Origin of the sequence: Pusillimonas caeni, from assembly GCF_003545815.1 — a bacterium.
Classification (GTDB): domain Bacteria; phylum Pseudomonadota; class Gammaproteobacteria; order Burkholderiales; family Burkholderiaceae_B; genus Pusillimonas; species Pusillimonas caeni.
Map to the genome: position 1 here is coordinate 1 of NZ_PDUW01000014.1, position 55,835 is coordinate 55,835.

The following is a 55,835-nucleotide window of genomic DNA, read 5'->3' on the forward strand; positions in this document are numbered from 1 at the left end:
TTCTTGCGCAGTACTTGCCGGCCGCTCTCATCTTGACCGTGAAGATGAAAACAGCGCTTACCCAGGTCAATGCCTATCAGCTTGATCGTCGCCATGATGGTCTCCTTATCTCCAGGGGGAAATCCCCCTACAGCGTACCCGCCCTCGCCGAGGGGCGGGCTGACCATCTCATTACTCAGATACAGCCGAACACAGCATCGCTACGTCAATCCCATTCTCTGACGTAGCCCCCAAAAAAAAGAACCCCGGCAATTACGCCGGGGTTCCAGTTTGAAGCTATCGGACAGTCAGCAGATTACTTCTCTGCCTTGCCCGGATCCTTCACCTTCTCGATCACGTCGAACTCCACGTTCTCGAGGCGGCCGTTGCGGCGCTCGACCTTGCGGATGTAGATGTTCTGGACAATGTCGCGCGTTTCCGGATCGATGCTGATCGGACCGCGCGGGCTTTCCCAAGACATGCCCTTGGCGGCCTCGACGAACTTGTCGCCCGACGCATCGCCGTTGGTCTTCTTGAGCACTTCATAGATCAAGTGCATGCCGTCGTAGCCGCCCATGGACATGAAGTTGGGGCGCACGCCGGGATAGGCCTTGGCATAGGCTTCCGTGTACTGCTTGTTGAGCTCCGAGTCGTGCGCATCGGAATAGTGAAAGGAAGTGATCAGGCCCAGCGCCGGATCGCCCATGGCGTCGAGCACGTCTTCGTCGGTGAGGTCGCCGGTGGCGATGAGCTTGATGCCGTCTTCGGCCAGGCCGCGCGAAGCGTAGCTCTTGAGAAAGGACACGCCCTGCTCGCCCGAGGGCACGAACATGAAGATGGCATCGGGCTTGGCATCCTTGATGCGCTGCAGGTAGGGCGAGAAGTCGGGATTCTGGACCGGCGTGCGCACCTGGCCGATGATCTCGCCGCCGCCTTCGGTGAAGGTCTTGATGAACTGCTTCTCGGCGTCATGGCCCGGGCCGTAGTCGGCGGCCAGCGTGTGAACCCGCTTGATGCCGTTCGCCAGCGCCCAGGTGGCCATGGGCGCCGAGTTCTGCGGCAGCGTCATGGAAGTGCGCACGATGTAGGGCGACTTCTCGGTCACCGAGGAGGTGGCCGCATTCATGATGATCATGGGCATCTTGGCCGACGCCGACAGCGGCGCCACGGCGAACGCCGAAGGGGTCAGGCCGAAGCCGGCGAGCACGTTGACGTGTTCGCGGTTGACCAGTTCTTGCGCGGCGCGACGGCTGATCTCGGGCGCGACGCCCGTGTCGTCCTTGACGAGGATCTGAACCTTCCGGCCCGCCACCGTGTCGCCGTGCTGCTGCATGTACAGCTTTGCGCCGTTCAGGATCTGCAAGCCGTATGAAGCATGCGGACCCGACATCGGCAGAACGAAGCCGATCTTCAGGTCGTCGGCCGCATGCGCGGACGCGGCAACGCCCAGCGACATGACGGCGGTTAACAGGGCTTTAGTGATACGCATCGGTTCTCCTCCAGAGATTATCGAGATATTTACGAATGATAGTTAATCCGTATAGTACAAGGCTAAAAAGCGGGTTACTTTTTGTCAATGCTTAACGCCCAAGTCTAGGGTTTACGCCAATAAAAATGGGCCTCGACGCTTCATGCGCCGAGGCCCACTCCTACGACAGGGACGCGTCAGTTTTTAGCCTTGACCGGGTCCTTGAACTCTGCCACGCGGTCGAATTCCACGTTCTGCAGCTTGCCGTCCACATCCTTCACTTCGCGGATGTAGATATCCTGCACGATGTCGCGCGTCTCCGGGTCGATGGTGACCTGGCCGCGCGGGCTTTCCCACGACAGGCCCTTGGCCGCCTCGATGAAGGCGTCGCCGCCGGCGTCGCCGCCGGTCTTCTCGAGCACGGCGTCGATCAGGTGCATGCCGTCATAGCCGGCCACCGACATGAAGTTGGGGCGCTTGTTGGGATAGGCCTTGTAGTAGCTTTGCACGTACTGCTTGTTCAGTTCGGAATCATGCGCCTCGGAATAATGGAAGGAGGTCATGACGCCCACCGCCTGCCCCATGGCGTCCAGCACGTCCTCGTCGGTGAGATCGCCGGTGGAGATCAGCTTGATGCCCGCATCCGCCAGGCCGCGCTCCTGATAGCCCTTGAGGAAGGCCACGCCCTGCTCGCCGGCCGGCACGAACAGGAAGACCGCGTCGGGCTTGGTGTCCTTGACGCGCTGCAGGAAGGGAGCGAAGTCGGGGTTGCCGACGGGGGTGCGCACCTGGCCGACGATCTCGCCGCCCGCCTCGGTGAAGGTCTCGATGAACTGCTTCTCGGCATCGTGGCCCGGACCGTAGTCGGCCACCACGGTGTAGACCTTCTTGATGCCGTTGTCCACCGCCCAGCTGGCGATGGGAGCCGTGATCTGGGGCAGCGCCATCGAAGTGCGCACGATGTAGGGCGACTTCTCGGTCACCGAAGACGTGGCCGCATTCATGATGATCATGGGCATCTTGGCCTGGGTGGCCAGCGGGCCGACCGAGAACGCCGAGGGCGTCAGGCCGAAACCGGCCAGCACGTCGACCTTGTCGCGGTTGACCAGCTCTTGCGCGGCCCGGCGGCTGACGGCGGGGGCCACGCCGGTGTCGTCCTTGACGATCAGCTGGACTTTGCGGTCGCCCAGCTTGTCGCCGTTCTGCTGAAGGTACAGGCGCGCGCCGTTGAGGATTTGTTCGCCATAAGAGGCGAAAGGACCCGACATGGGCAGCACCATGCCGATCTTCAGGTCGTCGGCCGCCTGCGCGGCGCCGGTCGCGCCGAGCGCCAGGGCGACGGCGAGAAAGGTTTTACTGATACGCATTGACAATCTCCTGCGGTAAAGCAGCCCGGGGCGGTCGCCTCGGGCCAAAGCAAAATGTTCGTTCTGCAAACATTTATTCACGTAAAGAACACAGGCGGCTAGGTTAGAAGCCTCGCCGGAGTTTGTCAAACGAGGGTCCAGTCCCGTCCCGCGCCGCGGCGCAGCTCGGCCGTCTCGCGCAGTATCTCCATGAGCGATGCGGCGCAGCGTCCCGATTGGGCCTCGCTTCGGCGCAGCAGGCCGACGGGTTCTTCGGTGCCGCCGGTGACCAGCGGCAGGCGGCGCAACAGGCCCTGGGCCAGGTCTTCGCGCACTGCTCCCATGGGCGTGAACCACACCGCATCCGAACGTATGGCCACCAGGCGCGCCACCGAGACGGACAGCGTCTCCAGGCAATTGGACGGCAGGCCGAGGCCGCGCGAGCGCAGAAAGCTTTCGGTATTGTGGCGGGGCACGGTGCCCCGCGTGGACACGATGAGCGGAAATTCGATGATGCGGTGCAGCCCCGCGTCGGTTTCCTGGAAAAGCGGATGGTCGGCGGCGGCCACCGCCACCAGCGGCTCTACATACAACAGCTCGAAGGACAGCCCGACCATGGCCTCGGGATCGGCCATGCGGCCCAGCACGAAATCCACTTCGCCCGAGCGCAGCTTGTCCAGCAAGGGCGCATTGGCGGCGATCTGGATGTCGACCTTGGCCTCGGGCCACACGCGGCGGAAATCGGCCAGCGCCAAGGGCAGCAGGTCGGGCGCCACCGTGGGCAGCGCCCCGACGTGGACGACTTCCTGTGTGGCCTTGGCATCGTCCAGCATGGCCCGCCGCGCGCCTTCGAGCGCGTCGAGCACCGACAGGGCGTGGGCAAGGAAGGACTGGCCGTCGCGCGTGAGCCGGGCGCCGAAGCGGCCGCGCTCCATCAGGCGAGCGCCCATCAGCTCTTCGAGCTCGGCCAGCGTCTTGGACACCGCCGGCTGGCTCAGGTGCAGGCGCTCGGCCGCCTTGCGCAGATGCCGCTCTTGCGCGACCGCGACAAAACACTGGATGTGCCGCAAGCGGATGCGGCTGTTGAACTGCTGCTGATCGATCGATGCCATGGCGCCCGCCTGCCGCCCGCCTGTAGACTTCGCAGAATCGAAGGGGGCGAGCGGCTCGATATTCAATAACTACAAATTATCAAATATTGGCGTTTAATTCAATTTACATGATTATTACCAACGCTTACCATGTGCAGCACTGAGTCGTTGCACGACGCAGCAAAGACCACAAGGAGATTCCCCATGACCACCCCCACCGAACAATTCGGCGAGTTCCTGCAGCGCGACCGCAGCTGGCACCCGCCCGCCTATACGCCTGGCTACAAGACCAGCGTGCTGCGTTCGCCCCAGAAGTCGCTCATCTCGATCGAGAACTCGCTGTCGGAAATCACCGGCCCCCGGTTCTCTCCCGACGAGCTCGGCCCGCTGGACAACGACCTCATCCTGAACTACGCCAAAGACGGCCTGCCCATCGGTGAGCGCATCCTGGTGCATGGTTATGTGCTCGACGAAAACGGCCGTCCGGTGCCCAACGCCCTGGTCGAAGTCTGGCAGGCCAATGCGTCCGGCCGCTACCGCCACAAGAACGACACCTACATCGCCCCCATCGATCCCAACTTCGGTGGCTGTGGCCGCGTCCTGACCGACGAGAACGGCTACTACTTCTATCGCACGATCAAGCCCGGTCCCTACCCCTGGCGCAACCAGATCAACGACTGGCGTCCGGCCCACATCCACTACTCCATCTCCGCCTCGGGCTTTGCGCAGCGCCTCATCACGCAGATGTACTTCGAGGGCGACCCCATGATTCCCGACTGTCCCATCGTACGCTCCATCCCCAGCGAAGAAGCGGTCCGCAGCTTGATCGCTCAGCTCGACCGCGGCGCCTACGTCGCGCTCGACAGCCGGGCCTACCACTTCGACCTCGTGGTGCGCGGCAGCCGCGCGACCCTGTTCGAAAACACCATCCAAGGAGCGAAATAATGTTCAGGGAACTCAACAAGCCCTTCTACCTGAAGGAAACCGCTTCTCAAACCGCGGGTCCATACGTGCACATCGGCCTGGCTCCCAAGCAGGCCGGCTTCGACATCTTCGAAAACAACTTCGGCAACGTGCTGGTCACGCCCGAAACCAAGGGCGAGCGCATCCGGCTCGAGGGCCGCGTGTTCGACGGCAGCGGCGCGCTGATCCGCGACGTGCTGCTCGAGATCTGGCAGGCCAACGCGGCGGGCCGCTACAACCACCCCGCCGACAAGCAGGAAGACAAGCCCATCGATCCCAGCTTCCGCGGCTGGGGACGCGGCACCTCCGACTTCCAGACCGGCGTGTACAGCTTCGACACCGTCAAGCCCGGCGCGGTCGTGGGCCGGCACGGCAAGCTCATGGCGCCCCACATCAATGTGTGGATCGTGGCCCGCGGCATCAACATCGGCCTGCACACGCGCGTCTATTTTTCGGACGAGCAAGAGGCCAATGCCAAGGACCCCGTCCTGAACGGCATTGAATGGGTCGAGCGCCGCAAGACGCTCATCGCCGAGCGCACCGAAAAAGACGGCCAAGCGGTTTACCAGTTCGACGTCCACATCCAGGGCCCGAACGAGACCGTGTTCTTCGACGTCTGATCCGCTGAAGACACCTGGGCGGCCGCAGATCCTAGCCGCCCACCCCGCGCCCGCCGCGTCCACACGACGCCGCGGGCGTTTTCCGTTTCTGGAATATGCATTTGACACCATATGGTCTTTAAGACATAATTTGCGGCTTGTCCAAAACGAGACCTCCTCTATATGGCAAAGAAGCACAAAGACGCGACCTCGATCCGGGCGCAGCACGGCGGCCAGCACGCCGACGGGCTGGCGCTGGCCGAACCGATGGCGCTCACGACGCTGAAAGACCTGCGCAAGCGCGCCGGCCAGACTCAGGAAGAGCTGGCGGCGGCGCTGGGCGTGGGCCAGGACACCATCTCGCGCCTGGAAAAGCGCAGCGACATGCTGCTCTCGACCCTGCGCCACTACGTCGAATGCATAGGCGGCCAGCTCGCCCTGGTGGCCACTTTCCCCGACCAGCCGCCGATGGTCATCGACTATCGCGACGAGAAGCACATCGAACCCAAGAAGCGCGGCCGCAAGCCCGCCCTAGACTCACCCTGAAACATCAATGATCCAGACGCCCTACTACCTGATCGACAAGGCTTCCCTGCAGCGCAACCTGCAGGTCATCGACCGCATCCGCGAGCGCTCCGGCGCCAAGCTGCTGCTTGCCCTCAAATGCTTCGCCACCTGGTCGGTGTTCGATCTGATGAGCCGGCACATGGACGGCACCACCTCCTCTTCGCTGTATGAAGTCAAGCTCGGGCGCCAGAAATTCGGCAAGGAAACCCACGCCTACAGCGTGGCCTTCGCCGACCGAGAAATCGACGAAGTCGTGGCCCACAGCGACAAGATCATCTTCAACTCACTCGACCAGTTCCTGCGCTTCGAATCGCGCGCGGGCGGCAAGCCAAAGGGCCTGCGCCTGAATCCCGGCGTCAGCCGCGCCGGCTTCGACCTGGCCGACCCCGCCCGCCCCTTCAGCCGCCTGGGCGAGTCCGACCCCGAGCGCATCCTGTCCGTCATCGACCGCCTGGACGGCGTGATGATCCACAACAATTGCGAGAACGACTGCTTCGACAGCTTCGACGCCCTGCTGGGCGAAGTCGAGCAGGGCTACGGCGGCATCCTGCGCCGGCTCGAGTGGGTCAGCCTGGGCGGCGGCATCAGCTTCACCGAACCCGGCTATCCCGTGGACGATTTCTGCGACCGCCTGCGTCGCTTCGCTCGGGACTACGGCGTGCAGGTCTATCTCGAGCCCGGCGAAGCGGCCGTTCGCCACACCACCACGCTCGAGGTCAGCGTGCTCGACGTGGGCTTTCGCGGCAAGCATCTGGCGGTGGTCGACAGCTCGACCGAAGCCCACATGCTCGACCTGCTCATCTACCGCGAGACGGCGCCCATCGGCAAGGGCCATGGCGAGCACGTGTACGAGATCTGCGGCAAGACCTGCCTGGCCGGCGACATCTTCGGCGAAGGCCGGTTCGAGACGCCGCTGCGGGTGGGCGACCGCATCTCCATCGGCGATGCGGGCGGCTACACCATGGTCAAGAAGAACTGGTTCAACGGCATCGACATGCCGGCAATCGCCATCCGGGAAACCGATGGCAGCGTGCGCCTGGTACGGGCGTTTTCCTTTGACGACTATGTCGGCAGCTTGTCCTGACGACATCAACCTGACTTAAAAGAGAGCACATCCATGAAACGCAATGTCCTCATCATCGGCGCCGGCGGGGTCGCCCATGTCGTCGCCCACAAGTGCGCCCAGAACAACGGCCAGCTGGGCGACATCCACATCGCGTCGCGCACCTTGTCCAAGTGCGAAGCCATCATCGCCTCGGTGCACGAGAAAGGCGCCATGCAGCAGCCCGGCCTGCTGCAGGCGCACCAGCTGGACGCGATGGACGTGGAGGCCACGAAGTTCCTGATCCGCGCCACGCGCAGCCAGATCGTCGTCAACGTCGGCTCGCCCTTCCTGAACATGTCGGTGCTGCAGGCCTGCATCGAGACCGGCGCGGCCTACATGGACACCGCCATCCACGAAGATCCCGCCAAGGTGTGCGAGGCCCCGCCCTGGTATGCCAACTACGAATGGAAGCGGCGCCGGGCGTGCAAGGATGCGCGCGTCACCGCGGTGCTGGGCGTGGGTTTCGACCCCGGGGTGGTGAACGCTTACGCCCGCTACGCCATGGACACCTACTTCGACAGCGTGGAGTCCATCGACATCATCGACGTCAACGCCGGCAGCCACGGACGCTACTTCGCGACCAACTTCGATCCCGAGATCAACTTCCGCGAATTCGTCTCCACCGTATGGTCCTGGGAGGACAACGCCTGGAAAGCCAACAAGATGTTCGAGCACCGCAAGGAATGGGATCTTCCCGTCACCGGTAAAAGCACCACCTATCTTACGGGCCACGACGAACTGCACTCCATGTCGCAAAACCTGGGTGTGCCCAACATCCGCTTCTGGATGGGTTTCGGCGACCACTACATCAATGTGTTCACCGTGCTCAAGAATCTCGGCCTGCTTTCCGAACAGCCGGTGCGCACCGCGCGCGGCCAGGAGGTCGTGCCGCTCGAGGTCGTCAAGGCGGTGCTGCCCGACCCCGCTTCACTGGCGCCCGGCTACACCGGCAAGACCTGCATCGGCGACCTGGTGAAGGGCGTCAAGGACGGCCGGCCGCAGGAAGTCCTGATCTACAACGTCTGCGACCATGAAGAATCGTTCCAGGAGGTCGGCAGCCAGGCCATCTCGTACACTGCCGGCGTGCCCGCCGTGGCGGCGGCCCTGCTCATCGCCAACGGCACCTGGGACGTAGGCGGCATGGTCAACGTCGAAGAGCTCGACCCCGCGCCTTTCATCGCCCTGATGAACCGCATGGGCCTGGTCACGCGCGCGCGCCACGGCGAAGACGACTATGTGGTCGATCCGCAGCAGGAAGTGGTCGAGCGCTTCTCGACCGACAAAGTGGTCAATTCGCGATAATTAAAGAAAAGCGAGACCAATTGTTGCGGGCGTTGAATATGGGCGCGATCTGACAGAAAATGCCAGCGTCGTCCGGCCCGCGCGGCCCCGGCGATCAGAACCAACTCCAAGAAAGGGGAAACCATGCTCAAGAACAAACATTCGATCGTGAAATGCATCGCCATGGGGCTTGCCGCCCTGGCCCTGGCGGGATGTGAACAAGAAGGACCCGCCGAAAGGGCCGGCAAAGAGATCGACAAGGCCATCAGCCAGGCCGGGCAGGAAATGGAGAAGGTCGGAGACAACATCCAGGACGCGGCCAGGACGGCGCAGAAGTAAGATCGGACGCAGCCGGCGGCGAACGGTCTTCGGCTGCACCCGGTTTTCCGAGCGGCGGCACGCCGCTTGCTCGTCAGCCAAATGCCGCCGGGCTGTTCCGGTCTACGACAGGTTCCGCCCGGCACACCCATAATGTGCACTTCGCATACGCACCTGGAGAAGCCCATGAAAACAAGAACCCTCCCTACCCCGCGCACGCTCTTCGCGGCCGTCGCCATGGCCACGGCCGCCCTGGCGCTTACCGCCTGCACCACTACCGTGCCGCGCTCCGAACAAAGCGGCGTCGAGCGACGCGACAGCATCAACGAGCGGGCCGACTCGACCCTGAAACGGCTCTACGAAGTGGCGCCCAATTCGCGCGAGCTGGTCTCGCAGGCCAAGGGCGTGCTGATCTTTCCGCGCGTCATCGGTGGCAGCTTCATCGTCGGCGCCGAGCATGGCGACGGCGTGCTGCGTGTCGGCGGCCAGAACAAAGGCTACTACAGCACTTCCAGCGGGTCGATCGGCCTGCAGGCCGGCGCCCAGTCCAAGGCCATCGTCTTCGTGTTCAAGACCCAGGAAGCCCTGGATAAATTCCTGGCCAGCAACGGCTGGACGGCCGGCGTGGACGCCACGGTCGCCGTCGCCAACCTCAGCGCCAACGGCTCGGTCGACCTGAACACCCTGCGCGAACCCGTGGTGGGCTTCGTGATGACCAACGCCGGCCTGATGGCGGGCGTGTCGCTCGAAGGCACCAAGGTCAACCGCATCGACGACCGCGGCAATCCCACCCCCGTCACCACCGGGACGTCCAACTAAGCCGGTCGATGCAAGGCATGCATCAGCCTGATTATTAAGCTGCTCTAAAGGCGGCGAGCGCTTTATGGGCCGCGGGATGCGACCGGTAAAGCGCTCGCCGCCTTTCGTATTGCGAGCTGGGCGTACTGTCAGGGCCTGAATAAAACTGCTCTAGCGCGCCGCGGTCACCATATTGATCTTGGCGGCCGCGGCCAGCAGGCGGGGCAGACAGACCTTCAGCAAGTGCTCGGACGTGACGGCGCGGGCATGGCCGCTGACGTTCAGCGCCGCGACCACGCGGCCGTTCTGGCCGCGAATGGGCGCGGCCACGGATACCAGGCCGGGCTCGAGTTCTTCCGAGACCAGACTCCAACCCTGCACCCGCACCTGGCGGATCTCCTCGATCAACGCCTCGGGGTCGACAATGGTGGAAGGCGTGTGCGCCACCAGATGCATCGCGGCGACGCGCTCGCACAGCACCTCGTCGGGCAGGCCGGCCAGCAGAACGCGGCCCATGGACGTACAGTCGGCCGGCAAGCGGCTGCCCACGCCCAGATTGATCGACATGATGCGGTGGGCCGGGACGCGCAGCACGTAGACGATCTCATCGCCATCCAGCACGGCCGCAGAACTGGACTGGCGCAGTTCCTCGACCAGGTTTTCCATGACCGGCTGGGCCTGGGACCACACCGGCAGCGAACTGAGATAGGCGAAGCCCAGCTCGAGCACCTTGGGCGTCAGGCGGAACAGCCGCCCTTCGGCCGAGACATAGCCCAGGCTCAACAGGGTCAGCAAAATACGGCGGGCGCCGGCGCGGGTGAGCCCGGCACGCTCGGCCACCTCGGACAGCGTCTGCGCCGGCGCGTCGGCCCCGAAACTGCGCAGCACCGCCAGCCCCCGCGCAAACGAGCGCACATAGCTGTCGCCGGGCTTGGGAGCCTCGTCGGCCTGCGCGCCGCCGAAGGCGGGTTCGATGAAACTGGATTCGCCGGAATTCATGGGCAACCTCGATAAAAATCGTTTTTTTACGCGCGAAGCATATATAGTCTTCCGCATGCGTAGGCTGGCCGGCTTTTCATGCGCAGGCGGGCGGCGCTCTCGGCCACTGCCGACGTCATTGACAAGCCCGCCCACTGTCATTATGCTAAGAGCATTAGTTCTACATCCGAATAAAAGTTCATTATAAGAACTTCGTCACCCATTTTCAACGAAATGTTCGCATTGAACGCATTGAAATATGATCAATAAAATCTCCCCCTCGGTCGAACAGGCGCTGGCCGGCATCCATGACGGCGCCACCGTCATGATCGGCGGCTTCGGCGGCGCAGGCCAGCCGGCCGAACTCATCGACGGCCTCATCGCCCACGGCGCCAAAGACCTCGTCATCGTCAACAACAATGCGGGCAACGGCGACACCGGCCTGGCCGCCCTGCTCAAGGCCGGCCGCGTACGCAAGATCATCTGTTCCTTCCCGCGCCAGGCCGACTCCTACGTGTTCGACGAGCTCTACCACTCCGGCAAGATCGAGCTCGAACTCGTGCCCCAGGGCAATCTGGCCGAGCGCATCCGCGCCGCCGGCGCGGGCATAGGCGCCTTCTTCACGCCCACCGGCTACGGCACCGAACTGGCCAAGGGCAAAGAAGTCCGCGAGATCAATGGCCGCCACTATGTGCTCGAGTACCCCATCTTCGCCGACTTCGCCCTGATCAAGGCCGAAACGGGCGACCGCTGGGGCAACCTGCTGTACCGCAAAACCGCCCGCAACTTCGGCCCCATCATGGCCACCGCCGCCCAATGCACCATCGCGTCGGTGCACGACATCGTCGAACTGGGCCAGATCGACCCCGAAGTCGTCGTCACGCCGGGCCTGTTCGTCAAGCACATCGTCAAAGTGCCGCGCAGCGCCACCGGGCCCGCAGGTTTCAAACAGGATTAAGGACAGCGCCATGAGCGAACAGAAAACCACTCCCGCCTGGACGCGCGACGAGATCGCCGCGCGCGTTGCCGTCGACATCCCCGACGGCGCCGTCGTCAACCTGGGCATCGGCCTGCCCACCAAGGTGGCCAATCACCTGCCCGCCGGCCGCGAAGTCATCCTGCAAAGCGAGAACGGCGTCATCGGCATGGGCCCCGCGCCGGCCAAGGGCGAAGAAGACTACGACCTCATCAACGCCGGCAAGCAGCCGGTCACCCTGCTGCCCGGCGGCTGCTACTTCCATCACGCCGACAGCTTCGCCATGATGCGCGGCGGCCATCTCGACGTCTGCGTGCTGGGCGCCTTCCAGGTGGCCGCCAACGGCGACCTGGCCAACTGGAGCACGGGCGCGCCCAACGCCATTCCCGCAGTGGGCGGCGCCATGGACCTGGCCATCGGCGCCAAGAAAACCTATGTGATGATGGACCTGCTCACCAAGACCGGCGAATCCAAGCTGGTGGCCGAGTGCACCTACCCCCTCACGGGCGTGGCCTGCGTCAGCCGCGTCTATACCGACGTCGCGGTCTTCGACCTTACCCCCGAAGGCACCCGGGTGATTGAAATCGTGCCCGGCCTCAGCTTCGAAGCACTGCAAAAGCTCACTCCGGTCGCACTGACGGACGCGCGGACGAACTGATCAGCCGTTCCGGCGGCAGTGAAGAACTCCGGCCCGACGGCCGGAGCTTCTCTAACACAATTCAATGGCGCTCCGGCGCCGAATCGATATTGCATCGCCAGGCCTCGCCGTAACCGGCGAGGCCTGCGCTTTGCTTCGTGGCCAAAAGGCCGTTCGACCCCGCTTCGTCAACGATAATTTCGCAGGGTGTCGGACAAGCCTTCAACAGCCTGCCTGAACAGATTCACATCGCTGCCGACTGTAAACAGGCTGTAGCCCCAATCGCTATACCGGGCCACGTCCTCGATGGTGCCGGCCGCGATGCCGATCTTGCAACCCTGGGCCCGGGCACGCTGGCCGATGGCGCGGATGGCTTGCTGAACCGGCGCCGCCTTGATCCTTCCCAGATGGCCCAGGCTGGCCGCCAGGTCTCCCGGGCCGACGAACAAGGCGTCCACGCCTTCGACCGCGGCGATCTCTTCCAGCCGCTCCATGGCCTCGACCGTTTCGATCTGCGCGATGATCGCGATCACATCGTCGATGAATTCGAAATAGTCGGCGATGCGGCCATAACCGTTGTTGCGATGGTAGCCCGACACACCACGCACCCCGACAGGCGGATAACGGCTTGCCCTTACCGCCTGGCGCGCCTCATCCGCCGACTGGACATTGGGGACCAGCAGATTGCGAAAGCCGATGTCAAGCAAGCGTTTTATTTCCACCGGATGATTGCGTGCCGGCCGGACGACCGCGGGCACGCCCGAGAAACGGATCGCCTGCAGCTGCGCCACCAAGGTATGGACATCGTTGGGGGCATGCTCGGTATCGAACAGTATCCACTGGAAGCCGGAGTGCTCGGCGACCAGTTCCGCCAACACGGGATTGGCCAGCGAGCTCCAGAAGCCCAGGGCCGGGCCGGCATCCTGCAAAGCGGCCTTGAACGGGTTCTCGGCCGCCGCGCGACCGCTCATTGCTGCCATGACATCGTCTCCTTTTCCCTTAGGCGGCTTCTTCGCGGTACAGGTTGAGGAACTTCATCGCAGGCGCGTCGGTCACCGAATACAGGTAGGCGTCCTGGGTCGAACTGAGGTTTTCATGGCGATGCGGCATGCCATTGGGGATGACGAACATATCGTTCGGCCCCCATTCAAGCACCGTGTCGCCCACATGGGTGCGGCCGCGCCCTTCCAGGCAGCAGTACGCCGAACTGCTCGTCTGGCGATGCGCCTTGGTCGCTTCGCCGGGACGCAGAAGCTGTACAAAGAAGCTGGTCGTCGTCGTGACCGACTTGCCGTTGACCGGGTTGACGTACTCGAGAATGATGCCGTCGTACGGAGAGCCTTCCAGATGGCGCATGCGGTTCAATGCGGCTTTGGCGTCGGCCCAGCGGTAGACGAACATGGGCGACCCGGCGCTTTCGCCCCGCTGATGGTCGACGAACGCGGGAAGGAAACCGCCATAGCCGTAAACCATGCCCGAGTAGTCATCGGGCAGGCTTACCTTTTGCACGTCTTTTCTGACGGCATTGCCCGCGTCGTCCTTTTCGTAGTATTCGAACTCGAACTTGCTGACCGCCAGATTCTCGACCAGCGGCAAGTCCAGCACGTCGACCCAGATGACGGGTTCGGTGCCTTCGTTGCCGTGATCGTGCCACGTGCCGGCGGGAGTGATGATCAGGTCGCCGCGCGACATGGTGCATTTTTCGCCTTCGATGGTGGTGTAGCCTCCGCCGCCCTCCAGCACGAAACGGCTGGCGTTGGAGGTATGGCGGTGCACCGGCGCGGTTTCGCCCGGATTGTAGATAGAGCAGCTCAAGTACAGGGTGTTGGTGGAGTGATGCTTGTGCCGGGCCCCCGGGTTCGACATGATGATCACGCGGCGGTCGGCGTCTTCGAGCGTGATGTTTTCGCTGACTTCGCCCATCAAGGGCTTCAAGATGTCCCAGCGCCACAAATGCGGCACAAACCCTTTTTGCAGTTCGGCCCCCTCCACCTCGCGAACGATCTGCCACAAACCGATCAAGCTGTTTTCCACGGCCTGCGCGGCGATCGACTCTTTAACTACGTCCATGACAATTCCCATCCATTATGAAATACAGGCAGTCGTTCAGACGGCCGCCGCGTCAGACCTGTGTCCTGACCCACTCGACCAGCTGATCGGCGATCTCCTGGTCGATCGTGGCCGGAAAGCAGCCGCTGATGCCGATGGCGCCCACGGCGACCCCGCCGTGGTTCTCGCCCGCCTCGGCTTCCAGCTTGATGGCGGCGCCGCCTTCGGCGAGCATCCAGTCGTTGCGGGCGTTGAGCGAGGTCAGCATCGTGCCGTACAAGGGGCGCTCTTTCTGCAGGCGGGCGTACATGGCGCCCGTGCTGGTCTTGAAAGCGCTGGCCAGGCGCGCTTTGCCCAGAGCGAATTCCGGGGTCTGCCAGCTGGCGTCGGCGTGGCGCAGCACGCTGACTGTGCGCCCCGCGTCGTCGACCAGGGCGCACGACACATTGAAGCCCCGCTTCAAGCCCTCTTCTATCGCGCGTGCCGTGATCGAGGCAACCAATTCGTGATTCAACTTCATAGCTAGTCTCCTGATGAAATGCCGGCCCTACAAAGGCGTGGCAATAAGAGTGGGCACGCAGAACGTGTCGACCACCACCAATTTTTCCTTGATGCGCATGGCGCCGTCCCGGACCACTACACGGTCTCTGTAAACCCCCGAACTGAATACTTTGCTGGCGCCATGCTGGTCGGTTTGAATCACGACATAATTGGCTTCGAAAGCGACTTCCTCGTCACTGACCTGCATGTACTTGGGAACGCTGATCACGTGTCGGTCGTAGTGCAGGTTGTATTCATTCGCCACGCGCAGGGCGAGGACCCGGTCGCGCAGCATGGCCCGGTTCCGGCAACACATCAGCGCAAGGGGATAGCCGCGGTCGACGTTGTCGCGCGGCAGTATTTCGTAGCGCGCGTCTTCGGTAAACAGCTCTGTCCACGCTTCAAGCTTGTCGTTGTCCAGCCGCCAGGCATAGTCGGCCAGCAGATCCTCGACCCGTTCTCGATACTGTGTCATCGCTCTGCCCCCGTAGGCTCCAGCCCCATCAACCTCGCGTATCTCGACCAGAAGCCGCGGATCGGTATCTCGTTCACCTTGTTGTCGCAATCCGTCAGAATCGCCCCGCGCCCTCCCATCTCCACCACCGCGCACGCTTCACGCTCATTGCGGAAAGCCGTTTGCATGTTCTCGATGACCTCGGCGTCCTCCATCGATACAAAACCGGCCGGCCCGATGAAGTTGGCCTGGAACTTGCGCAGCTCGGCCAGGTCCTCGGTGTCGTCTTCGTAGCCGAAGACCGTCCACACCACTTCGAACATGTCCGGGCCGCGGGGAATCATCTGCCTCGTATTGAGGCAATTGTTCATCTGCTGATAGTGGGCATTGGGGAACAGGCAGGCCAGGTACAGGCGCATGTCGTCGTCGTACTGCTTGTGGAAACTCAAGAACCACGTGTCTTCGAGATTGACGCGCTCGGCCTTTACGCCCTCGGACGCATAGACTTGCGACGAGGCTTCGTTGACCAGCGTATCGGCCGCCGCGGGATCGGGCCGGTTGAACACGAAGCTGTGCCCTTTCGATTCGTCGAGCCGCGTGCCTCCGGGATTCGTGACCCGATCGAGCCCGAAAGTGACGAAGAACGAGTGCAGCAGGCTGGCGTGGTAGGTATCGCGCAGGTTCTCCTGGTATAGCTTCCAGTTGCCCTTGATGATCTGCTTCTGAAAGCCAAGCACCTTGATGGGCTTGCACATGATGCGCGCAATCTGCTCACGGTTCAGCGGCCCCAGATAATCGTGCAGCGACTGCATCTCGTGATCGAAGGTGACGAACATCATGCCCTTGAACGATTCGATGCGCAGGCGCTGCAGGCCATGCTCCTTCTGGTCGAACGTCGCATCCAGGCCCCCCTTTCCATTGACGCCGCGCTTGAACGGGATGCCGATCAGGTCGCCTTCCAGTGAATAGCACCAGCGATGGTAGATGCAGGTATGGGTCCGTTCGTTGCCGTGGGTTTCACGGCGGACCATGGCTCCCCGGTGGCCGCAGCGGTTCACCAATGCGATCAGCTCGCCCTCCTTGCCCCTGCTGACAATGATGGGGGTTTCGCCGACATAGGTCGTCTTGAAGTCTCCCCAATCGGGGATTTCGACGTCAAGGCCGACATAGTTCCACGTCGATCCGCGAAAGATCTTCTCGAGCTCCTGCTGGTATAGCTCCTCGTCGGTGAACAGCCAGTATGGAATCCGGGCATAGTCCTTGGCAGGCCAGACATCATCGCCTGTTTTAGCTAGCATTTACCACTCTCCTCAAAACGATTGCTCGTCAGATAACAGCCATCGCCTCGACTTCGATGAGCATGTTGTTCAACAGCCTAGGCACCTCGATCATGGTCGAGGCGGGAGGCTTGTCGGTGCCGAAATACTCGGCCCGCACCTTCCGCACCCCCTTCGGATGCGCAGCGAGATCGGTGACATAGGTGGTCATGCGGATCACGTTGGAAAGGTCGGCTCCCGCCGCGGCAAGCGAGCGCTTCAGGTTTTCGTAGCAGGCGCGGGTCTGGGCTTCGATGTCGCCCTCGCCGATGAGCTTGTTGTCCTCGTCCAGGGGCAGCTGCCCCGAAACGACGACGAGCTTTTGGATCCCTGTAGCGGCCACTACCTGGGTGTAGCCCCGGGTGCCCAGCGAGTCGTATGTGTCCTGCGGAGTGATGTGTTCGATTTGCATGGCCTTCTCCGCTTAGCGGGCCACAATGGCGCCGTCGGCCAGGCGCCGGTAGCGCCTGAGGAACCCCAGCTTCTTCAAGGTCGGCTCGTCGCTGACCGCGTACAGCATCAGGTCATTGCCCGGGTCGGTATTGACGTGCCTGTACCACGTGCCGCTGGGCACCACGAACACGTCGTTTTCCTCCCACTCGAGGGTCTTCCCGTCGTCGAGCTCGGTACGGCCCCGGCCCTGGATGACGCAGTACACCGTGCTGGAGCTCTTGCGCTGGAAGTCGGGCTGAAAGCCCGCTTCGAACAGGTGGACGCCGAACGACATGGTCGGCACTACCGAGGCGCCGGTGGTCGGGTCGATATACTCGACCGAGATGCCATCGCACGGATCGGCTTCGAACTCGCGCAGTTTATTCAGCGCCTTGACGGTGTCGGCCCAGCGATACACGAACATGGGCGACCCGGCGCTTTCGCCGCGCTGATGGTCGATGAAGGTGGGCTTGATGCCGCCGATCGCGTAGAGCTTGACCGAGTAGTCGTCGGCTTTGCTGATGGTCTGGGTTTTCTTCTGCAGCGCCGTCTCGCCCGGCTTGGCTTCGAAGTAGTCATACTCCATGACCCAGCGGTTGTTGAGGTTCTCGGCAAGCGGCAGATCGAGAATGTCGACCCAGATCACGGGCTCTTTGCCGTCATTGCCGTGGTTGTGCCAGGTGCCGTTGGGCGTCAGTATCAGGTCGCCGCGCGACATCATGCATTTCTCGCCTTCGACCGCGGTCCAGCCGCCATCGCCGTGCAATACGAAACGGCTCGCGCTGGGCGGGTGCCGGTGCACCTCGGCCGATTCGCCCGGGTTGTACCAGGAACACCCGCCGTAGATGGTGGTGGTCATCCAGGCCTTGGGAGCCAGGGCCGGATTGGAAAACAGCAAGGCGCGCCGATAGGCCTCTTCCATCGGCACGATGTCCGAGGCCTTGGCCAACAGCGGCTGCATATCCTTCCAGTGCCATACAAAAGGCACCGCCGTGGTGCGATGGGCGGGATCTTCGATAATTTCGCGCTCGACCCAGTATTCGGCCAGGCCCAGCTGCCTTGAACTGCTCGTCAGGTTCTCACGCTCGTGTTCGACATTCAGCATCTTTGCTGCTCCTATTTGATTTTCAGGTCCGCTTGCGGACTCAGACTCCGACATAACGCTCGAGCAACTCCGGCCGAGCTCTCAGACTGGCGGACGATCCCGACCAGACAACTTGTCCCTTCTCTACGATGTGATGGCAATCGGCAAGGCGCAACAGCGGGCCGATGTTCTTGTCGATCACGATGACGGTCTGCCCCATGCGCTTGAGCTCTGCCAGGCATTCCCAGATTTCCTTTCTGATCAACGGCGCCAGGCCCTCGGTCGCCTCGTCCAGAATGAGCAGCCTCGGGTTGGTCATCAACGCGCGTCCTATGGCCAGCATCTGCTGCTCGCCTCCGGACAGATTGCTGCCCAGGTTCTTGTCGCGCCGCGCCAGCGAAGGAAAGAGCTGGTAGATGCGCTCCAGTGTCCAGTCACCGCCGGAGCGGCCTGCGCTGCGCGCCGTAGCTACCAGGTTCTCGTGGACCGTCAGATTGGTGAATATCTGACGTCCCTCCGGAACCAGCCCCAGACCGAAGCGGGCCACGCGATAAGGAGGCAGCTTCTCGAGAGGCCGGCCTTCGAACAGAACCTGGCCGCGCGCCGGACTGAGCAGGCCCATGACGCTCTTGACCGTCGTGGTCTTGCCCATGCCGTTGCGGCCTATCAGGGTGCAGAACTCGCCCTCCTGCACCGAGAACGACATGCCGAAAAGGGCCTGGCTTTTGTCGTAGAAGGATTCGATGCCCTTCACCTCCAACAAGGACCGCGCCATCACACTTCCTCCTGGTCGCCTAGATAGGCCTCTTTGACGAGCTCGTTCTCGCGGATTTCTTCGGGTGTGCCGGTGACCAGGACGCGCCCGTACACCAGCACGGAGATCCGGTCGGCCAGGGAAAAGACCGCATCCATGTCGTGTTCCACCAGGACGATGGCATAGTGTTTTTTTATTTCCTTGAGCAGCCTGATCATGTCGACCGACTCGGCCTGGCTCATGCCGGCCATGGGCTCGTCGAGCAGCAGCACCGTCGGGCGGGTGGCCAGGGTCATGGCCAGCTCCAGTTGCCGGTGTTCGCCGTGGGCAAGAATGGACACGACGGTGTTTTCTCGAGCGCCCAGGCCGCACAGGCGCAGGTGGTGCCTGGCCGCCTCGAGCAGCTTTTCATCGTCGAATACGCTGGACAGGAATGAAAAGCTGCTGGCTTCGGTGGCCTGTACCGCGAGCAAGACGTTCTCGAGCGCGGTCATGTCGCGAAAGACCTGGCTTATTTGATAAGAACGGCCGACACCGGCCTGGGCCCGCTCGGGAACCGGCTTGTGCGTGATGTCGACATCGCCGAACACAATGCTGCCCTCGTCCGGCCGCAGTTCGCCGGCCAGCTGGGACAGAAAGGTGGTTTTGCCCGCGCCGTTGGGCCCGATGACGGCATGGACCTCTCCGGGCAACAGGTCGAAGTCGATGTGATCCGTGGCCAGCAGCCCGCCGAAGCGCTTGACCAGCCCCCGGACGCTCAATATGGGTTTCACTTCGCTCATGGCGTGCGCCCCCTTTTGCCGACGTAGCCATAAACACCATTGCGAGCCGTCAGTACGACCACAATGACGAACGCGCCCAGCACCGCCAGCCAATGCTCGTTGACGAGTTCTCCGAAAGCGGGAAAGCTTGCGGAGTGGAAATTCGACAGCCACTCTTCGAGCAGCAGAAATACCAGGGCTCCGATGACGGGACCGAACACGGTGAACATGCCGCCGAGAATCACCATGATGATGAGTTCGGCCGACACCATCCACTGCATATACGACGGCGAGGCGTACAGGGTAAGGTTGGCCAGCAGGAAACCGGCTACGACACAGATCTGGGCCGAGATCACATAGGCCGCGAGCTTGTAGCGGAATGTGGGGAATCCCAGAGCCAGCATCCGCCGTTCGTTCGACTTGCTGCCCCGGATCGCCATGCCGAAGCGCGACGTAATGCTGCGGTTGACCCACCACAGCGTTGCCATCAAGCAGGCGAAGATGGCGTAATACAACACGACGGGGTTGGCAAAATCGAGCAGGTACATCTGGCTGCGCGACGAGAGCGCCCTGCCGTCTTCGCCCCCGTACGTGCGCAGCGTGACGGCCAGGAAGTAGCCCATTTGCGCGAACGCCAGCGTGATCATGATGAAGGTCATGCCCTTGAGCCTGACCACCACCGCGCCTATGGCCGTCGCGAACACGCCGCCCACGCCCAAGGCGGCAAGCAGCTGCAGCCAGCCGTTCGTGACGCCATGAAAGTCGAGCATGCCCACGCCATAGGCCCCTATCCCGATGTACAAGGCATGGCCGAGGCTGACCATGCCGCCGAAGCCCAGGATGAGGTTCAGGGCCACCGCGGCCAGCGCATAGATCATGATGCGCGAATACTGCGCCATGTAGAACGCCTGATCGGTCAGTATCGACACGATCGGCACGGCTGCGAACAGCAGGATGACCAATCCGGCGACCCACGTTTTCAATTCACGAATTTCTAATTTAGCCATGCTTCACCGGAAATAGGCCTTGGGGTCTGAACGCCAGCACGATCGCCATCAGGATGTAGATCAACATCGAGGCGATGGCTGGTCCGATGGCTTGTCCTACCGAACGCTCAAATATCTGCAGCAAGCCGATCTGCATGTAGACGCGGGCGGCGGTATCGATCAAACCGACGATCAAAGCACCGTACAAGGCGCCCCGTATCGAACCGATCCCGCCCACCACGATCACGACCAGGGTCAGGATCAGAATCGGTTCGCCCATGCCGGGCTGCACCGAGACCAAGGGAGCGATCAACAGTCCGCCCAGACCGGCCAGGCCCGCGCCCAGCGCAAATACCACCGTATTCAGGAACTTGATGTTGATGCCCAACGCGGACACCATGTTGGCGTTATTGGCTCCGGCGCGAATCAACATCCCAAGGCGAGTACGGCTGATGAGCAGGTAAAGCCCCAGCACCACCACGATGCCGGCCACGATGATGGCGAAGCGATAGGCCGGGTAGTTCTGCCCGAAGATCCTGACGGTGCCGTCGAGCATCTCCGGCACGTTGATGAATACGGGAGACGGCCCCCAGATGTAGCGCACCGCCTCGTTGGCGATAAGCAGCAATCCGAAGGTGCACAGCACCTGATCCAGATGGTCCCGAGCGTAAAGCTGGCGTAGCAGCGTCCTTTCCGCCACGACGCCCAGCAGCATCGTGGCCACGATCGCCGCAATGATCGCTATCGTGAAAGAGCCCGTTTTAGCGGCCACCGTCGCACCGACATACGCTCCCACCATGAATAAAGAGCCATGCGCCAGGTTCAGGAAATTCATGATTCCGAAAACCAGCGTCAAGCCCGCCGACATCAGGAACAGCAAGGCCCCGAGCTGAAAGCTGTTGAGGATTTGCGCAACGAATAAAGACATGTTCATCTTCACTTCATGGGGCATTGAGCGGCGAACTTGTCCTGCGCCTGTACCATGGGCGTCGCGATGCGCCGTACGTTCATGCGTCCCTTGTCGTCTTTGTAGGCTTCGAAGATATGGAAATCCTGAATGGGAAAATGGTTGTTCCCGAACTTGAAATCGCCACGCAGGGACTTGAAGTCGGCCTCTTTGAGCGCGGCGCGGAACGCGTCTTTATCGGAGATGTCTCCCTTCACCTTGCGCAATGCCGAATCGATCAACAACGCGGCGTCGTAGGACTGCGCAGCGTACTGTGAAGGAATCCGCTTGTACTTGGCCTCGAAGGCCTCGACGAAATGCTTGCTCGTGTCGTTGTCGAAATCGGGTCCCCAGAACGAGCCGTTCACCGCTCCTGTGGCGGCCTCGCCCTGCGCCGGCAGATTGATGCCCTCGGTGGTGGCGGTGTTGAGCAACGGGACGGTGCTCAGGCCGGCCTGGTGATACTGCTTCACAAAATTGACGCCCAGCGCGCCCGGATAGAATACGTAGACGGCATCGGGGCTGGCCGCCTGGATCATGGACAGTTCGGCCGAGAAATCCTGCTGCGCAACGGGGGTGTAGACTTCATCGAGCAAGGGCTTGCCGTAAGCATCTTTGAAGCCGGCGACGAAGTCTCTTCCGGCCTGATAGTTGGGTGCCAGCGCGAAGACGTTCTTGTAGCCCTTTTCTGCGGCATATTTGCCGACCACTTCGGACAGCTGGTCGTTCTGCCACGTGCTTGCAAAGAAGTTCGGCACACAGCCCTGGCCGGCAATGGGAGCCGGCCCCGTGTTGGACGCGATCATGAAACCGCCTTTATCATTGATTTTCTTGTAGACGGCCAACGCGATGTGGGTATACGTCAAGCCGGTAAAAAGCTCGACCTTTTCGCGATCCATCAGGCGATCGACGATCTGGCTGGCCACATCCGGCTTGAACTGCGTGTCTTCTTTAAAGATCTGAACGGGCACGTCACCCAGTTTTCCGCCGCGCTCTTCGACCGCCAGCATGAAAGCGTCGTATTGATCTTGCCCCGGCGCGCCGTAGATGCCCGCCATTTCAGCCAGAAAACCGATTTTCAATGGCTGTGTCGTTTGAGCCTGAGCGGTCATTACGCCAAGCGCGCATAGACCCAGCCCAGCCAACGTTGCTTTAATCCTCATGAGACTGCTCCTTTGGTGGTGGATGACAATTTGCAGAGATCCGTTCAGAAAAACCGCGAGAGAAAGCACTACGTACCACGCAACGACCAAGCAACCAGCTTAAAATAAGTGTACAAAGATAGTATGCTTATTTAGAATCCTAGCAACTTAGTTTTTCCGACGTCATTAGAGAAAACCCGAGACCGGGATAGCCCTTACTCGACACAGCGCGCCCTCGCTGATACTCATGGGGCTGCGGGATGTCGTATTTGTTCGTTTATTTTTTAAGAAGACTTTGCCGTGTTGAAACGCTCTAGAAAAACCATAAAGCTTGATAGCATCTTTGATTTTTATGGCAGCCCCGGCTACCTGCTGCGCCGAAGCGGCCAGTTCGTCACGTCGACGTTCGACAACGTGACCAGCGATGCCGGCGTCACGGCCGGACAGATGACCGTCCTGCTGGCCATCTCCCTGGAGCCGGGCTTGCAGCAACTGGAGCTGGCCGCACTGCTGAACTGGGACGAGGCCACGATGGGCGGCATGATCCGGCGGCTGGAGAAGAACGGCTACATCGAACGCCGGAGCAGTACGAGATCGTCGCGCGGGCGCCAGATCTATCTCACCGAAGAGGGACATGCCTTCTACAAAGAGCTGCATCCGAAGATACTTCTGACCCAGCACAAGCTGCTAAGAAACCTGACTCCCGAAGAGGCCTCGATGCTGCTGCGCCTGCTGAGCAAGCTTCTGGACATCACCACTCCGCACTACGACGCCGGCCAGCGCGAGAAGGACCGCAAGGCGTCCGGCAAGGAAATGCGCAGCTCCAGCGTCGGCTAGGTCGGCTGTCGGGGTTCTTCGCTTTACTTTGAGTCCGCGTCGCCGGCGCTTCCGTGGCCGGATACGCATTCGAACACCTTGGCCCGGAACCACCGGTGGCTCGGGTCGTCGTTGAAGCGTGCATGCCAGTGCTGCTTGACGGAGATGTCGGGCACCGGAAGCGGCAGCGGGAAGGTCTCGATTTCGGCCAGGCGCTGAAACAGGTCGGCCAGTTCATCGGGCACGGTGGCGATATAGCCCGTGCCCGCCACGATGGCCGGCACGGCAAGAATGTAGGGGCACTCCAGGGCTATCCTCAAGGTATGCCCGCGCTCTTTCAAGCGTTGCTGAAGCAGCTCGTTCGTAACCGCCGTGGCGTTGGCCAGCACATGCGGCGTGTTCACAAAGGTATCCAGCGTCATCGCCGCCCGGCGGCGCCCTTTGCGCCGGATGCCGATCAGTGCGCGGCGAAACAGGCTTTGCTGGTACAGGCCGGGGCCGAGCCGGCCGAAGTAGCCCCAGGCCACGTCCACGGCGCCGCGCTCCAGCATCGACCCTATCTCGGACGACGACGCGACCTTGGGCTGCACGGTGATGCCCGGCGCCTGCCGTTCGAGCATCTGCATCACCTTGGGCAGGATGACCGTGCCGCCCATGTCGGTCATGCCGACGGTGAATCGCCGTTCGGACTGCCGCGGGTCGAACAGGGGCTCGGCGAGAACATCAGACTGAATCAGGGACAGAGCGCGGGCGGCGCCCCGGGCGACCCGCTCTCCCAAGGGGGTGGGCGCCATGCCCGCTCCCGAACGCACGAAGAGCTGGTCGCCGAAGCGGGCGCGCAGCCGATTCAGGGCGTGGCTGACAGCGGGCTGGGTCAGCTCCAGCCGTCGGGCGGCGCCCGAGACGCTGCCCTCCCTGTACAGGGCGTCGACCAAATACAAGAAGTTCAGATCGTGCATCGGCTCGGACATTTTTTTCTCTCCCCCCGGTTTGCAACAGCAAAACTTGCCGTCCGATTCTCCAACCATGAATCCTGTGCATACATAGAATGTCTTCCATTATATAGACACATAAACCTCCTGCGCCCACACTAGATGCCAAAGAACGGAAGCCGGCGCATGGCCGCGGCGCCGACGGAATGCATAACGTGGAGCGAGCATGAATTTCGATTGCGACGTCATCGTCGCCGGAGGCGGGCCGGTAGGCCTGTTCCTGGCGGCCGAACTGGGCATGCGCGGCCTCTCGGTACGCGTATTCGACGACAAGCCCGGCACCAGCACGCATCCGGCGGCCAATGCCAACAGCGCGCGCACCATGGAGCATTACCGCCGCCTGGGCATCTCGGCCGAGATACGCGCGCTGGGGCTGCCGGCCGACCACCCCACCGACGTGGCCTACTTCACCCGCCTCGGCACGCACGAACTGGCCCGCCTGCGCCAGCCCTCGTCGTCCTTCGCCGTGAACCGCCTGCGCGAGCTGGAACTTCTCTGGCCCACGCCCGAGCTGCCGCACCGCTGCTCCCAGCTTTATATCGAGCCCGTGCTGCGCCGCGCAGCGGAGAGCCACGCCCGCAACCGGGTGCAGTACCTGTCCACCGTGCAGAGCCTGAGCCAAGACGATGAAGGCGTAGAAGCGGAGATCGCGCTGGCGGACGGCGCGACCCAGCGCTGCCGAGCCCGCTACCTGGTCGGCTGCGACGGGCCGCGCAGCACCATACGTTCGCTGATGGGCCTGCACTACGCCGGCACGGCCGGCGAGAAGCGCGGCTTCATGGGCGGGCGGATGGCCGCGGCCTACTTCAGCGCGCCGGCCTTGTACGAGCGCATGAAGGGGGACCGCGCCTGGCAGTACTGGACGCTGAACCCGGTGCAGCGCTCGCTGATCGTATCGGTCGACGGCCGCGGCCGCTTCATCATCAACATTCAGCTGCAGGAAGGCGAGGAACCCGACGACGACGACGTCGGCCGGCGCATCGCCACGGCCGTGGGCGCCGACCTGCCCTTCGAGCTGATCAGCAATTCGGCCTGGACGGCGGGCTTTGCCCTGGTGGCGGAAAAGATGCGAGCCGGCCGTATCTTTCTGGCCGGCGACGCGGCTCATCTCTTCACCCCCACCGGCGGCCTGGGCTACAACACCGGCATCGAAGACGCCGCCAACCTGGCCTGGAAGCTCGAGGCCGCCATCAAGGGCCATGCCGGCACCGGCCTGCTCGACAGCTACGAAGCCGAGCGCCGCCCCGCCGCCTTTCGCAACACCGGCTTTGCGCGCCAGTTCGCCGACAGCATCGGCCATGTACGTATTCCAGCCGACATCGAGGACGAGACGCCTTCGGGCGAAGCGGCACGGCAAGCCCTGGGCGGCTATCTGAACTTCCATGCCTACAAGGAGTTCTCCATCCCCGGCGTGCACCTGGGCACGCGCTACGAAGATTCGCCTATCGTGGCGGCCGAAGCGGGCGGCCCGCCGCCGGACACCGCCAACCTGTATCTGCCCTGCGGCCGGCCCGGCCATCGCGCGCCGCACGTCTGGCTGGAAGACGGCTCTTCGCTCTTCGACCGCTTCGGCCGAGGCTTCACCCTGCTGCGCCTGGGCGCCGCCGCGGCCGGCGCCGCGCCCTCCGTCGGCCCCATGCCGCTGCGCGACCTGCCCCTGGGCAGCGTGCAAGCCCGCGATCTGTACGGCGCCGACTATGCGCTGGTCCGCCCCGACCAGCACATCGCGTGGCGCGGCAATCGCCTTGACGAAGGCTTTGCCGCCGCCCTGACCCGGACACTGGGCCTGGCGTAGACAAAGACCGCAATATCCGCCGGCCCGAATCGGCAATGGGTCTGATGATCACAGGTTCTAGGGCCTGTTAACACTAAAAGGCCCTAGATCAATAGAAGCTTGAACAACCACAAAGTAGACTACCCATGAAACTGCGTCATCTACTGGCGGCCCTGACCCTGGGCGCCATGGCCGGCAATACCGCGATGGCCGCCGAACCCCTGCGCATCGGCCTCGTGCTGCCCATGTCGGGCGTGTTCTCGGGCTACGGCAAGCAGATCGAGCATGGCGTGCGGCTTTACCTGCAGGAGCACGGCGACAGCTTCGAAGGCCGCAAGGTCGAGATTGTGCTGAAGGACGACACCGGCGCCGCGCCCGAGATCAGCCGCCGCCTGGCGCAGGAACTGATCGTGCGCGACAAGGTGGACATTCTGGCCGGTTTCGCCATGACGCCGGGCGCGGTCTCGGCCGCCGCCGTGGCCACCAGCGGCGACAAGCCCATGATCGTCATGAACGCCGGCACCTCGAGCCTGACCACGCGCTCGCCCAACATCGTGCGCACCTCGGCCACCGTGGCGCAGTACACCGTGCCGCTGGGACCGTGGGCGGTGCAGAACGGCATGAAGAAGGCCTTCACCCTGGTGGCCGACTTCGGCCCCGGCTATGACGCCGAAGGCTACTTTCAGAAAAGCTATGCCGCGGCGGGCGGCGAAATCGTGGGCGAAGTGCGCGTGCCGCTGCAAAACCCCGATTTCGCGCCCTTTCTGCAGCGCATCAAGGACGTCAAGCCCGATGTGGTCTTCCTGTTCCTGCCGGCGGGCGAACTGCCCATCGCCTTCCTGAAGGGATTCCAGCAGCGCGGCCTGGCCGACGAAGGCATCCGCGTCATCGCCACCGGCGACCTCACCGACGAAGACAGCATAGACGCCATGGGCGACGCCGCCCTGGGCCTGGTGACGGCTCACCATTACTCCGAAGTGCACGATTCGCCCGAGAACAAGGCCTACACCCAGGCTTATTACAAGGCTTATCCCAACGATCGGCCGAACTTCATGTCGGTGGGCGGCTACGACGGCATGCGCGTCATACACGAAACCCTGAAGAAGACCGGCGGCGATGCTTCCACCGAGAAGTTCATGCAGGCGGTGCGCGGCGTCTCCTTCGTCAGTCCGCGGGGACCCGTCGCCATCGACGCCGAAACGCGCGACATCAACCAGACCATTTACATCCGCAAGGTCGAGCGCCGGGACGGCAAGCTGGTGAATGTGGAATTCGACGACTCGCTGAAGAATTATCGCGACCCGGGCAAGGAATAAGAGGCTTTCAGGGCCTGCGCGGCAGCATGGTCGCGGCGCAGGCGATAAAACCAAGGAATCGCGGGGCTATTCGAGCAGAGTGGCCGCCTGGCGCCGGAATTCCTTGGGCGAAACGCCCACCTCGCGCTTGAAGAAGCGGGTGAAATACGCCGGATCCGAGAACCCCAGCGTGTGCGACACCACGCTGACCGTCATCGAGGTATAGACCAGGTTGCGCTTGGCCGCCAGCACGACGCGCTGGTGGATGAGCTCCAGCGCCGAATGGCCCACGATCTGGCGGCACAGATTGTTGAGATGGGCCGGCGTGATGCCGATGGCCCGGGCATAGCGCTCCACCGGCCACTGCTCGGCATAGTGCTCTTCGATCAATGTGTTGAAGGTGCCGAAATGGCGGCGCCCGCGATCCGCCGCCTGTGACGGCTCGGCGGGCGACCGATTCATCCGGCGGCCCGCCCAGACCAGCAGCGTGGTCAGCATGGCCTCGATCAGCGCATTGCGATGCGGCCTGCTGGCCAGATACTCATCCTGCAAAATATCGAAGGCCACGTCGATCCGCGCACTTTCTTCGGGCCGCACGGTACAGATATGCGGCGTGGGCGGCAGCACCCCCGCATCGTCTATGCCCTGGGCCAGGCGGTTGGCCAGAGGATAGCCGAGCGTCACCACGTGGCCCACGGCATTGGGCGCAAAGCGAAAGCCGTGCACGCACATCTGGGGCACCACCACCAGCTGGCCTGCCTGCATGTCCTGATAGCGGCCGTCCAGGCCCACGCGCGCATCGCCGCCCTTGAGGTAAAGCAATTGCATCAAGCCATGATGCTGGTGCAGCTTGATCTGCCAATCGTGCAATTTGCTTCGGTCGGCAATCAGCTCGCAATGCACCATGTCGGGCGTGGGCCATTGCTCGCGCTCTCCATAAAGCTGGTAAACCGGTACGGACGCCGTGGTAGCCATAAGCCGCTCGGATTTTCGAAAAGTACAATTATTATAGGCAGAAATGCATTCCTTCCCGAGGCGTTTCGGGCCATGATTGCAAGTGATCGACGACTTACAGTCGTTTACGAACTTCACTGTGATAAGCCCGCGGGCCCGCCCCGCCGTCACCAGGAGACGCTATGAAAACCCAAGTCGCCATCATCGGCGCCGGCCCTTCGGGCCTGCTGCTGGGCCAGCTGCTGCACCATCAAGGCATCGACACCGTCATTCTCGAGCGCCGCTCGCCCGAGTACGTGCTGGGCCGCATCCGCGCCGGCGTGCTCGAACAGGGCATGGTCGACCTGCTGCGCGAGGCCAAGGCCAGCGAGCGCATGGACCGCGAAGGCCACGTCCACGAGGGCGTGTCCCTGGCCTTCAACGGCAAGATGCACCGCATCGACTTCAAGAAATACGCCAAGGGCCAGACGGTCATGGTCTATGGCCAGACCGAGGTCACCCAGGACCTGATGGACGCCCGCAAGCGCGAAGGCGGCGTCAGCATCTACGAGGCCGAAGACGTGCAGTTGCACGACTTCTACACCGACAAGCCCCGCGTCACCTTCGTGAAAGACGGCGAAACCATCGAGCTCGAATGCGACTATATCGCCGGCTGCGACGGCTTTCATGGCGTGTCGCGCCAGTCGGTCCCCAAGGACGAGATCCAGACCTTCGAGCGCGTCTACCCCTTCGGCTGGCTGGGCATCCTGTCCGAAACCCCGCCCGTCGACCATGAACTCATCTACGCCAATCACGAGCGCGGCTTTGCCCTGTGCAGCCAGCGCTCCGACGTGCTGAGCCGCTACTACGTGCAGGTATCGCTGGACGACCACATCGACGAATGGTCCGACGAACGCTTCTGGGAAGAGCTCAAGACGCGCATTCCCAAAGAAGCCGCCGACCGCCTGGTGACCGGCCCCTCGATCGAGAAAAGCATTGCGCCCCTGCGCAGCTTCGTGACCGAACCCATGAAGTACGGCAAGCTCTTCCTGGTGGGCGACGCCGCCCACATCGTGCCGCCTACCGGCGCCAAGGGCCTGAACCTGGCCGCCAGCGATGTGTCCACCCTGTACCGCATCCTGGTCAAGGTCTACAAAGAAGACCGCGTCGACCTGCTGGACAAGTACTCCGAGATCGCCCTGCGCCGCATCTGGAAGGCCGAGCGCTTCTCGTGGTGGATGACTTCCATGCTGCACAAGTTCTCGGACGACGGCTTCGGCAAGCGCATCCAGCTGGCCGAGCTGGAGTACTACACCAGTTCGGAAGCCGGACTGACCAACATCGCCGAAAACTATGTCGGCCTGCCGTACGAGCCTATCGAGTAGATACAGGCCCGGCGTCGTGCGGCATGGAGCGCAGCGCTGTCTTACACGTCGTTGGACGACAGGTAGCGCTTGCGCACAAAGTAGCCCAGCAGTCCGACGGCGATAAGCGCCATCACCGCCAGCGACCACCAGAACCCGTTCCTGGTATGCAGCCAGGGAATGAATTCGAAATTCATCCCGAACACGCCCGCGATCAGGTTCAGCGGCAAGAAAACGGCCGTGATGGCGGTAAGGGTTCGCATGACATCGTTCGTGCGATTGTTCTGGATATTGAAGTGGATCTGTATGGCCGTCTCGGCGCTTTGCTCCAGCAGGCGGACATGGTGCGACACGCGTTCGATATGCTCGATGACGTCGCGGCTGCGCACCAGCAATTGATCATGCTGATGCTGGGCCTCGCCGTCGGCGGGCTGGGGCCAGTCTTCGAGCACGTCCATCCAGCGGGTCATGGCGCCTCGCTGGTCTTCGCAGATATCGTATAGATGATGCAGGGCCTGGCGCGACTGCAGCAGCCCGTTCCAATCGTCGAAACGCGCGTTCGTGCGCATGAGCCCCTGCTGCCAACGGTCCAGTTGGCGCGTCAGGGCCTTGCGCAAATCGAGATAGCCGTCGACGATCAGGCTGACGACGCGCAGCATCAATTCGGCCGGGGAATCCGGCAAACGGGCCGTGCTCACCGGCATGCCCGCCGCCCGGCGCTCGGGCTCGTGCGACTTCAACATGTTCAGGCGCGCAATGTAAGCGTGAAGCACGCTGCACCGCGCAGGATGGATGCTGAGCAGCACCTTGTCGAACACCACGAAGCCCACCGGCGCGGTGCGCAGCCTGCGCGCGGCCGCCAGGCCTGTTCTATGCCGATCGTCCTGGCCGGTGCCCCGCGGGGCCTCCGCGGCGCCGGGCGCCTTCGCCTCGTCATCGCCCAGGCGCCGAAACACCAGCATGTCGTAGTTGGACGTATAGTCGAAATGCGAAGGCAGATTCACGTTCAGCAAGTCGGATACATGCAGGTCGAGCAGCATCAGCCCCGTCAGCCGGTGCAGATGCTGCTGCAGCGCATCCAGATGCCGGGGCAGCGAATCCCGCTCCAGCGCCAGCCACAAGAAACCGTCCGAAGGCATCGCCTCGGGCACCTCTTTGAGCTCCTGGACCGACGACGCCGGCCGGATCAAGAAAATGCGCGCACCATCCATACACCCTCCGGTTGGGTCCGGCCCCCCGGCCTATAACAGCTCTTTTCGAAGCTGCGCCGCGCTCTTGGGCGACAGCAGGCCCGGGGGCACGTCGAATACCGACTTGGCGCCGGCCTGGCCCATCTGATTCAGGCGATGGGCGGCGCGTGCATAAGCCACCAGCACGCTGGCGGTGAATTCAGGATTGCTTTGCAGCTTCAGCGAATACTCCACCACCTGCGTATTGCCGGTCCCGGTAGTGCCGCTGCGAATCACGAAGCCGCCATGCGGCATGGCTGCGTGGTCGCGCCGCAGGGTTTCCTCGTCGATGAAATTCACCGTGGTGTCGTAGTCGGCGAAGTAATCGGGCATGGTCACGATGGCCTGCTCCACCGAGGCCGCCTCGGCGCCCTCCTCCAGCACCACATAACATTCGCGCTTGTGCTTTTCGCGTGTGCTCAGTTCGGGCAGTTCGCCGCTGCGCACGCGCTCTACCGCCTCGGGCACGGGCAGCGTGTATTGCACGCCGCCTTTCACGCCCGGCACGCGGCGCACGGCGTCGGAGTGCCCCTGGCTGAGCCCTTTGCCCCAGAAGGTATAAGTCGCCCCGGCGGGCAGCACGGCCTCGCCGAACAGGCGGTTCAGGGAGAACAGGCCCGGATCCCAGCCCACGGAAATAATGGCCGTGTTGCCTGCGGGCTCGGCCGATTGGTTCACCGCCTCGAAGTACTCGGGCACTTTGGCATGGGTGTCGAAGCTGTCGACCGTATTGAACAGGGCGGCCAGCGCCGGCCCCTGCTCGGGCAGGTCGTTCTTGGAGCCGCCGCAAAGAATCAGCACGTCGATCCGGCCCTGGTGGCGGCCGATGTCGTCGATGTGATGCACCGGCGCGCCGCCCAGCAGCTTCAATTGCGAGGGTTCGCGGCGCGTGAACACGCCCACCAGTTCCATGTCGGAAGTCTGCGCCAGCGCCGACTCCACGCCGCGCCCCAGATTGCCGTACCCCGCAATGCCTACCTTGATCTTCGTGCTCAAAACCACCTCTCCTGCCTGGACTTTTAGAAACCGAGGTATTTTAAAGCATGGGTGAAGACCGGGGCCGGGCCCGGACGGGACTCGCCCGCCGCGCTTCGGCGGATCAGGCCGCTTTCAGCATGTCTTCGATGACTTTCTTGGCGTCGCCGAAAACCATCATCGTCTTGTCCATGTAGAACAATTCGTTGTCCAGGCCCGCGTAGCCGGACGCCATGGAGCGCTTGTTCACGATGACGGCGCGCGCCTTGTAGGCCTCGAGGATGGGCATGCCGGCGATCGGCGAGGCCGGATCGTTCTTGGCGGCGGGGTTCACGACATCGTTCGCGCCGAGCACCAGCACCACGTCGGCCTGGCTGAACTCGCCGTTGATCTCGTCCATTTCGAACACCTGCTCGTAGGAGACTTCGGCCTCGGCCAGCAAGACGTTCATATGCCCGGGCATGCGGCCGGCGACAGGGTGGATGGCGTACTTCACGTCCACGCCCTGCTCCGCCAGTTTCTCGGTGAGCTCCTTCAGGGCATGCTGGGCGCGGGCCACGGCCAGACCGTAGCCGGGCACGATGATGACCGACTCGGCGTTGCCCAGCAGAAAGGCCGCATCGTCGGGGCTGCCCGACTTGACGTTGCGCTGCTGGGCGCCGGCGCCCGAGTCGGCGCTGGAAGCGGTATTGCCGAAGCCTCCCAGAATGACGTTGAAGAACGAGCGGTTCATCGCCTTGCACATGATGTACGAGAGAATCGCCCCCGACGAGCCCACCAGGGATCCGGCCACGATCAACATGGGATTGCCCAGCGAAAAACCGATTCCCGCCGCCGCCCAGCCCGAGTAGCTGTTCAGCATGGACACCACCACGGGCATGTCGGCGCCGCCGATGGGGATGATGATGAGCACGCCCAGGATGAAGGCCAGCGCAGTAAGCAGGGCGAACGGCGCCCAGGCCTGCGTCACGGCGAACCATGCGCCCAAGCCGATCATCACCAGCGCCAGCAGCAGGTTCAGGTAATGCTGGCCGGGAAACAGAATGGGCGCGCCCTGGAACAGGCGGAACTTGTAGCGCCCGGACAGCTTTCCAAAAGCGATCACCGAACCGGAGAAGGTGATGGCGCCGATCGCCGAGCCCAGGAACAGCTCGACCCGGTTGCCGACGGGGATGGCGCCCTGCCCGTCCACGATGCCGAAGGCGGTCGGCTCGGCGACGATCGCGATGGCGATGGCCACCGCGGCCAGGCCGATCATGCTGTGCATGAACGCAACCAGCTCGGGCATTTTCGTCATCTCGACGCGCTTGGCCATCAGCGCGCCGATCGAACCGCCTATGAGCAGGCCCAGCAGCACCCAGCCCAGCCCGCTTGCCGCCGTCTCGCCCGCCTGGGACCAGATCAGGGCTGCGGTGGTGGCGATGGCGATGCCCATGCCCGCCATGCCGAAGGTATTGCCCAGGATCGAGGTCGTCGGATGGGACAGGCCCTTGAGCGACTGGATAAAGCATACTGAGGCAATCAAGTACAACAGAACCACCACGTCAAGCGAAATCATGGCTTGCCTCCCTGGGTCTTCTTCTCTTTCTTCTTGAACATTTCGAGCATGCGCCGGGTGACCAGAAAGCCCCCGAACACATTGACGGCGGCCAGCGCCACGGCAAACACCCCCATGCCCTTGGCCAGGGGGTCGACCGTCAGCGCGCTGGCCAGCATGGCGCCGACGATGACGATGGCGGAAATCGCATTGGTCACCGCCATCAGGGGCGTGTGCAATGCGGGCGTGACGTTCCAGACCACGTGATAGCCGACGTATACGGCCAACACGAATATGATCAGGTTCATGATGGTTGGATTGATCGCATCCATTATTTTCCCCACAGAATTTGGCCGCCTTCGCAAACGAGACACGCCTTTACGATTTCATCTTCTTTCTGGATCGCCAGCTTGCCCTCGCCGTCGATGATGAGCTTGAGGAAGTCCTGCAGATTGCGCGCATAGAGCGCGGAGGCGTCCGCGGCGATCATGGACGGCAGGTTGGTCAGGCCCACCAGCGTCACGCCATGCTTCTGGACCACCTCGCCCGCCACCGACAAGGGGCAGTTGCCGCCGCGCTCGACGGCCAGATCGACGATGACCGAACCGGGCTTCATGGAACGGACGGTTTCCTCGCTGATCAAGGCGGGCGCGGGGCGGCCCGGTATGAGCGCCGTCGTGATGACGATGTCGGCCTGCGCGCAGCGTTGCGCCGTGAGCGCCGCCTGGCGGTCCATCCAGCTTTGGGGCATGGGCCGCGCATAGCCGCCCACGCCTTCCGCGATTTCGCGCTCTTCGTCGCTCTCGAAAGGAACGTCGATGAATTTTCCTCCCAGGGATTCCACCTGCTCCTTGGCCGAGGGGCGCACGTCGGAGGCCCACACGACCGCGCCCAGCCGCCGCGCCGTCGCAATGGCCTGCAAGCCGGCCACCCCCGCCCCCAGCACCACCACCTGGGCCGCCTTGAGCGTGCCGGCCGCGGTCATCATCATGGGGAATATGCGGCCGTAGTATTGCGCCGCCAGCAGCACGGCCTTGTAGCCGGCCAGGTTGGCCTGCGACGACAGCACGTCCAGGCTTTGCGCCCTGGTGATGCGGGGCGCCGCTTCGAGGGCGAAGCCGACGGCGCCCGACCGGGCCAGGCTCTGGAGCCGCTCGCCGTCGTGCGGGTCCAGCATGCCCAGCACGACCTGGCCGGGAGAGATCGAGGACATCTCGGCCTCGGACGGTGCCCTGACCTTGAGGATCAGTTCCGAGGCAAAGGCCTCTTGGGCCGTTCCCAGTGTTGCGCCCGCCTCGGCGTAGGCCTCGTCAGTGCAGCTGGCCGCCAGGCCGGCGCCCTTCTGGACCACCACCTGGTGGCCGGCCTTGACATATTTCTTGACTGTCTCGGGGGTGGCGGCGACCCGCGACTCCCCGGGAAAGGTTTCAACAGGAACTCCAATTTGCATAATGGCCCTCAGGCAAAGTCCATGATGATGTCGCCGCCGGCGAGCTTGTCGCCCGGCTTGACTTCGATACGGGTGATGACTGCGTCTTCTTCTGCTTCCAGGCTGACTTCCATCTTCATGGCCTCCAGAACGCACAGCGGGCTGCCCGCCGCGACCTGGTCGCCGACCTTGACGGCCAGCGACACCACCATGGCGGGCATCGGGCAGACGAGACTCTTTTTATCCAGTTCGGCCTGGACTTCGGGCATCAAGGCCAGCAGCTCGCTTTCTTTGGGGCCGAGCACCATGGCCCGCGCGAGCGTGCCGGCGTGGGAAAGCACGAAAGGCTCTTGTCCGATGTCCACGCCGACCACGGCGGTCTCGCCGTCCACCAGGCCCCGCCAGACCGGCTGATCGGTGCGCCAGTCCGACTGGACGATGTGCTCGGCGGCATCGCCGGGGATACGGACCCGCCAAAGGCCGGCACGCCCTCTGATCGACAAGGGATAGTCCTGCGCCCCCAGCCTGACGACGGCCTCGCGATACGTGCCTTCACTCTGCGGCACGGGATGCAGGCATGCGTCCATGACCCCCGCGACCATGGCCATGCGGCGCGCACGGTCGCCCGCGGGCTCGGCCGCAATGTATCCGCCCGGGTACTCTTCGGCGATGAAGCCCGTGGACAGCTTGCCGCTGCGCCAGCGGGGGTGATGCATCAGCGCGGAAAGAAAGGACAGGTTGTGCGCGATGCCCTCGATGGCGAAGGCGTCCAGCGCCTCGCATTGCGCCTCGATGGCCTGCTCGCGTGTGGGCGCATGGGTGATCAGCTTGGCGATCATGGGGTCGTAGTGCAAGGCGATCTCGCCGCCCTCGTAGACGCCCGTGTCGTTCCTTACCGTGATGCCGTCGGGCCGGCTCTCTTCGGCCGGCGGACGGTAGGTGCGCAGGCGGCCCGCGGCGGGCATGAAGTTGTTGGCCGGATCCTCGGCATACACCCGGCTTTCGACCGCCCAGCCCTTGATCCGCACGTCTTCCTGCCTGAGCGCCAGCGGCTCTCCCGCCGCCACGCGTATCATCTGCTCGACCAGGTCCACGCCCGTGATCAGCTCCGTCACCGGATGCTCGACCTGCAAGCGGGTGTTCATCTCGAGAAAATAGAAAGACTTGTCCTGCCCGCATACGAACTCGACGGTGCCGGCCGAGTCGTAATCCACCGCACGGGCCAGCGCCACCGCCTGCTCGCCCATCCGGCGCCGCGTGTCTTCGTCGAGCAGGGACGAAGGCGCCTCTTCCAGCACCTTCTGGTTGCGGCGCTGGATGGAACATTCGCGCTCGGCCAGGTAGATGACATGGCCGTGCTTGTCGCCCAGCACCTGTATTTCGATGTGGCGCGGATTCTCGATGAATTTCTCGATGAACACCCGGTCGTCGCCGAACGAAGCCGCCGCTTCGGAACGCGCGCGCGCAAAGCCCTCGGCGACTTCGCCGATCGAGCGGGCGATGCGCATGCCCTTGCCGCCGCCGCCCGCCGACGCCTTGATCATGACGGGCAGGCCTATGTCGCGCGCCACCTCGGTGGCCTGCTCGGCGTTCTCGATGACGCCAAGATAGCCGGGTATGGTCGACACCTTCGCCATATTGGCGAATTTCTTGGATGCGATCTTGTCGCCCATGACGTCGATCGCCTTGCCGTTGGGCCCGATGAACACAATGCCCGCGGCCGCCAGGGCCTGCGCGAAGGAAGAGCGCTCCGACAAGAAGCCGTAGCCCGGATGCACGGCCTGGGCGCCGGTTCGGCGGCAGGCTTCGATGATCTTGTCTGCCACCAGATACGACTCGATGGCCGCGGCGGGGCCGATATGCACCGCCTCGTCCGCCATCCGGACGTGCAGGGCGCGCCTATCCGCGTCCGAGTAGACGGCCACCGTCGCAATGCCCATGCGGCGCGCGGTATTGATGATCCTGCACGCGATCTCGCCCCGATTTGCAATCAGAATTTTTGAAAACATGGTGCCCCTGTATGTCAAGTTCGCCGGCCCGCGGGCTGGCACAACGAGGCCACCGTTTCACTGAGCCATTGCCTGGTCTGCGCAGGGTCGAGCACCGCATCGACATAGGCGCCGCGCAAGGCGTGGCCGACATCCGGCAGGCTTTGCTCCACCTCGGCGTCCGAGCGCCGCGCCACGCTCCGCACCCCGCGAGCGCCCATCAGCCCGAGGCTGGCGCCGCGCCATGCGGCGATCTTGTCGGGCGCCGTTGCCCGCGACCCCAATGCCACGCCGGCGGCGCCCAGCGCTTTGCCGACGACCACCGTTATTTTTGGAACGGGCGCCCGCACATAGGCGCGGATCAGTTCGGCGACCGCGAGGGCCAATCCCCCGGCCTCCTGCTCTTGTCCCGGAACAAAGCCCGGCACGTCGACGAAAGTGGCGACGGGAACACCCATGGCCCCGCACAGCCGCAGATGCCTCAGCGCCTTGCGGCAGGCCTGGATGTCCAGAGCGCCTGCCAGCTCTTTGTTCTGCGATGCAAGGAGGCCGACGGCACGGCCCCCGACCGGCGCGAAGCCCGCCACCATGCTGCCGCCGAAGCCGCCGCCCAGCTCGAGGAAGGACCGGGTGTCGCTGACTTCGCGCAGCAGCTCGCGCACATCGTAGCTGTCGGCCAGTTCGTCGGGAATCAAGGTATCGAGACCCGGACAATGGGACAAAGAGCCGCTCGCCGGCCACATCCAGCCGGACGACTCCGCGCTGTATTGCAGCAGTCGGCGGATGGAGCGGATGCCCATCACTTCGTTGTCGCACACCAGGTCGGCCATTCCAGTCTGATCCGCATGCACCTTCCAGCCGCCCAGCTCGTCTTCCTGCATGCAGGTGTTCGTGATGCGGTTGGCGATCGCCGCGTCGGTCAGGGTCAGGGACGTTGCCCCGCGCGCCATGACGACGGCGTCGAAGAGGCTTGCCAGCAAGGCCCCCGGCCCCGTGTTGGCGCCAAGAAGCAATGCCAGCTTGGGCGCCGGGCTCGCCGCCGCGCCGCCCGCGCTGTGCGCTATGGCGGACCAGGCCTGCAGGCCGCCTTCCAACCGGGTGGGCGCGCCATCGAAAATGGCCACCAGGGGCAGATGCCTGCGGCAGGCGAAATCGATGGCCAGCTGCATCTGGCGCCAATGCGCGCCGCCCAGGCCCTGCCGAAGGGCCTGGGCATCTTGCGCAATCGCGCAGACGGTCATGCCGTTGACGCGGCCTATCGCGGACAGCAAAGGCCACGATGCGGCGTCAGGCTCTTCTTGAAGATGGGGCCGCCGATCGAATTCCGAACCGGGGTCGAACAAAAGCTCGAAACGCTCCAGTACGCTCAGGCTGCGCTTTGCCGCCGCGCCGTCGCCGGCCGCGGGGCCCAAGACCGCCTCTTCAAGGGCATCCGTCTCTCCACCACTTTTTAGGGTCATGTATGTAGTCCTGGATGTTCGCAGAGAATCGCCGGTGGCCTGGCGGCCGGCTCGCGCGCCGCCGGGCCTTGCACCAAGGAACGGTCAGCCCTTGTTCTTTTCCGCGGCGTAGGCGCGCAGGCGGGGCACGATTTCCTTGGCGATGACCTCCACCTGGTCCATCTGGTATTTGTAGGGGACGAAGATCAGTTTCTGGACGCCCGCGTCGATATGCTCTTTGAGCTGGTCCACGCACTCGTCGACGTTGCCCATGATGGCGCTGTCCATGGTCGACTTGCTGCCCTGGGCGATGTCGAAGTCCACATTCAGCCACTCCATCATGGTGCTTTCGACGGCGGCCCGCGAGTCGCCCACCATGATGGGCAGCTGGTTGCCGTTGAGCAGCGTGGCCGGGTCGCGGCCCGATTCTTCGGCGTAGTCGCACACTTTCTTCCACGACTCCACGAACGCGTCGGGCTTGTAGAAATAGGTCAGCCAGCCGTCGCCGTTGGTGGCCGCGCGCTTGAGCACACGGTCGGCGTAGCCGCCGATGAGAATGGGGAATGGCTGCTGCACGGGCTTGGGAAACATCACCCCCGCCGGTATGCTGTGGTTGGGCCAGTCGCCCGACACCAGGTCCTCGGTGAAGAAGCGCCGCATGATTTCAAGGTTGTCGTCCATGATGCGCCCGCGCTGGTCGAAGGGCACGCCCACCGCGTCGAACTCGCGCTTGTACCAGCCGGCCGCCATGGCCAGAAGCAGGCGCCCGCCCGAGATCTGGTCCATGGACGACAGCTGTTTGGCCAGGGAGACCGGATTGCGCAGGGGCAGCACCAGGATGCCGGTGGAAAGCTTGATCTTCTTGGTGCGCGCCGCGATGGCGGTAAGCAGCGTCAGCGAGTCGAGAATGGGAAAATGGGGATCGACGCCCAGAAGGATGTGATCCCACACCCATAGCGAATCGAATCCCAGCTCTTCCATGCGGACACCGTACTCGATGAGCTCCTGGGCCTCGGGAATGATGGGAAACGCCGTGAAGTTGCGGGCTGCGATGCCGAACGTGCCGTGAAGTGTAGCCATGCTATGGTCTCCTCGATAAACCGTCTAAAAAATTCAAGTACTTTTGCTCAGCCGATATAACGCCGGTCCGGATCCAGCTCCCGGAGCGCTTGCAGCTCTTGTTCCGTGGGCGCCTTCGTGACGTCGATGCCGCCTTCGTCGTACAGAAGGTCGAAGCCCGTGTTGTCCTGCACTTCTTCGAGCGAGACGCCTTCATGCAGCGCCAGCACTTTCATGGCTCGAGTGGTGTCATCGAATCCGAAGATGCCCAGATTGGTAATGACGCGGAACATGCCGCCGGCGCGCAGGCCGGTGTCGTAGCGCGACGTGCCGCCGCTCAGGAAGCCCGGGCTGGTAATGAAGTCGACCTTCTCCACGAATCGCCGGGGCTCGTGCTTCATGGCGACGATCATGTTCGTCAGGCTGGAGATGTCGTTGCCGCCGCCGGTGCCGGGCAGGCGCACCTTCGGATTGGACGGATCGTCTCCCAGGAAGGAAGAGTTCAGGTTGCCGTATTTGTCGATCTGCGCCCCGCTCATGAAACCGATGTCGACGTGCCCGCGCTGCAGCAGCAGCAAAACGTCGGTGCTGCTGACCACCATGTTGGCCCGCTTGGTGCAGCGCTGTTCATTGGTCGACGGCGGCAGCTTGCCCGGCTCGATGAACGGTCCGATCACCCCGCCCTCGAACAGAATGGTCAGGCCCGGGCAACGCTGCATCTGCGCCAGCGTCGCCGCCAGCAGCGGGATGCCCACCCCGGCGAACACCACCTTGCCGTCCTCGAGCACGCGCGAGCTCATCACGGTAAGCATCTCGGCTTCGGTGTAGTTCTTCGCGGCTTGCGCGCTTTCGTCGTGCGTTGCGACGGCTGATGTATTAGTCATTCAAAAGACTCCTTCCACGTTTGGCGGCATCCAGCACCTCTTCGAGCCCCAGCAGCGCCAGGTACTCGTTCCAGGATTCGGGCCCGCGTATGTATTGGTCGATGTACTCGTTCATGGCGCCGACGGGATCCTTGTTGACCGAGCCGGTGTAGTAGTCCATGTGGGACAGGAACGGTTCGTACACATTGGTGCACTCGTGCGGCGCGCAGCCGAACGGCACTTCGACCACGGCGTCGACGTTGAAGAAGCCGATCTTCGTCTGGTCGGGCGCGCGGCGGATCTGGTCGTTGGAGACGATGCGCTCGGTGGTAAGAATGACGCTGTCGGCCGCCATCGCCAGTTCGATGTCCATGAAAGGCAGGCCGTCGATCTGAGCGTTGCCGTAGGCATCGCAGCGCTGTACGTGTATCAGCGCGACGTCCGGGTTCAAGGCCGGGACCAGCAGCAAGGGTTCGTTCGTGAAGGGGCAATCGATGGTCTTCGTCTCGGGCCTCAGGCTCACCACGTCGGATCCGATCATGGAACGCATGGGCATGAAAGGCACGCCCATGGCCCCGGCCCGGAACCTCATGCCCATGCCCAGGTGGCTCCACTCCTGGAAGCTGGCCTTCTTGGTCTCGACGTAGTGGCGCATGACCTTGGAAATGCCCCACACGATGCCCTGGCTGAACCAGCTGGTCTCGATGTGCTTGCAGATGCCCGATGCAAACAGCCAATCGCCTTCGCTCGACACAATGCTGCGATACACGGAAAGGTCTTTCTTGTTGTCCCGGATCAGCTGCCAGATCATGGCCATCGGGGTGCGCGACAAGGTGCTGCCGCCCACGCCGACGTGGCTGCCGTCATGAACCAGGGCCGACGCCTCTTCGAGCGTCATGACCTTCTCCCGCAGGCTGCGGTCCCGTTTCGAGAGACGTTGACGCAGATTTAGATAAGGCGAATCTTGCATGTGTGACCTCCGGCCCGGCTCAACGGGACATGAAAATTGAATCAGACTTTTTATCTATCGTACTAATGATAGTATGATAATACCTAAAAAAACAAATAAGGCAAAACCCTGAACCCGGCCGGGCCAGGGTTTGCGTCGCTCAACCTCCCAGATAAGCATGCCTCACGTGCGGGTCGCTGATCATTTCCTGGCCCGTGCCCTGCAGCGTCATGCGGCCCGATTCGTACAGATAGGCCCGATCGCACATGTCCAAAGCGGCAAAAGCATTCTGCTCGACCATCAGCACCGTCGTGCCGCTTTCCCGGACCTTGCGAATGATGTCGAAGGTCTTTTCGACGATATTCGGCGCCAGCCCCAACGAAGGCTCGTCGAACATGATCAGCTTGGGCCTGGACATGAGCGCCCGGGCGATCGCCAGCATTTGCTGCTCGCCCCCGGAAAGCGTGCCGGCCGCCTGTTCGCGCCGCTCCTTCAGCCGCGGGAACGTCTCGTACATCTTGTCGATGTCGTCCGCGACCGCGCTGCGGTCCTTGCACACATAGGCGCCCAGCTCGAGGTTCTCGTGCACCGTCATCTGCGGAAACACCCGCCTGCCCTCCGGGCAATGGGATATCCCCATGGAAATGATCTGCTGCGCGGACGCTTTGGATATGTCCTGGCCCATGAAGCGGATGCTGCCTTCGGCGGGATTGAGCAAACCGGAAATGGCCTTCAGGGTGGTGGACTTGCCGGCGCCGTTGGCGCCGATGATGGTGACCAGCTCGCCCTGCTCGACCGTCAGCGACACATCGTTCAAGGCGTTCACCTTGCCATAGCGGCACACTACGTTTCTTAGCTCAAGCATGCTGTTTGACCCCCTGTCCCAGATAGGCTTCGATGACGTCGGGATTGTTCTGGATCTCGGCCGGCGTGCCGTCGGCGATGATCTTGCCGTAGTTCAGCACGATGACCCGGTCCGACACCCCCATCACCAAAGGCATGTCGTGCTCGACGAGCAGGATGGAGATGTTCCGCTGCCGGATCTTCTGAAGGATTTCCATGAATCTGGCGGTTTCGGCGCCGTTCATGCCCGCGGCGGGCTCGTCCAGCAACAGCAGCTGGGCCCTGGCGGCCAGGGCGATGGCCACCCCCAGCAGGCGCTGCTCGCCGTAGGGCAGAGAACCGCTTTGCTCTTTGGCCCGATGGCTCAGACCGACGAAATCGAGCAGATCCCAGACCTGTTCTTTGAGATCCCTTTCCTCGCGCCTGAAGCTGGGCAAGGCCAGGATGGTATCGAGAAACGAAGCCTTGCCCTGCAAGTGCAGCCCGGTCAGGACATTGTCGAAAACCGTTTCGTTCGTGAACAGGCTGGTCCGCTGGAATGTCCTGACCAGCCCCATGGACGCGATCTCGTAGGGACTGTGATCGGCCAGATTGACGTCCTTGAAATGGACCGTGCCCTTGGTGGGGCGTATGAAGCCGGTCACGACGTTGAAGGCTGTCGTCTTTCCCGCGCCGTTGGGGCCGATCAGGCTGAGCAGCTCGCCTTCACGCAGCGTAAAGGACATGTCCGAAATAGCCACCAGCCCGCCGAAGTGCATCGCCACATTGCTGACCTTCAGCAAGACGGGGTTCGCCTTGCCGGCCTGTGCAGTGCGGGGGCTTGTTTGATGTGCGCTCATGCGTCGGCTCCTGTTGCTTTCAGTGTCTTGCCCTTGGGAGGCGCGGGCTTTGGCGCAGTGCCGTCCCTTTGCCGGCGTTCACTCTGGGGATCGTTCCCGGATCCGAACTTGCGCTCCCACACCCGCAGAAGGGCCGGAACGATGCCCTGCGGCAGGAACATCACGATGAGCACCATCGCAACGCCGTAGACGATCCACTGGATCTCGGGCCCCGCGACTTCACGCAGGCCCACGGGCAGGATGCCGAAAATGATTCCGCCGACGATGGGGCCGATCAGCGTGCCCTTGCCTCCGGTAATCACCATGATGACCATCGTGACGGTATAGATGAACAGGAACACGTCCGGATCGATGATGCGGATGTAATGCGCGTACAGGCTGCCGGCCGCGCCCGCCATGGCGGCCGACACCGTGGCCGCGAAGTTCAGGTATCGCGTGACGTTGATGCCCGCCGACACGGCCAGGGGCTCGTTTTCACGCAACGCGATCATGGCCCGCCCCACCCGCGAGCGGACGATGCGCCGGATGATCACATAACATACCAGGCCGAGCGCCAGCACGAGGTAATAGTTGGGCGTCTTGGACCAGAACTCGCCCGACCCGATGAACGGCAGGTTGTAGCCCATGGGCGGGATGTTGTTCAGGGCCAGCGGGCCCTGGGTGAGCTCGACCCAGTTCAGCGCCACGAGACGGGTCACCTCGGCGAAGCTGATCGTCACGATGACGAAGTAGGCGCCTCGTATCTTGAACGACAGCTTGCCCACGATGAACCCGCACAGCCCGGCAATGACCACGGCCAGCAGGAAGCCGACAACGGGCGAACCCGGTTCGACGACGATGCGGCCGTCGCCGAAGAATGCCGGGATGTCGAAGCCCAGCGAGGTCAGCGCGCTGATATAGGCCCCGATGCCGAAGAAGGCGATATGGCCCAGGTTGAGCTGGCCGGTGTATCCAAGCAGCAGGTTCAGGCTCATTGCGCCGATGATGAACAGGCCCGTCGTGATGACGATGTGCTGGTAGTAAGGATCTTGCAGCCAGAACGGCAGCGTGAGCAAAAGCAGCAATATGACAACTGTGGATAGACTCTTCATCCGATTCTCTCCCCGCGAACACGAAACAGACCCGTGGGCCTAAACATCAGGACAAGGATGATCAGGACGAATCCGACTGCGTCCCGATAGCCCGACGAGATATATCCGGAGCCCAGCTCTTCGGCAAAGGCCAGGATGAAACCTCCGATCATTGCGCCCTGGATACTGCCCAGGCCGCCCAGGATGACGATGGAGAACGCTTTCAGGGCCGCCAGGTTGCCCATCGTGGTGGTCACCACGAACACCGGCCCCAGCAAGGCGCCCGCCGCCGCGGCAAGACCCGATCCCAGTGCGAAGGTCGCCGTATAGATCAGATTGATGTTGATGCCCATCAGCGAGGCGGTGTCCCTATCCTGGAACGTCGCGCGCATCGCCTTGCCCAGCGAGGTCTTCTGAAGCAACAGATAGGCCAGGATGATCAAGCCGACCGCGGCGCACAGCACGAATATGCGCAGCCACGACAAGGCAATGGGGCCGACCATCAAGGGCTCGGTCGGAAACGGCGTACTGACCGATTTGGCCACCCCGCCCCAGACCAGCAATGAGAGGTTCTGCAAGGCGATCCAGCATCCGATCATCGCCACCATGGTCGAGTCGATGTCGGCCGACCGCATTCGTCGCAACACCAGGCGCTCGATCAGGGCGCCCAGCAGGATGCCCAGCATGACGGCCGCCACGAGCGCGACGAAGAAGTTCCAGCCAAGTCCGGAAACAAAGTAATAAGCCATGAAGCCGCCAAAGGCGTAAAGCTCTCCATGGGTGAAGTTAACCACCTTCATGACGCCGAGAATCAACGTCAGCCCGATACCCAGCAGCGCATACGTGCCTCCGAGTATCAGCGCATTGGCTACGTGCTGAAGAAACTGATCCACAATCCGCCCCACTTTCGCGCCTGGACAGAGAGTGACGAGAACGGCGCGCTATTCTCGTTCACCCGTATTCGAAGCGTTGGCCGGCCGAGGCGGGAACGCCCCGGCGCAACGGAACACCGCGGGCCCGACGGCTGCCCGCGGCTTCCGACGGCTACTCCTGAACCGCGGCTACCTTGCCGTCCTTGATGACCACGAGATAGGTGTTCGCGTCGTACTGCGCGCTGGCACGGTCGCCCTCGCCGTCCTTGCGGAAAGAGATGTCGCCGTTCAGGCCGTCGATCTTGACGTTCCAGAGCGCTTCGCGGATTTTTTCCGGGGTGGGCTCGTCGACCGCTTCGAGGGCGGCAGCAATCGTGCGAATGCCGTCATAGCCGCGGAAGCTCTCGGTCAGGCCGGCCGGATTCAGCTTGCGTTTTTTCCATTCGGCAATGAAAGCCTTGGACATCTCGGGATGCGCTGTACTGTCGGGCGTCCAGGGCGTGAAGAAGAGCAGATGCATCGTGCCTTCGGCCGCGCTGCCGGCCTGTTCGACGAGCTGATCGGGGCTTTGCGAACCGCCCGTGGTGATGATCTGGCGCTTCAGACCCAGCGACTGAGCCTGCTTGAGCAGCAATGTCAGCTGCTCGACCGCGGTGGTGACGATCAGAGTGTCGGCATCGCTGCCGCGGATCTCCGACAGCTGCGCCGTCATGTCCTGCGCCGCGGCGTCCATGATCAGTTCTTTGCCCACTTGCGCGCCATTGGCTTCCAGCACGCGCCTGAACTCGACCGCGGCGCCTCGCCCCCAGTCGTTGTTCACGACCAGCAAGTCGGCTTTCTTGATGCCCAGGGGCTCGATGTACCGCACGAAGTTGTCCGCCTCGATCGCGCTGGTGGGCGCCAGGCGGAATACATAGGGATTGCCCGACTTGGTGATCTTGACCGAGCTGGAGGTTTCAACCACCATGGGAACCTTGTATTCCATCAGCTTGGGCATGCTCGCCAGAGTCAGCGTCGAACCCCACGCCCCCATGAGGACCGGCACTTTGTCTCGCACGATCAGCTTCTCGGTAACGTTGGAAGCCTCGGTCGGGTTGCTCTTGTTGTCCTCGACGACCAGTTCGATCTGCTTGCCCTTTATGCCTCCGTTGGCATTGATTTCTTCAGCCGCAATTTTCGCCCCTTGCAGGATGTAGTTGCCGGAAGCGGCGACGGCTCCCGTCAAGGGCTGATTGATGCCGATCTTCAAAGTTTCGGCATGAGCCGGCGCCAGCATGGCGAAAGAAACCGCGGTTGCTGCAAGACTGGAAGCGAGAAGTCGACTTCTGCGTTTCATTGCATTACTCCTTTGATGTGTGAGAGAGAACTGCAGTCAAGCCCTAAAGTTTTGTTATTCCATCAACCCATTAATAGTAAGACAATACGTATAACAGCTTACGCCGTATATAGTGGTTCTTACTAATACCGGCACTGAGATGCTGCTGATACTGCCAACTGCCAACGACACATGGCGCGCGGACTGGACTGACTGCTTGAGACTCAGCGTGCCCCGAAGAGGCGTTTGAAGAAACCGGCCACCCGGTTGCGCAGCACCGAGAACAACAGGGCCCCTGCGTTCAGCTCGGTTACCTCGGCATGCGTGGCCGCGCCCTGCTCCGGCGCCCCACGATTTGAAAGACGGTGATGCAGATTCTGGGCAAACGCATCCGTCATGCGTTTGGCGATGTCCATGACGATGCCCGAGCGGCTGAACTGCGCCAAGGGCCCCGTCAGGGCGAAGCCGAGCTGCACATCCACCTGCGTCTCGGCCCCGTTATTGATTTCGGTAAGAACATACTCGACTTCGCCCCGCGTCGCGGACGCCGACTTGGTGTCGCGCGCCGAGCCGTAGATGGTTCCCTTGTAGTGGGCGTCGTCCCGCTCGACGTCCGCCGCACCCTCGAAATCGGCCACGATGGGGCCGACCTTGACCCGCAGCCGGGGCTCCACATGCGTTGCCGTCGGCTCGGACAAAAGCGATGCGCCCGGCAGGCAAGTGGTGACCTGATCGAGCCGCCCGAAGAACTCCCATACCTCGTCGCGCGGAAACGCCACCGTGAACGACTGCTGCAAGCGGGTCATGGGCTTGGAGTCGTCGACCTTGCGGCTCGCCGCCGGGGCGGCAGGCCTGGCCTTCGCTGCCGGCGCAGCCGCCCCGGCCGCGGAAGGAAGCACGATGCCGGCGGGGTCGGCCGCCATGACCTCCGCATGGCCCGAACCCACGGGGCCGACCGCCTGCCTTGGATTGACCACCTGATCGAGGCCGGCGGAGCAGCGCTCGTCCACCACGCGCTTGACCGCCTTGACGATGCCCACATAGCCCGTGCATCGGCACAGGTTCCCGCTCATGGCGTAGCGGATGTCCTGCTCGGTGGCGCCGGGCATCCTCAGGACCACATCGCGCGCGGACGCCAGCATGCCCGGCGTGCAGAAGCCGCATTGCAGGGCATGTTCTTGATTGAATGCAGTGCGCAAAGCCTGCATGACTTCATCGTCGTCCATGCCTTCGACGGTGGTGATCTGGGCGTTGTCGCATGCCACCGCCAGCGAAATGCAGGACCGCGCGGGCGTGCCGTCTATCAGCACGGTGCATGCGCCGCAAACGCCGTGTTCGCAGCCCAGGTGCGTGCCGGTCAGGTTCAGGTGATCGCGCAAGACGTCGGCCAGCTGCGTACGCGGTTCGATGGTCAGCCCCTTATGGGCTTTTCCATTGACATTCAGGGATATGGTCTTCATAACTGTGCTCGCTGGACGGCACGCAAAAGCGCGGTCATGTGGATCTGGTTGGCGACCGGGTCGATCAGACCCGCTTGCTTGAACAGCTGCTCTATCTCGTGGGTCTTGATGTCGCCGTTGCGTTCGAAATAATCGCTTGCGTCGCTGATGACGATGGGCTTGGCTTCGATCGCGCCGATCACCACCCGGCACACGTCCCGGGCGGGGTCTTTCAGCACCACCGACATAGCATGCGCGAACTCTCCGGTCTTGCGGTTGATCTTGCAATGCCCCCATCTGGCATCGGCCGACAAGCGCGGGATGAAGACCGAATCGACCAGGTCGCCGGGCCCCAGGTCGGTTTCGAACACGCTGGTCATCAGATCTTCGACCGGGATGCGCCGGTCGCCGGAAGGACCCACGATTCTGACCGTGGCGCCGATCGCCGCCAGGGACGTCACCCAGTCCGCCGCGGGGTCGGCATGAACCAGGCTGCCGCCCACCGTGCCGCGATTCCGTACCGCGCGATAAGCGATGCCCCGCGCGACCGCGGGCAAGGCCCCGTGCGTGACGTCGGGCACCCGCTTGTCTTCGATGTCGGCATGGGTGATGCAGGCGCCCAGGGTCACGCCCTCGGTGGTTTCTTCCACGCGCTTGAACTCGGGGACGTGCGTGATGTCGACCAGGAGGTCGGGCTGCACCAGGCGCAGGTTCAGCATGGGGCCGAGCGACTGGCTTCCCGCCACCACCTTGACCATGATGTCATCGCGCTGAGTCAACTGGATCGCCGACTTGGGGTCGGCAACGCGCTCGTAATCGAACAACGACGGCTTCATAGTTCCTCCATGGCCAGCGGCGCTTCTTGCCCGGCCGCCTTTTGGGACTGGGCCGACCGGGCCTTGAAAATGGCCTCCAGCACGCGATGGGGCGTGGCCGGCGAGGTATACAGCGCCGCGCCGAGCGGACGCAAGGCGTCGTTGATCGCATTGAGGATGGTCGCCGGCGGAGCGATGGCGCCGCTTTCGCCGATGCCCTTGACGCCGAACTCGGTGTACGGCGAAAGCGTTTCCATGTGGATCAGCCGCGGCTCGGGCACCTCGGTGGGCCCGGGCAGCAGGTAATCGGCAAAGGTCGAGGCCAGCGGCTGGGCGGCCGCGTCGAAAGGCATTTCCTCGTACAGAGCGGTGCCGATGCCCTGGGCGGTGCCGCCATAGATCTGGCCGTCGACCACCATGGGATTGACGAGCTTGCCGCCGTCCTCGACGACCACATAGTCCAGGATCTCGACATCGCCCGTTTGCGGGTCGACCGCCACCAGCGCGGCATGGGCGCCATATCCGAACGTGCCGGTATCGCGCTGTGGCTTATAGCCTTCGGTCACTTCCAGGCCGCCCGCATTGGCCTCGGGAGGCAGATCCTGCGGGCGCCGATACCAGATGCGGGCCACCTCGCTGATGGGCACGCTGGCCCCGTCGCTATGCACGGCGCCCTCGGAAACCGTGACCTTGTCGGGTGTGGTCTTCATCACGAAGGCGCCGATATGGCACAGGCGCTTCAGCAGCTCGTCGCACGCCCGGGACACCGCGCCGCCGGACATGACCATGCAGCGCGAGCCCCAGGTGCCGGTCGAATAAGGCGTGTACTCGGTGTCGCCGTGTATGACCTTGACGTCGGCCACATCGATGCCCAGCTTCTCGTTGGCCACCTGAGCCAGCGTGGTTTCCAGGCTCTGGCCGTGCGAGTGCGCCCCGATGCGGATCTCCAGGCCGCCGTCCGGCGTCATGCGCAAGGTGGCCTGCTCGTGGCCCGGCACCATGGGGATGCCCCAGCCAGCGTACACCGAGGTGCCGTGCGCCGCCTGCTCGCAGTACACCGCCAGGCCCACACCGATCAGCCGGCCATCGGGCTCTCCGCGCTTCTGCCGCTCGCGTATGGCAGGCAGGTCGATGGCGGCGACGGCGCGGCGCAGCGCTTCGGGATAATCGCCGCTGTCGAAATGCTTGTTGGTGATGTTGTCGAACGGCATCTGCTCGGGCCGCACCAGCGACTTCATGCGCAACTCATAAGGCTCGACGCCGGCCGCGCGGGCCAGGTCGTCGAGCAGCAGTTCCAGGGCAAAACAAACGCCCGTACGGGCGACGCCCCGATAAGGCAGTATGGGGCACTTGTTGGTGGCGACGGAATAGGTCGCGCAATGGTAAGAGGGAAAATCGTAGGTGCCCGGCAGGATGCTGCCGATCTGCCCCGCTTCCAGACATGCCGAGAACGGATAAGAAGAATAGGCGCCCGAGTCGACCGTGGCGTCGCAATCGATGCCGAGCAGCCTGCCGTCGGCGGAGGCGTAGCCGGTGATGCGATAGTGGTGTTCGCGACAGTTCGCGCTTGCGGTGAGATGCTCGCGCCGGTCTTCGATCCAGCGCACCGGGTGGCCCAATTGCATCGCCAGCCAGCTGACGGCCACTTCTTCGGTCAGCAGTATGCCCTTGTAGCCGAAGCCGCCTCCCACGTCGGGCGTAATGACGCGCACCTGCCCCTCGGGCAGGCCGAGGCATTCGGCCAGGCCCGTGCGAACGATATGCGGAATCTGGGTGGCCGTGTACAAGACCAACTGCTCGACGCGCGTGTCCCAATAGGCGACGCACCCGCGTCCTTCCATGGGCGCCATCACCTGGCGCGAAGTGCGTATCTCGCGCGTCACCTTGATGGGCGCATCGCGGACCGCGTCCATATTGACGCTGAAATCGGTGGTCAGGAACAGGTTGTCGGGCCATGCTTCGTGCAGCCGCGGAGCGTCGGGCTCGCGGCCCTTCAGCATGTCGGACACCGTGTCCAGCTCGTCGTATTCGACCTGCACGGCGGCGGCCACGTCTTCCGCCCTGGCGCGGGTTTCGGCCACGCACATGGCGACCAGTTCGCCGACGTGGCGGACCTTGCCGTCGGCCAGGATGGGTTGGGCGGATGAGCGGAAGCCCGGCAAGGCCGTATCCGCCACGATCGGCTTGACGCCGGCCCGGTTCAGGTCGGCGGCGGTATAGACCTGCCCCCGGCAATGTTCCGGAACATATATGTCGGCCAATTTCGCATGCGCCACCGGGCTGCGCACGAATGCCACGTCCCGCATGCCGGCCAGGCGTATATCCGCAACGTACTGGCCTTTGCCACGCAAGTAACGGTCGTCTTCTTTGCGAAGCACCCGTTTACCCACACCCTGATTCGACATCGCGATCTCCTATGTTTGCAGGGGCTCTGGACGAGCATGCTCGATGAAGAAACTAGCTAAGTATTGCTCTTACCATCATTCTGAATATAGAACCATATATACTCCATCCGGGTTTACGTGGATATCCGGAAAAAGCATGGGAAAAAAAGAGGAGTGCGGGCTCCCCGGCCCTTACTTGGCTCGCCGGCGCGCTCTGGCCTCTTGGATCTGCCGAGGCTCTTCGGCATCCAGCAAGTCCATGTAGAGGCGGATGCAGTCGCTGCGATAGGTGATTTCGCCGACGTAGATGGCCACGTCGTTGTCCGACGTGACGACACAGCGGCACTCGGCGGTGGGCGCGCTGAGGGAAACGCCGAGAAGCTGCGCGACTTCAGGGTCGGCGGTGCCGATGGTCATGGTCTGATGCGCTTTCTTCACGATGGTGCCCCTGAGCTTGTCGAGCACGGTAAGCGCCGTGTGCTTCATGAACTCGTCTCGATATTGCTCGAGCACCGATTTTTCGATGTGCACGCTGACCACGGCATAAGGCATGCCGTCGCGCAATTGCAGGCTGCGCAGAAAGCCGTATTGTTCGGCCAGCTGGCCCTCTTCGGGGCTCAGGCGCGGATAGGCCGGCGGTTCTTTGACGTCGATGAAGCGGGGAACGTTGTTCTTGATCGACTGGATCATTGCGTCCCAGGAGGTTTCCAGGGTGAGCCAGCGCTTGTCGTTGACGTGTTCGGCGACAAAAGTGCCGCGCCCCTGCTGGCGCATCAGCAGGCCTTCTTTTTCCAGCAGCCCCACCGCTTGGCGGACGGTGACCCGCGCCCGCTTGAATTCTTCTTCGAGCTCTTCGAGCGTGGAGATTTTTTCGCCAGGAAGCCACTCACCCGTTTCGATGCGTCGCCTGAGCGCGGACGCCACCTGTATATACGCAGGGATGTGTCCGCTCAAACTCTCTACGTGCCTTTTCTGCATGGGTGAAGCTCCACAATCAGTTACCCTGTTGACAATAAGACAATCTTCGGCAAGATTTTACCCAAGCCCTTCAAACGTTGCCTCAAACTACCCCGCTCGTCAAATTTTCCGTCCGCAGCGCCGCCAGGTCGATTACGCCGGCCGGCGCCACTTCCCGCAGGCCATATTCCGCGATATTACACAATCGCGCGTGCAGGTCGCGAGCCAGCGCCTCGGCTTCCTCCAGCGACACTTGCTCGAACCGGACGGCGGAACCCGGGCGGCGGCGCGCCAATACGGAAATGTCGCTTGAAATCACCGTCGCGATCTTGGGATAGCCTCCCGTGGTCTGAGCATCGGCCAGCAATACGATGGGCAGGCCCGAACCGGGCACCTGAATGGCCCCGCTGACGATGCCGTCCGACACCAGATCGTAGCCGTCGGCATGCTCCAGCGCGGGGCCGTCCAGGCGAAAGCCCATGCGGTCGGCTTTGTCCGACACGACGTATTCCCCCGAAAAAAAAACGTGCCTGGCCTGCGGCGTGAAATAGTCGTCCTGCGGCCCGAGAACGACGCGTATGGCCTGCGAATACCCGTAATCGTAAGGCGCGGCAAGCTCTTTCTCGGAGCGTACGTCAACGTCCGGCGCAGCCAGCGGGAGGATATCGCCACGCTGCAGGACCCGGCCCTGCAGTCCTCCTATGCCGCCGCGGACATAGGTGGAAGCGCTGCCGAGCTGCATGGGCAGGTCGAAGCCGCCCTCCAGCGCCAGGTAGCCGGACAGGGACCGGCCCAGCGATGTCACCTTGACGACGTCGCCGCGAACCAGGCGCACGCTTCGGCCGGCCGGAACCGACAGCCGGCGCGCGCCCGTCACGGCAAGCTGGCCGTCGCAGCCGAACAGCGCCACCCGGGCGGCGCTTGCCTGCACTTCGAACGACATGCCTTGCAACAGCATTTCCAGGACCGCGGCGCCCGGCGGGTTGCCCACCAGTACGTTGGCCAACCGGGCGCTTACCTTGTCCACGGCGCCCGACACGGGCACGCCGACGTCCTGATATCCCATGCGGCCCATGTCCTGGAAGGTGGTGTAGGGCCCCGCGTCCAGCACTTTCAATGCGCTCGTCATGATGCCACCCTCTCGCAAACCATTTCAAAGTCACCGGCCTGGACGGCCTTGCGGATGCCGGCGTATTCGGCCGACCCGATGGGCTGGAACCGCACTTTGTCGCCCGGCCGCAGCAGGGCGGGATCCTCGGCGTCGGCATCGAACAGGCGGATCGGCGTCGCGCCGATCAGGTGCCAGCCGCCGGGACTTTCGAGGGGATAGATGGCGGTCATGACCGAGGCAATGGCGACAGAGCCCGGCGGCACGCGCGTGCGGGGATTGCTGCGCCTCGGCAGCACCAGCGCCGGCGGCAGATCGCCCATATAGGGATAGCCGGGGACAAAGCCCAGCATGTACACATGAAAAAGCGTCCCGGCGTGCTGTTCGACGACCTGGATTGCGGTGAGTCCGCTGGCCTGCGCCACGTCGTCGACGTCCGGCGCGTACTCGCCTTCGTAGCAGACCGGAATGGTCCATTGACGCGCCTCTTGCCGCTGGGCGTCCGATGATTCCAGCAAGCCTTCGAGCCGGCCCTTGAGTTCGTCGCCGCCGACGATGAGCGGATCGTAATGCACCAGCAAAGACCGGAAGGTGGGCACCAGGTCGGTCACGCCCGGAATGCCCAGCGCCCTTATTCGCCGGCTCAGCCGCAGCACGCGGTCGCTCAGCGCCCGGTCGATGACGTCGCCAAACTGCACCACCATCGCCGTGTCGCCCTCTTTAAGAAACTGCACAGTCATCAGCTTTCTCCGCTTTCCCTTGCCGAAGTTCAGGCCCGGCGGGCCTGCAACGGGGCTTGGGGCCTGTTGCAGGCCCTAGGGTTTCCATGAGTCAAATGATATTGTCTTTCTATCTTTAGCACAATATACTTATCAGGACGTAGATAAGCTTAGATCAATTCGGGCAAACGCGCCAGACAATGTAAACAGCTCAACTCAAAGGAACGCGAACATGACCTTATCGGTGAATCTCAATGCAGACATGGGCGAGGGCTTCGGCGCCTACGACATCGGCGACGACAACGCCATCCTGAAAATCATCCGTTCGGCCAACATCGCCTGCGGCTTTCATGCGGGCGACCCGCTCACCATGCGCCGCGTCGTCGAACGGGCCAAGGAAGAAGGCGTCAGCATCGGAGCGCATCCGGGGTTCAACGATTTATGGGGCTTCGGCCGCCGCCGCATACAAATGAAGGCCGACGATCTTGAAAACATGATCGCCTATCAGATCGGCGCTTTGCAGGCGATGGCCTCATTCTGCGGCGAAAAAGTCACTCACGTGAAGCCGCATGGCGCACTCAACAATATGGCCGCCGAAAGCGCCGACTACGCCCTGGCCATCGGCCGCGCCATCAAGGCGGTCGATCGCGACCTGATCTACGTCGCCCTGTCCGGATCGGAGATGGAGAAAGCCGCCGTCCAGCTCGGCCTGCCGCTGGCGCGCGAAGGCTTCTGCGACCGGCTGTACGACGACAACGGCAACCTGGTTTCGCGCAGCATCCCGGGTTCGGTCATCCACGACCCGAAAGTCGCCACCGAGCAGGTGGTGCGCATGGTCGTCGACGGCGAAATCGTCTCCACGTCGGGCAAGCGCGTCAAGCGCCGGGTGGACTCCCTGTGTGTGCACGGCGACGAGCCGACGGCCGTCGCTCTGGCCGCCATGGTCAGGGAAGGCCTGGAGGCCGCCGGCGTCAAGATCGTTCCCCTCACCGAAATGAATCTTTCCTGAGCCTATCAGCAATCTATTGAGGAGTCCTCCATGCAGAACCAAGTGAAAATAGCCATACTCGGCGGCACGGGCGCCCTGGGTTCGGGGCTGGCCAAACGATGGGCCAAGGCGGGCCACGAGGTCATCGTCGGATCGCGCACGGCGGAAAAAGCGCAAGAAGCGGCAAGCGGCCTGGCCACGCCCGACGGCGCGCCCAAGGCGCGGGGCGCCACCAACCTGGAGGCCGCCAAACAGGGCGACGTCGTGGTGCTGACGGTTCCCTTTTCCAACCACAACGCCCTGCTGGAGGAAATCAAGGACGCCGTCGACGGCAAGATCGTCGTCGATGCGGTCGTGCCCCTGGTTCCGCCCAAGGTCGCCGTGGTCCAGCTGCCGCCGGAAGGCTCGGCCGGCATGATCGCGCACAAGCTCATCGGCGACAAGGCGCGCGTCGTCTCGGCGTTCCAGAACGTGGGCGCGGCCAAGCTGCAGGCCGACGAAGCCATCGCCTGCGACATCCTGGTCACCAGCGACGACCAGGAAGCCAGAAAAACCGTCATCGGCCTGATCCAGGACATCGGCATGCGCGGCATCGACGCCGGCCCCATCGCCAACTCGGCGGCCGCCGATGCGATGACTTCGCTGCTGATCGGCATCAACAAGCGCTACAAGGTCGATTGCGCGGGTATTCAGATCACCGGGCTGGCGGCGGGCTGAGCGCCATGCAAAAGCCGGACGCATCGATCCGCCTCACGGCGCTGGACGGCTTCCCCATGATCGCGCCCGGCGACGACCTGGCCGCGATCATCCTGGACAGCCTGGAGCAGAACGGCATCCGCCTGGAGGGGGGCGACGTGGTGGTTCTGGCGCAGAAGATCGTGTCCAAGGCCGAGGGCCGCTTCGTCCGCCTGGCGGACGTCACGCCCTCGGCGCGCGCGCTGGAAATCGCCCGCGAGACCCGCAAGGACGGCCGCATGGTCGAACTGATCCTGTCGGAAAGCAAGGCCGTCATCGCCCAGAAGCCCGGCGTGCTGATCGTCGAGCACCGCCTGGGCTACATCATGGCCAATGCCGGCATCGACCAGTCGAACATCGACCATGCCGATGGCCAGGAGTACGCCCTGCTGCTGCCCGAGAATCCGGATGAAAGCTGCCGGCAGCTCAAGGAACGCTTCGACGCCCGCTTCGGCACGCATGTCGGCGTCCTGATCAACGACAGCTTCGGCAGGCCCTGGCGGCTGGGCGTCACCGGGGTGGCGCTGGGCGCGGCGGGG

55 protein-coding genes (1 of these 55 running past the window's edge) are annotated in these 55,835 nt (G+C 63.2%); 16 read left to right on the top strand and 39 right to left on the bottom strand.

The features are described 5' to 3' along the window. Positions 1-295: 295 nt before the first annotated feature. From CSC67_RS20235 to pcaQ, 3 genes are all read right to left on the bottom strand, one after another. A complete protein-coding gene (locus CSC67_RS20235; protein ID WP_167752981.1) occupies positions 296-1,468 on the bottom strand; it encodes an ABC transporter substrate-binding protein in 1,173 nt (390 codons plus the stop codon). A gap of 176 nt (positions 1,469-1,644) precedes the next feature. Further along, positions 1,645-2,814, bottom strand: a complete 1,170-nt coding sequence (locus tag CSC67_RS20240; RefSeq protein WP_118996277.1) for an ABC transporter substrate-binding protein — start codon at positions 2,812-2,814, stop codon at positions 1,645-1,647. A gap of 125 nt (positions 2,815-2,939) precedes the next feature. Continuing rightward, positions 2,940-3,905: a pca operon transcription factor PcaQ gene (gene pcaQ, locus CSC67_RS20245; RefSeq protein WP_118996278.1), complete on the bottom strand. Its 966-nt coding sequence runs from the start codon at positions 3,903-3,905 to the stop codon at positions 2,940-2,942. Positions 3,906-4,088: 183 nt separating this feature from the next. Between pcaQ and pcaH the strand changes: the two genes are divergently transcribed. From pcaH to CSC67_RS20280, 7 genes are all read left to right on the top strand, one after another. Further along, complete coding sequence (gene pcaH, locus CSC67_RS20250) at positions 4,089-4,829, top strand: protocatechuate 3,4-dioxygenase subunit beta (RefSeq protein WP_118996279.1); 741 nt, start codon at positions 4,089-4,091, stop codon at positions 4,827-4,829. Beyond that, a complete protein-coding gene (pcaG, locus tag CSC67_RS20255; RefSeq protein WP_209304359.1) occupies positions 4,829-5,467 on the top strand; it encodes a protocatechuate 3,4-dioxygenase subunit alpha in 639 nt (212 codons plus the stop codon). The genes pcaH and pcaG overlap by 1 nt, the downstream gene beginning before the upstream one ends. A gap of 162 nt (positions 5,468-5,629) precedes the next feature. Continuing rightward, complete coding sequence (locus tag CSC67_RS20260; RefSeq protein ID WP_118996281.1) at positions 5,630-5,992, top strand: helix-turn-helix domain-containing protein; 363 nt, start codon at positions 5,630-5,632, stop codon at positions 5,990-5,992. Between the two features lie 7 nt (positions 5,993-5,999). Then, complete coding sequence (locus CSC67_RS20265) at positions 6,000-7,097, top strand: carboxynorspermidine decarboxylase (RefSeq protein ID WP_118996282.1); 1,098 nt, start codon at positions 6,000-6,002, stop codon at positions 7,095-7,097. 33 nt (positions 7,098-7,130) lie between these two features. Beyond that, positions 7,131-8,420, top strand: coding sequence for a saccharopine dehydrogenase family protein (locus tag CSC67_RS20270; RefSeq protein WP_118996283.1), 1,290 nt, complete (start codon positions 7,131-7,133; stop codon positions 8,418-8,420). Between the two features lie 123 nt (positions 8,421-8,543). Continuing rightward, entirely contained in the window at positions 8,544-8,738 is a 195-nt protein-coding gene (locus CSC67_RS20275; RefSeq protein ID WP_118996284.1) for a hypothetical protein, read from the top strand. Between the two features lie 165 nt (positions 8,739-8,903). Beyond that, the gene (locus CSC67_RS20280) at positions 8,904-9,536 is read left to right on the top strand and encodes a BPSL1445 family SYLF domain-containing lipoprotein (protein WP_118996285.1); all 633 of its coding nucleotides are present in this window, start codon (positions 8,904-8,906) and stop codon (positions 9,534-9,536) included. Positions 9,537-9,686: 150 nt separating this feature from the next. Here the strand turns inward: CSC67_RS20280 and CSC67_RS20285 are convergent, their stop codons facing one another. After that, positions 9,687-10,514 (bottom strand): IclR family transcriptional regulator domain-containing protein, encoded by an 828-nt coding sequence (locus CSC67_RS20285; RefSeq protein ID WP_245220315.1) that lies wholly within the window; start codon positions 10,512-10,514, stop codon positions 9,687-9,689. A gap of 238 nt (positions 10,515-10,752) precedes the next feature. Here CSC67_RS20285 and CSC67_RS20290 point away from each other — a divergent pair, with 238 nt between their 5' ends. Together CSC67_RS20290 and CSC67_RS20295 are read left to right on the top strand one after the other, a co-directional pair. Continuing rightward, a complete protein-coding gene (locus tag CSC67_RS20290) occupies positions 10,753-11,451 on the top strand; it encodes a 3-oxoacid CoA-transferase subunit A (protein ID WP_118996286.1) in 699 nt (232 codons plus the stop codon). A 10-nt stretch (positions 11,452-11,461) separates the two neighbouring features. Continuing rightward, entirely contained in the window at positions 11,462-12,127 is a 666-nt protein-coding gene (locus tag CSC67_RS20295; protein ID WP_118996287.1) for a 3-oxoacid CoA-transferase subunit B, read from the top strand. A 167-nt stretch (positions 12,128-12,294) separates the two neighbouring features. Here the strand turns inward: CSC67_RS20295 and CSC67_RS20300 are convergent, their stop codons facing one another. From CSC67_RS20300 to CSC67_RS20355, 12 genes are read right to left on the bottom strand one after another with little or no spacing between them, the layout of a single operon-like run. Further along, positions 12,295-13,086, bottom strand: coding sequence for an HpcH/HpaI aldolase family protein (locus CSC67_RS20300; RefSeq protein WP_245220316.1), 792 nt, complete (start codon positions 13,084-13,086; stop codon positions 12,295-12,297). Between the two features lie 19 nt (positions 13,087-13,105). Further along, the gene (locus CSC67_RS20305) at positions 13,106-14,176 is read right to left on the bottom strand and encodes a cupin domain-containing protein (protein WP_167752982.1); all 1,071 of its coding nucleotides are present in this window, start codon (positions 14,174-14,176) and stop codon (positions 13,106-13,108) included. Between the two features lie 52 nt (positions 14,177-14,228). After that, the gene (locus CSC67_RS20310; protein WP_118996290.1) at positions 14,229-14,675 is read right to left on the bottom strand and encodes a GlcG/HbpS family heme-binding protein; all 447 of its coding nucleotides are present in this window, start codon (positions 14,673-14,675) and stop codon (positions 14,229-14,231) included. A gap of 27 nt (positions 14,676-14,702) precedes the next feature. After that, on the bottom strand, positions 14,703-15,170 hold the full coding sequence (locus CSC67_RS20315) for an aromatic-ring-hydroxylating dioxygenase subunit beta (protein WP_118996291.1): 468 nt from the start codon (positions 15,168-15,170) through the stop codon (positions 14,703-14,705). Continuing rightward, positions 15,167-16,447: an aromatic ring-hydroxylating oxygenase subunit alpha gene (locus CSC67_RS20320; protein ID WP_118996292.1), complete on the bottom strand. Its 1,281-nt coding sequence runs from the start codon at positions 16,445-16,447 to the stop codon at positions 15,167-15,169. Before CSC67_RS20320 ends, CSC67_RS20315 begins: the two co-directional genes overlap by 4 nt. A gap of 28 nt (positions 16,448-16,475) precedes the next feature. After that, the gene (locus CSC67_RS20325) at positions 16,476-16,877 is read right to left on the bottom strand and encodes a RidA family protein (RefSeq protein WP_118996293.1); all 402 of its coding nucleotides are present in this window, start codon (positions 16,875-16,877) and stop codon (positions 16,476-16,478) included. Positions 16,878-16,889: 12 nt separating this feature from the next. Next, complete coding sequence (locus tag CSC67_RS20330; protein ID WP_167752983.1) at positions 16,890-18,002, bottom strand: cupin domain-containing protein; 1,113 nt, start codon at positions 18,000-18,002, stop codon at positions 16,890-16,892. Positions 18,003-18,042: 40 nt separating this feature from the next. Next, entirely contained in the window at positions 18,043-18,756 is a 714-nt protein-coding gene (locus tag CSC67_RS20335; protein WP_118996295.1) for an ABC transporter ATP-binding protein, read from the bottom strand. Next, a complete protein-coding gene (locus CSC67_RS20340) occupies positions 18,756-19,517 on the bottom strand; it encodes an ABC transporter ATP-binding protein (protein ID WP_118996296.1) in 762 nt (253 codons plus the stop codon). The genes CSC67_RS20335 and CSC67_RS20340 overlap by 1 nt, the downstream gene beginning before the upstream one ends. Then, a complete protein-coding gene (locus tag CSC67_RS20345) occupies positions 19,514-20,503 on the bottom strand; it encodes a branched-chain amino acid ABC transporter permease (protein WP_118996297.1) in 990 nt (329 codons plus the stop codon). The genes CSC67_RS20340 and CSC67_RS20345 overlap by 4 nt, the downstream gene beginning before the upstream one ends. After that, positions 20,496-21,416, bottom strand: coding sequence for a branched-chain amino acid ABC transporter permease (locus tag CSC67_RS20350; protein ID WP_118996298.1), 921 nt, complete (start codon positions 21,414-21,416; stop codon positions 20,496-20,498). The genes CSC67_RS20345 and CSC67_RS20350 overlap by 8 nt, the downstream gene beginning before the upstream one ends. Positions 21,417-21,418: 2 nt before the next feature. Beyond that, positions 21,419-22,591, bottom strand: a complete 1,173-nt coding sequence (locus CSC67_RS20355; RefSeq protein ID WP_118996299.1) for an ABC transporter substrate-binding protein — start codon at positions 22,589-22,591, stop codon at positions 21,419-21,421. A gap of 279 nt (positions 22,592-22,870) precedes the next feature. Between CSC67_RS20355 and CSC67_RS20360 the strand changes: the two genes are divergently transcribed. Beyond that, a complete protein-coding gene (locus tag CSC67_RS20360) occupies positions 22,871-23,407 on the top strand; it encodes a MarR family winged helix-turn-helix transcriptional regulator (protein ID WP_135227484.1) in 537 nt (178 codons plus the stop codon). Between the two features lie 23 nt (positions 23,408-23,430). Here the strand turns inward: CSC67_RS20360 and CSC67_RS20365 are convergent, their stop codons facing one another. Continuing rightward, positions 23,431-24,357 carry a LysR family transcriptional regulator gene (locus tag CSC67_RS20365; RefSeq protein ID WP_118996301.1) on the bottom strand — a complete coding sequence of 309 codons (927 nt, stop codon included), beginning with the start codon at positions 24,355-24,357 and terminating at the stop codon, positions 23,431-23,433. 187 nt (positions 24,358-24,544) lie between these two features. On the opposite strand from CSC67_RS20365, the gene CSC67_RS20370 reads away from it, so the two are divergent. Both CSC67_RS20370 and CSC67_RS20375 read left to right on the top strand, forming a co-directional pair. After that, positions 24,545-26,173 (top strand): FAD-dependent monooxygenase, encoded by a 1,629-nt coding sequence (locus CSC67_RS20370; protein WP_118996302.1) that lies wholly within the window; start codon positions 24,545-24,547, stop codon positions 26,171-26,173. Between the two features lie 125 nt (positions 26,174-26,298). After that, entirely contained in the window at positions 26,299-27,468 is a 1,170-nt protein-coding gene (locus tag CSC67_RS20375; RefSeq protein WP_118996303.1) for an ABC transporter substrate-binding protein, read from the top strand. A gap of 66 nt (positions 27,469-27,534) precedes the next feature. Here CSC67_RS20375 and CSC67_RS20380 read toward each other — a convergent pair whose 3' ends face one another. Next, complete coding sequence (locus CSC67_RS20380) at positions 27,535-28,422, bottom strand: helix-turn-helix domain-containing protein (protein ID WP_118996304.1); 888 nt, start codon at positions 28,420-28,422, stop codon at positions 27,535-27,537. A 161-nt stretch (positions 28,423-28,583) separates the two neighbouring features. Here CSC67_RS20380 and pobA point away from each other — a divergent pair, with 161 nt between their 5' ends. After that, positions 28,584-29,765, top strand: coding sequence for a 4-hydroxybenzoate 3-monooxygenase (gene pobA / locus CSC67_RS20385; RefSeq protein WP_118996305.1), 1,182 nt, complete (start codon positions 28,584-28,586; stop codon positions 29,763-29,765). Positions 29,766-29,806: 41 nt separating this feature from the next. On the opposite strand, the gene CSC67_RS20390 is transcribed toward pobA, so the two are convergent. From CSC67_RS20390 to pxpB, 21 genes are all read right to left on the bottom strand, one after another. Next, entirely contained in the window at positions 29,807-30,955 is a 1,149-nt protein-coding gene (locus tag CSC67_RS20390; protein ID WP_118996306.1) for a magnesium transporter CorA family protein, read from the bottom strand. Between the two features lie 30 nt (positions 30,956-30,985). After that, positions 30,986-31,969, bottom strand: a complete 984-nt coding sequence (locus tag CSC67_RS20395) for a diaminopimelate dehydrogenase (RefSeq protein WP_118996307.1) — start codon at positions 31,967-31,969, stop codon at positions 30,986-30,988. Positions 31,970-32,072: 103 nt separating this feature from the next. Next, positions 32,073-33,506, bottom strand: a complete 1,434-nt coding sequence (locus CSC67_RS20400; protein WP_118996308.1) for an NAD(P)(+) transhydrogenase (Re/Si-specific) subunit beta — start codon at positions 33,504-33,506, stop codon at positions 32,073-32,075. Continuing rightward, positions 33,503-33,817 carry an NAD(P) transhydrogenase subunit alpha part 2 gene (locus CSC67_RS20405; protein WP_118996309.1) on the bottom strand — a complete coding sequence of 105 codons (315 nt, stop codon included), beginning with the start codon at positions 33,815-33,817 and terminating at the stop codon, positions 33,503-33,505. Before CSC67_RS20405 ends, CSC67_RS20400 begins: the two co-directional genes overlap by 4 nt. Further along, positions 33,817-34,935 carry a Re/Si-specific NAD(P)(+) transhydrogenase subunit alpha gene (locus CSC67_RS20410; RefSeq protein WP_118996310.1) on the bottom strand — a complete coding sequence of 373 codons (1,119 nt, stop codon included), beginning with the start codon at positions 34,933-34,935 and terminating at the stop codon, positions 33,817-33,819. The genes CSC67_RS20405 and CSC67_RS20410 overlap by 1 nt, the downstream gene beginning before the upstream one ends. Before the next feature lie 8 nt (positions 34,936-34,943). Further along, entirely contained in the window at positions 34,944-36,923 is a 1,980-nt protein-coding gene (locus CSC67_RS20415; RefSeq protein ID WP_118996311.1) for an acetyl-CoA carboxylase biotin carboxylase subunit, read from the bottom strand. Positions 36,924-36,937: 14 nt separating this feature from the next. Then, positions 36,938-38,362: a carboxyl transferase domain-containing protein gene (locus CSC67_RS20420; protein ID WP_118996312.1), complete on the bottom strand. Its 1,425-nt coding sequence runs from the start codon at positions 38,360-38,362 to the stop codon at positions 36,938-36,940. An 84-nt stretch (positions 38,363-38,446) separates the two neighbouring features. Then, entirely contained in the window at positions 38,447-39,421 is a 975-nt protein-coding gene (locus tag CSC67_RS20425; protein ID WP_118996313.1) for an LLM class flavin-dependent oxidoreductase, read from the bottom strand. A 47-nt stretch (positions 39,422-39,468) separates the two neighbouring features. Continuing rightward, positions 39,469-40,284: a CoA-transferase subunit beta gene (locus CSC67_RS20430; RefSeq protein WP_118996314.1), complete on the bottom strand. Its 816-nt coding sequence runs from the start codon at positions 40,282-40,284 to the stop codon at positions 39,469-39,471. Next, positions 40,277-41,233, bottom strand: a complete 957-nt coding sequence (locus tag CSC67_RS20435; RefSeq protein ID WP_118996315.1) for a CoA transferase subunit A — start codon at positions 41,231-41,233, stop codon at positions 40,277-40,279. The genes CSC67_RS20430 and CSC67_RS20435 overlap by 8 nt, the downstream gene beginning before the upstream one ends. A gap of 139 nt (positions 41,234-41,372) precedes the next feature. After that, positions 41,373-42,077, bottom strand: a complete 705-nt coding sequence (locus CSC67_RS20440; protein ID WP_118996316.1) for an ABC transporter ATP-binding protein — start codon at positions 42,075-42,077, stop codon at positions 41,373-41,375. Then, on the bottom strand, positions 42,070-42,894 hold the full coding sequence (locus CSC67_RS20445; RefSeq protein WP_118996317.1) for an ABC transporter ATP-binding protein: 825 nt from the start codon (positions 42,892-42,894) through the stop codon (positions 42,070-42,072). The genes CSC67_RS20440 and CSC67_RS20445 overlap by 8 nt, the downstream gene beginning before the upstream one ends. Further along, a complete protein-coding gene (locus CSC67_RS20450; protein WP_118996318.1) occupies positions 42,891-43,985 on the bottom strand; it encodes a branched-chain amino acid ABC transporter permease in 1,095 nt (364 codons plus the stop codon). The genes CSC67_RS20445 and CSC67_RS20450 overlap by 4 nt, the downstream gene beginning before the upstream one ends. Further along, on the bottom strand, positions 43,982-44,857 hold the full coding sequence (locus CSC67_RS20455; protein WP_118996319.1) for a branched-chain amino acid ABC transporter permease: 876 nt from the start codon (positions 44,855-44,857) through the stop codon (positions 43,982-43,984). Before CSC67_RS20455 ends, CSC67_RS20450 begins: the two co-directional genes overlap by 4 nt. 151 nt (positions 44,858-45,008) lie before the next feature. Beyond that, positions 45,009-46,172, bottom strand: a complete 1,164-nt coding sequence (locus CSC67_RS20460) for an ABC transporter substrate-binding protein (protein WP_118996320.1) — start codon at positions 46,170-46,172, stop codon at positions 45,009-45,011. A 203-nt stretch (positions 46,173-46,375) separates the two neighbouring features. After that, positions 46,376-47,611 carry a xanthine dehydrogenase family Fe-S subunit gene (locus CSC67_RS20465; protein WP_118996321.1) on the bottom strand — a complete coding sequence of 412 codons (1,236 nt, stop codon included), beginning with the start codon at positions 47,609-47,611 and terminating at the stop codon, positions 46,376-46,378. After that, complete coding sequence (locus CSC67_RS20470) at positions 47,608-48,426, bottom strand: FAD binding domain-containing protein (RefSeq protein WP_118996322.1); 819 nt, start codon at positions 48,424-48,426, stop codon at positions 47,608-47,610. Before CSC67_RS20470 ends, CSC67_RS20465 begins: the two co-directional genes overlap by 4 nt. Continuing rightward, positions 48,423-50,810, bottom strand: a complete 2,388-nt coding sequence (locus tag CSC67_RS20475) for a xanthine dehydrogenase family protein molybdopterin-binding subunit (protein WP_118996323.1) — start codon at positions 50,808-50,810, stop codon at positions 48,423-48,425. Before CSC67_RS20475 ends, CSC67_RS20470 begins: the two co-directional genes overlap by 4 nt. Before the next feature lie 171 nt (positions 50,811-50,981). Beyond that, positions 50,982-51,767 (bottom strand): GntR family transcriptional regulator, encoded by a 786-nt coding sequence (locus CSC67_RS20480; protein WP_118996324.1) that lies wholly within the window; start codon positions 51,765-51,767, stop codon positions 50,982-50,984. Positions 51,768-51,849: 82 nt separating this feature from the next. Beyond that, entirely contained in the window at positions 51,850-52,875 is a 1,026-nt protein-coding gene (locus CSC67_RS20485; RefSeq protein ID WP_118996325.1) for a 5-oxoprolinase subunit C family protein, read from the bottom strand. Then, positions 52,872-53,594, bottom strand: a complete 723-nt coding sequence (gene pxpB, locus CSC67_RS20490; RefSeq protein WP_118996326.1) for a 5-oxoprolinase subunit PxpB — start codon at positions 53,592-53,594, stop codon at positions 52,872-52,874. Before pxpB ends, CSC67_RS20485 begins: the two co-directional genes overlap by 4 nt. A gap of 211 nt (positions 53,595-53,805) precedes the next feature. Here pxpB and CSC67_RS20495 point away from each other — a divergent pair, with 211 nt between their 5' ends. The 3 genes in view from CSC67_RS20495 to cofE are tightly spaced (at most 30 nt apart) and all read left to right on the top strand, a layout consistent with a single transcriptional unit that may run on beyond the window. Then, a complete protein-coding gene (locus CSC67_RS20495) occupies positions 53,806-54,582 on the top strand; it encodes a LamB/YcsF family protein (protein WP_118996327.1) in 777 nt (258 codons plus the stop codon). Between the two features lie 30 nt (positions 54,583-54,612). Next, positions 54,613-55,278 (top strand): NADPH-dependent F420 reductase, encoded by a 666-nt coding sequence (npdG, locus tag CSC67_RS20500; protein WP_118996328.1) that lies wholly within the window; start codon positions 54,613-54,615, stop codon positions 55,276-55,278. Between the two features lie 5 nt (positions 55,279-55,283). Then, a protein-coding gene (gene cofE, locus CSC67_RS20505; RefSeq protein WP_118996329.1) for a coenzyme F420-0:L-glutamate ligase crosses the window boundary here: on the top strand, positions 55,284-55,835 show its 5' portion. The gene runs 225 nt beyond the window's last position; only the first 552 of its 777 coding nucleotides appear in the window; its start codon is at positions 55,284-55,286; its stop codon lies off the right edge, out of view.

What these genes read in the sequence shown, in the direction of transcription:
- CSC67_RS20240 (WP_118996277.1), bottom strand. Translation starts at nt 2,814, where the DNA reads ATGCGTATCAGTAAAACCTTTCTCGCCGTCGCCCTGGCGCTCGGCGCG.
- CSC67_RS20370 (WP_118996302.1), top strand. Translation starts at nt 24,545, where the DNA reads ATGAATTTCGATTGCGACGTCATCGTCGCCGGAGGCGGGCCGGTAGGC.
- CSC67_RS20330 (WP_167752983.1), bottom strand. Translation starts at nt 18,002, where the DNA reads ATGCTGAATGTCGAACACGAGCGTGAGAACCTGACGAGCAGTTCAAGG.
- CSC67_RS20355 (WP_118996299.1), bottom strand. Translation starts at nt 22,591, where the DNA reads ATGAGGATTAAAGCAACGTTGGCTGGGCTGGGTCTATGCGCGCTTGGC.
- CSC67_RS20345 (WP_118996297.1), bottom strand. Translation starts at nt 20,503, where the DNA reads ATGGCTAAATTAGAAATTCGTGAATTGAAAACGTGGGTCGCCGGATTG.
- CSC67_RS20420 (WP_118996312.1), bottom strand. Translation starts at nt 38,362, where the DNA reads ATGACCCTAAAAAGTGGTGGAGAGACGGATGCCCTTGAAGAGGCGGTC.
- CSC67_RS20280 (WP_118996285.1), top strand. Translation starts at nt 8,904, where the DNA reads ATGAAAACAAGAACCCTCCCTACCCCGCGCACGCTCTTCGCGGCCGTC.
- CSC67_RS20285 (WP_245220315.1), bottom strand. Translation starts at nt 10,514, where the DNA reads ATGAATTCCGGCGAATCCAGTTTCATCGAACCCGCCTTCGGCGGCGCG.
- CSC67_RS20260 (WP_118996281.1), top strand. Translation starts at nt 5,630, where the DNA reads ATGGCAAAGAAGCACAAAGACGCGACCTCGATCCGGGCGCAGCACGGC.
- CSC67_RS20365 (WP_118996301.1), bottom strand. Translation starts at nt 24,357, where the DNA reads ATGTCCGAGCCGATGCACGATCTGAACTTCTTGTATTTGGTCGACGCC.
- CSC67_RS20375 (WP_118996303.1), top strand. Translation starts at nt 26,299, where the DNA reads ATGAAACTGCGTCATCTACTGGCGGCCCTGACCCTGGGCGCCATGGCC.
- pcaH (WP_118996279.1), top strand. Translation starts at nt 4,089, where the DNA reads ATGACCACCCCCACCGAACAATTCGGCGAGTTCCTGCAGCGCGACCGC.
- CSC67_RS20320 (WP_118996292.1), bottom strand. Translation starts at nt 16,447, where the DNA reads ATGCTAGCTAAAACAGGCGATGATGTCTGGCCTGCCAAGGACTATGCC.
- CSC67_RS20275 (WP_118996284.1), top strand. Translation starts at nt 8,544, where the DNA reads ATGCTCAAGAACAAACATTCGATCGTGAAATGCATCGCCATGGGGCTT.
- CSC67_RS20405 (WP_118996309.1), bottom strand. Translation starts at nt 33,817, where the DNA reads ATGGATGCGATCAATCCAACCATCATGAACCTGATCATATTCGTGTTG.
- CSC67_RS20235 (WP_167752981.1), bottom strand. Translation starts at nt 1,468, where the DNA reads ATGCGTATCACTAAAGCCCTGTTAACCGCCGTCATGTCGCTGGGCGTT.
- CSC67_RS20430 (WP_118996314.1), bottom strand. Translation starts at nt 40,284, where the DNA reads ATGACTAATACATCAGCCGTCGCAACGCACGACGAAAGCGCGCAAGCC.
- CSC67_RS20425 (WP_118996313.1), bottom strand. Translation starts at nt 39,421, where the DNA reads ATGGCTACACTTCACGGCACGTTCGGCATCGCAGCCCGCAACTTCACG.
- CSC67_RS20415 (WP_118996311.1), bottom strand. Translation starts at nt 36,923, where the DNA reads ATGTTTTCAAAAATTCTGATTGCAAATCGGGGCGAGATCGCGTGCAGG.
- CSC67_RS20445 (WP_118996317.1), bottom strand. Translation starts at nt 42,894, where the DNA reads ATGAGCGCACATCAAACAAGCCCCCGCACTGCACAGGCCGGCAAGGCG.
- npdG (WP_118996328.1), top strand. Translation starts at nt 54,613, where the DNA reads ATGCAGAACCAAGTGAAAATAGCCATACTCGGCGGCACGGGCGCCCTG.
- CSC67_RS20315 (WP_118996291.1), bottom strand. Translation starts at nt 15,170, where the DNA reads ATGACACAGTATCGAGAACGGGTCGAGGATCTGCTGGCCGACTATGCC.
- CSC67_RS20350 (WP_118996298.1), bottom strand. Translation starts at nt 21,416, where the DNA reads ATGAACATGTCTTTATTCGTTGCGCAAATCCTCAACAGCTTTCAGCTC.
- CSC67_RS20340 (WP_118996296.1), bottom strand. Translation starts at nt 19,517, where the DNA reads ATGAGCGAAGTGAAACCCATATTGAGCGTCCGGGGGCTGGTCAAGCGC.
- CSC67_RS20465 (WP_118996321.1), bottom strand. Translation starts at nt 47,611, where the DNA reads ATGAAGACCATATCCCTGAATGTCAATGGAAAAGCCCATAAGGGGCTG.
- CSC67_RS20380 (WP_118996304.1), bottom strand. Translation starts at nt 28,422, where the DNA reads ATGGCTACCACGGCGTCCGTACCGGTTTACCAGCTTTATGGAGAGCGC.
- CSC67_RS20470 (WP_118996322.1), bottom strand. Translation starts at nt 48,426, where the DNA reads ATGAAGCCGTCGTTGTTCGATTACGAGCGCGTTGCCGACCCCAAGTCG.
- CSC67_RS20475 (WP_118996323.1), bottom strand. Translation starts at nt 50,810, where the DNA reads ATGTCGAATCAGGGTGTGGGTAAACGGGTGCTTCGCAAAGAAGACGAC.
- CSC67_RS20335 (WP_118996295.1), bottom strand. Translation starts at nt 18,756, where the DNA reads ATGGCGCGGTCCTTGTTGGAGGTGAAGGGCATCGAATCCTTCTACGAC.
- CSC67_RS20440 (WP_118996316.1), bottom strand. Translation starts at nt 42,077, where the DNA reads ATGCTTGAGCTAAGAAACGTAGTGTGCCGCTATGGCAAGGTGAACGCC.
- CSC67_RS20265 (WP_118996282.1), top strand. Translation starts at nt 6,000, where the DNA reads ATGATCCAGACGCCCTACTACCTGATCGACAAGGCTTCCCTGCAGCGC.
- CSC67_RS20480 (WP_118996324.1), bottom strand. Translation starts at nt 51,767, where the DNA reads ATGCAGAAAAGGCACGTAGAGAGTTTGAGCGGACACATCCCTGCGTAT.
- CSC67_RS20390 (WP_118996306.1), bottom strand. Translation starts at nt 30,955, where the DNA reads ATGGATGGTGCGCGCATTTTCTTGATCCGGCCGGCGTCGTCGGTCCAG.
- CSC67_RS20310 (WP_118996290.1), bottom strand. Translation starts at nt 14,675, where the DNA reads ATGAAGTTGAATCACGAATTGGTTGCCTCGATCACGGCACGCGCGATA.
- CSC67_RS20270 (WP_118996283.1), top strand. Translation starts at nt 7,131, where the DNA reads ATGAAACGCAATGTCCTCATCATCGGCGCCGGCGGGGTCGCCCATGTC.
- pobA (WP_118996305.1), top strand. Translation starts at nt 28,584, where the DNA reads ATGAAAACCCAAGTCGCCATCATCGGCGCCGGCCCTTCGGGCCTGCTG.
- pcaG (WP_209304359.1), top strand. Translation starts at nt 4,829, where the DNA reads ATGTTCAGGGAACTCAACAAGCCCTTCTACCTGAAGGAAACCGCTTCT.
- CSC67_RS20460 (WP_118996320.1), bottom strand. Translation starts at nt 46,172, where the DNA reads ATGAAACGCAGAAGTCGACTTCTCGCTTCCAGTCTTGCAGCAACCGCG.
- CSC67_RS20300 (WP_245220316.1), bottom strand. Translation starts at nt 13,086, where the DNA reads ATGGCAGCAATGAGCGGTCGCGCGGCGGCCGAGAACCCGTTCAAGGCC.
- CSC67_RS20400 (WP_118996308.1), bottom strand. Translation starts at nt 33,506, where the DNA reads ATGATTTCGCTTGACGTGGTGGTTCTGTTGTACTTGATTGCCTCAGTA.
- CSC67_RS20495 (WP_118996327.1), top strand. Translation starts at nt 53,806, where the DNA reads ATGACCTTATCGGTGAATCTCAATGCAGACATGGGCGAGGGCTTCGGC.
- CSC67_RS20435 (WP_118996315.1), bottom strand. Translation starts at nt 41,233, where the DNA reads ATGCAAGATTCGCCTTATCTAAATCTGCGTCAACGTCTCTCGAAACGG.
- CSC67_RS20325 (WP_118996293.1), bottom strand. Translation starts at nt 16,877, where the DNA reads ATGCAAATCGAACACATCACTCCGCAGGACACATACGACTCGCTGGGC.
- CSC67_RS20450 (WP_118996318.1), bottom strand. Translation starts at nt 43,985, where the DNA reads ATGAAGAGTCTATCCACAGTTGTCATATTGCTGCTTTTGCTCACGCTG.
- CSC67_RS20305 (WP_167752982.1), bottom strand. Translation starts at nt 14,176, where the DNA reads ATGGACGTAGTTAAAGAGTCGATCGCCGCGCAGGCCGTGGAAAACAGC.
- CSC67_RS20295 (WP_118996287.1), top strand. Translation starts at nt 11,462, where the DNA reads ATGAGCGAACAGAAAACCACTCCCGCCTGGACGCGCGACGAGATCGCC.
- CSC67_RS20485 (WP_118996325.1), bottom strand. Translation starts at nt 52,875, where the DNA reads ATGACGAGCGCATTGAAAGTGCTGGACGCGGGGCCCTACACCACCTTC.
- CSC67_RS20410 (WP_118996310.1), bottom strand. Translation starts at nt 34,935, where the DNA reads ATGCAAATTGGAGTTCCTGTTGAAACCTTTCCCGGGGAGTCGCGGGTC.
- CSC67_RS20290 (WP_118996286.1), top strand. Translation starts at nt 10,753, where the DNA reads ATGATCAATAAAATCTCCCCCTCGGTCGAACAGGCGCTGGCCGGCATC.
- pcaQ (WP_118996278.1), bottom strand. Translation starts at nt 3,905, where the DNA reads ATGGCATCGATCGATCAGCAGCAGTTCAACAGCCGCATCCGCTTGCGG.
- pxpB (WP_118996326.1), bottom strand. Translation starts at nt 53,594, where the DNA reads ATGACTGTGCAGTTTCTTAAAGAGGGCGACACGGCGATGGTGGTGCAG.